At 61.4% G+C, this 42,789-nt stretch carries 33 protein-coding genes; 15 read left to right on the top strand and 18 right to left on the bottom strand.

Annotated elements, in window-relative coordinates; all coding sequences use genetic code 11:
- Window positions 1-31 precede the first annotated feature (31 nt).
- Genes pabB through rloA form a run of 4 tightly spaced genes read right to left on the bottom strand, consistent with a single transcriptional unit; the run spans window position 32 to window position 4,435 of the window.
- Complete coding sequence (gene pabB / locus HX875_RS19525) at window positions 32-1,372, bottom strand: aminodeoxychorismate synthase component I (RefSeq protein WP_177044774.1); 1,341 nt, start codon at window positions 1,370-1,372, stop codon at window positions 32-34.
- A gap of 5 nt (window positions 1,373-1,377) precedes the next feature.
- A complete protein-coding gene (locus HX875_RS19520) occupies window positions 1,378-2,364 on the bottom strand; it encodes an alpha-L-glutamate ligase-like protein (RefSeq protein ID WP_177044772.1) in 987 nt (328 codons plus the stop codon).
- Window positions 2,364-3,896, bottom strand: a complete 1,533-nt coding sequence (gene rloB / locus HX875_RS19515) for an osmotic stress tolerance membrane protein RloB (RefSeq protein ID WP_003214971.1) — start codon at window positions 3,894-3,896, stop codon at window positions 2,364-2,366. Before rloB ends, HX875_RS19520 begins: the two co-directional genes overlap by 1 nt.
- Before the next feature lie 5 nt (window positions 3,897-3,901).
- Window positions 3,902-4,435, bottom strand: coding sequence for a retropepsin-like aspartic peptidase RloA (gene rloA / locus HX875_RS19510; protein ID WP_177044770.1), 534 nt, complete (start codon window positions 4,433-4,435; stop codon window positions 3,902-3,904).
- A gap of 251 nt (window positions 4,436-4,686) precedes the next feature.
- Between rloA and HX875_RS19505 the strand changes: the two genes are divergently transcribed.
- The 6 genes from HX875_RS19505 to prpD all read left to right on the top strand — a co-directional run bounded on the left by HX875_RS19505 (window position 4,687) and on the right by prpD (window position 13,181).
- Complete coding sequence (locus HX875_RS19505) at window positions 4,687-5,400, top strand: GntR family transcriptional regulator (protein ID WP_008432676.1); 714 nt, start codon at window positions 4,687-4,689, stop codon at window positions 5,398-5,400.
- Window positions 5,397-6,290 carry a methylisocitrate lyase gene (gene prpB / locus HX875_RS19500; RefSeq protein WP_177044768.1) on the top strand — a complete coding sequence of 298 codons (894 nt, stop codon included), beginning with the start codon at window positions 5,397-5,399 and terminating at the stop codon, window positions 6,288-6,290. The genes HX875_RS19505 and prpB overlap by 4 nt, the downstream gene beginning before the upstream one ends.
- A gap of 155 nt (window positions 6,291-6,445) precedes the next feature.
- Window positions 6,446-7,573 carry a bifunctional 2-methylcitrate synthase/citrate synthase gene (prpC, locus tag HX875_RS19495; protein WP_010176436.1) on the top strand — a complete coding sequence of 376 codons (1,128 nt, stop codon included), beginning with the start codon at window positions 6,446-6,448 and terminating at the stop codon, window positions 7,571-7,573.
- A 205-nt stretch (window positions 7,574-7,778) separates the two neighbouring features.
- Window positions 7,779-10,373, top strand: coding sequence for a Fe/S-dependent 2-methylisocitrate dehydratase AcnD (gene acnD / locus HX875_RS19490; protein WP_177044766.1), 2,595 nt, complete (start codon window positions 7,779-7,781; stop codon window positions 10,371-10,373).
- 42 nt (window positions 10,374-10,415) lie between these two features.
- A complete protein-coding gene (prpF, locus tag HX875_RS19485) occupies window positions 10,416-11,606 on the top strand; it encodes a 2-methylaconitate cis-trans isomerase PrpF (RefSeq protein WP_177044764.1) in 1,191 nt (396 codons plus the stop codon).
- Window positions 11,607-11,696: 90 nt separating this feature from the next.
- The gene (prpD, locus tag HX875_RS19480; RefSeq protein WP_177044762.1) at window positions 11,697-13,181 is read left to right on the top strand and encodes a 2-methylcitrate dehydratase; all 1,485 of its coding nucleotides are present in this window, start codon (window positions 11,697-11,699) and stop codon (window positions 13,179-13,181) included.
- Between the two features lie 166 nt (window positions 13,182-13,347).
- Here the strand turns inward: prpD and HX875_RS19475 are convergent, their stop codons facing one another.
- The 7 genes from HX875_RS19475 to HX875_RS19445 form a co-directional block, all read right to left on the bottom strand.
- Window positions 13,348-14,670, bottom strand: coding sequence for an ABC transporter ATP-binding protein (locus tag HX875_RS19475; protein ID WP_177044760.1), 1,323 nt, complete (start codon window positions 14,668-14,670; stop codon window positions 13,348-13,350).
- A 14-nt stretch (window positions 14,671-14,684) separates the two neighbouring features.
- A complete protein-coding gene (locus tag HX875_RS19470; protein WP_177044759.1) occupies window positions 14,685-16,430 on the bottom strand; it encodes an ABC transporter permease in 1,746 nt (581 codons plus the stop codon).
- A 225-nt stretch (window positions 16,431-16,655) separates the two neighbouring features.
- Complete coding sequence (locus tag HX875_RS19465) at window positions 16,656-17,384, bottom strand: alanyl-tRNA editing protein (RefSeq protein WP_177044757.1); 729 nt, start codon at window positions 17,382-17,384, stop codon at window positions 16,656-16,658.
- Between the two features lie 2 nt (window positions 17,385-17,386).
- On the bottom strand, window positions 17,387-18,379 hold the full coding sequence (locus tag HX875_RS19460) for a serine O-acetyltransferase (protein WP_177044755.1): 993 nt from the start codon (window positions 18,377-18,379) through the stop codon (window positions 17,387-17,389).
- Window positions 18,380-18,401: 22 nt separating this feature from the next.
- A complete protein-coding gene (locus HX875_RS19455) occupies window positions 18,402-19,316 on the bottom strand; it encodes a PLP-dependent cysteine synthase family protein (protein ID WP_177045152.1) in 915 nt (304 codons plus the stop codon).
- A gap of 24 nt (window positions 19,317-19,340) precedes the next feature.
- Window positions 19,341-21,200 (bottom strand): molybdopterin-synthase adenylyltransferase MoeB, encoded by a 1,860-nt coding sequence (moeB, locus tag HX875_RS19450; RefSeq protein WP_177044753.1) that lies wholly within the window; start codon window positions 21,198-21,200, stop codon window positions 19,341-19,343.
- A 1-nt stretch (window position 21,201) separates the two neighbouring features.
- Window positions 21,202-22,095 (bottom strand): DMT family transporter, encoded by an 894-nt coding sequence (locus HX875_RS19445; RefSeq protein ID WP_177045149.1) that lies wholly within the window; start codon window positions 22,093-22,095, stop codon window positions 21,202-21,204.
- A gap of 150 nt (window positions 22,096-22,245) precedes the next feature.
- Between HX875_RS19445 and HX875_RS19440 the strand changes: the two genes are divergently transcribed.
- Window positions 22,246-23,670, top strand: coding sequence for an aminotransferase-like domain-containing protein (locus tag HX875_RS19440; RefSeq protein ID WP_177044751.1), 1,425 nt, complete (start codon window positions 22,246-22,248; stop codon window positions 23,668-23,670).
- 111 nt (window positions 23,671-23,781) lie between these two features.
- On the opposite strand, the gene ppsR is transcribed toward HX875_RS19440, so the two are convergent.
- Window positions 23,782-24,600, bottom strand: a complete 819-nt coding sequence (gene ppsR / locus HX875_RS19435) for a posphoenolpyruvate synthetase regulatory kinase/phosphorylase PpsR (RefSeq protein WP_010176424.1) — start codon at window positions 24,598-24,600, stop codon at window positions 23,782-23,784.
- A 178-nt stretch (window positions 24,601-24,778) separates the two neighbouring features.
- Between ppsR and ppsA the strand changes: the two genes are divergently transcribed.
- From ppsA to HX875_RS19395, 8 genes are all read left to right on the top strand, one after another.
- Complete coding sequence (gene ppsA / locus HX875_RS19430) at window positions 24,779-27,154, top strand: phosphoenolpyruvate synthase (protein WP_177044743.1); 2,376 nt, start codon at window positions 24,779-24,781, stop codon at window positions 27,152-27,154.
- A gap of 107 nt (window positions 27,155-27,261) precedes the next feature.
- The gene (locus HX875_RS19425; protein WP_177044741.1) at window positions 27,262-28,251 is read left to right on the top strand and encodes an alpha/beta fold hydrolase; all 990 of its coding nucleotides are present in this window, start codon (window positions 27,262-27,264) and stop codon (window positions 28,249-28,251) included.
- A gap of 222 nt (window positions 28,252-28,473) precedes the next feature.
- On the top strand, window positions 28,474-28,965 hold the full coding sequence (gene rraA / locus HX875_RS19420; RefSeq protein WP_003215007.1) for a ribonuclease E activity regulator RraA: 492 nt from the start codon (window positions 28,474-28,476) through the stop codon (window positions 28,963-28,965).
- 25 nt (window positions 28,966-28,990) lie between these two features.
- Window positions 28,991-29,986 carry a zinc transporter ZntB gene (locus HX875_RS19415; protein ID WP_177044739.1) on the top strand — a complete coding sequence of 332 codons (996 nt, stop codon included), beginning with the start codon at window positions 28,991-28,993 and terminating at the stop codon, window positions 29,984-29,986.
- 85 nt (window positions 29,987-30,071) lie between these two features.
- Window positions 30,072-30,317: a hypothetical protein gene (locus HX875_RS19410; protein ID WP_003215011.1), complete on the top strand. Its 246-nt coding sequence runs from the start codon at window positions 30,072-30,074 to the stop codon at window positions 30,315-30,317.
- Between the two features lie 2 nt (window positions 30,318-30,319).
- Window positions 30,320-31,144, top strand: a complete 825-nt coding sequence (locus tag HX875_RS19405; RefSeq protein WP_008432650.1) for a mechanosensitive ion channel family protein — start codon at window positions 30,320-30,322, stop codon at window positions 31,142-31,144.
- 87 nt (window positions 31,145-31,231) lie between these two features.
- Window positions 31,232-31,822, top strand: a complete 591-nt coding sequence (sigX, locus tag HX875_RS19400) for an RNA polymerase sigma factor SigX (RefSeq protein WP_003215014.1) — start codon at window positions 31,232-31,234, stop codon at window positions 31,820-31,822.
- A 107-nt stretch (window positions 31,823-31,929) separates the two neighbouring features.
- Entirely contained in the window at window positions 31,930-32,913 is a 984-nt protein-coding gene (locus HX875_RS19395; protein WP_177044737.1) for an OmpA family protein, read from the top strand.
- A 60-nt stretch (window positions 32,914-32,973) separates the two neighbouring features.
- Here the strand turns inward: HX875_RS19395 and cobA are convergent, their stop codons facing one another.
- The 6 genes from cobA to HX875_RS19365 form a co-directional block, all read right to left on the bottom strand.
- The gene (cobA, locus tag HX875_RS19390; RefSeq protein ID WP_177044734.1) at window positions 32,974-33,717 is read right to left on the bottom strand and encodes a uroporphyrinogen-III C-methyltransferase; all 744 of its coding nucleotides are present in this window, start codon (window positions 33,715-33,717) and stop codon (window positions 32,974-32,976) included.
- A 9-nt stretch (window positions 33,718-33,726) separates the two neighbouring features.
- On the bottom strand, window positions 33,727-36,435 hold the full coding sequence (locus HX875_RS19385; RefSeq protein WP_177044732.1) for a nitrate reductase: 2,709 nt from the start codon (window positions 36,433-36,435) through the stop codon (window positions 33,727-33,729).
- Window positions 36,435-36,752, bottom strand: a complete 318-nt coding sequence (gene nirD / locus HX875_RS19380; RefSeq protein WP_088424575.1) for a nitrite reductase small subunit NirD — start codon at window positions 36,750-36,752, stop codon at window positions 36,435-36,437. Before nirD ends, HX875_RS19385 begins: the two co-directional genes overlap by 1 nt.
- Window positions 36,749-39,202 (bottom strand): nitrite reductase large subunit NirB, encoded by a 2,454-nt coding sequence (gene nirB / locus HX875_RS19375; RefSeq protein ID WP_177044731.1) that lies wholly within the window; start codon window positions 39,200-39,202, stop codon window positions 36,749-36,751. Before nirB ends, nirD begins: the two co-directional genes overlap by 4 nt.
- A gap of 232 nt (window positions 39,203-39,434) precedes the next feature.
- On the bottom strand, window positions 39,435-41,105 hold the full coding sequence (locus tag HX875_RS19370; protein ID WP_177045147.1) for a bifunctional protein-serine/threonine kinase/phosphatase: 1,671 nt from the start codon (window positions 41,103-41,105) through the stop codon (window positions 39,435-39,437).
- Window positions 41,105-42,316 (bottom strand): nitrate/nitrite transporter, encoded by a 1,212-nt coding sequence (locus HX875_RS19365; protein ID WP_010176415.1) that lies wholly within the window; start codon window positions 42,314-42,316, stop codon window positions 41,105-41,107. The genes HX875_RS19370 and HX875_RS19365 overlap by 1 nt, the downstream gene beginning before the upstream one ends.
- Window positions 42,317-42,789 lie beyond the last annotated feature (473 nt).

The raw sequence follows: 42,789 nt of genomic DNA, 5'->3' as shown, positions 1-42,789 counted from the left end.
TGGCTTGCCTGCGATGGGGCCTGCCCAGTCGCTACAAGCCTTCCAGCGTTTCCAGCAACACCCGCACCTTGGTCATCGACTCCTGATACTCCGCTTGCCACTCCGAGTCCGCGACGATCCCGCCGCCGCCCCAGCAGCACACCTGCCCATCCTTGACCAGCAAGCTGCGAATCGCGATGGAGCTGTCCATCTCGCCGCGCACGTCCAGGTACAGCAGTGACCCGCAGTACAACCCACGCCGCGTCGGCTCCAGCTCGTCGATGATCTGCATTGCACGGATCTTCGGAGCGCCGGTGATGGAGCCGCCGGGGAAGCTGCCGGCAATCAGGTCCAGGGCGTCTTTATCGTCGGCCAGTTCGCCGGTCACGCTACTGACCAGGTGATGCACATTCGGATAGCTTTCCAGGCTGAACAACTCCGGTACTTTCACCGAGCCGGTACGGCAGGTGCGGCCCAGGTCGTTGCGCAGCAGGTCGACGATCATCAGGTTCTCGGCACGATCCTTGGGGCTGGCCAGCAGTTCGGCGGCGTTGGCGGCGTCTTCCGCAGGCGTCGCCCCCCGTGGCCGGGTGCCCTTGATCGGGCGGGTTTCCACCTGGCGCTGGCTGATTTTGACGAAGCGCTCCGGCGACAAACTCAGCACTGCGCCATCGTCCGGCAGGCTCTGGAACCCGGAAAACGGAGTAGGGCAGGCTTCGCGCAGGGCGCAGTAGGCCACCCACGGGTCGCCGCTGCACGGGGCGCGGAAGCGTTGGGCAAAGTTGACCTGGTAGCAGTCGCCGGCCTGGATGTAGTCCTGGATGCGGGCGAGGGCTTGCTGGTAGGTTTGGGCGGTCACGTCCGGGGCCATGGGGCCTTGCAGCTTGAACGTTGCCTGTGGGCTGATGGCGGGCTGGCTGAACAGGTTGATCAAGCGTTGCCGCTCGTTTTCCGCCAGTTTGGGGTGGAACACCAGTTGGCTGGTCTGCGCCTGGTGATCGCTGATCAAGGCCCAGGCGTACAGGCCAAAGCGCGCATCCGGCAGGTGCAGGTCGTCCACGGCCAGGTGTGGCAGTTGCTCAAGATGACGACCGAAGTCATAGCTCAGGTAGCCAATGAGGCCGCCGGCAAACGGCAGTTCGTAGGGCGCGGGAATGTCGGCTTCACCCAGCAACGTCAGGTTTTCCCGCAAGCGTTGCAGGAAATCGCTGCCGCTTTCGTCGGGCAGCACCGCCAGGGTCGTTTCGGGCCAGGCGCTCAGCAGGTCATAACGGCCGCGCTCGGCCGCCGGTCGGCCACTGTCCAGCAGCACCGCGCCGGGCGCATGGCGGATCGCTGCAAAGTATTCGGCAGGGTTGGCCCGGTAGGGCAGCGGATGTACGGAGCAGGTCACTGGGTTTATCCCTCGACCGCCGGAATATGCCCAAACATCTCCTGCACGAACTTCACCCGTTCTTCGGGCGTTTCCGTCACGCCTGCGGCCTTCAGCGCTTCCAGTCGGGCTTCCACCGCATGGGTACGCAAGGTCAGGCCGCAGTCGTTGGCGATCTGGATATTCAGCCCCGGGCGAGCGTTCAGCTCGAGGATCAGCGGGCCTTTTTCCTGGTCCAGCACCATGTCCACGCCGATATAGCCCAGGCCACACAGTTCATAGCAACCGGCGGCGAGCTTCATGAAACCGTCCCAGTTGGGCAGTTGCACGCCGTCCACCGCGTTGGTGGTGTCGGGGTGTTTGGTGATGATGTTGTTCAGCCAGGTGCCCCGCAGGGTCAGGCCGGTAGCCAGGTCTACACCCACGCCAATCGCGCCCTGGTGCAGGTTGGCCTTGCCGCCGGACTGGCGGGTGGGCAGGCGCAGCATGGCCATCACCGGGTAGCCCATCAGCACAATGATGCGGATGTCCGGCACGCCTTCGTAGCTGATGCTCTTGAAGATCTGGTCGGGCACCACGCGGTATTCGATCAGCGCCCGGTCGCGGTGGCCGCCGAGGGAATACAGGCCGGTGAGGATGCTGGAAATCTGATGCTCGATCTCTTCGTGGCTGATGATCTTGCCGGAGACCGTGCGATAGCGCCCTTCAAACCGGTCGGCGATCACCAGGATGCCGTCACCGCCGGCGCCCTGGGCCGGCTTGATCACGAAGTCGCTGCGCCCGCCGATGATCTCGTCGAGCTTGTCGATTTCCTTCTCGGTGGAAATGACCCCGTACATCTCCGGCACGTGGATGCCGGCCGCCATGGCCCGTTCCTTGGTGATGATCTTGTCATCCACGATCGGGTACAGGCTGCGCTTGTTGTACTTGAGCACATAGTCGGCGTTACGCCGGTTGATGCCCATGATTCCCCGCGCTTCCAGGGCCTTCCAGGTCTTCCAGAAGCCGAACATTACGAGTCAGCCTTGAGGAACGCCTTGAAGCGCACCAGTTCGGTCAGGCGGTAGCCGCGATAACGACCCATGGCCAGCATGAAACCCACCAGGATCAGCAGGATCGCCGGGAAGGTGAACACGAAGTAGATCAGCTCCGGCACGCTCATGATGATGTGGGCCAGGGAGGCCGCGAACAGCGTGCCGATCGCGACTTTCATCGCGTGGCCGCCACCGCGCTCTTCCCAGGTGATCGACAGGCGTTCGATGGTCATGGTCAGGATTACCATCGGGAACAGTGCCACCGACAGCCCGCGTTCCAGGCCCAGCTTGTGGCTGAACAGGCTGATGGCCGCGATCAGCACCACCACGAAGGTCAGCACCACCGAGAGCCTCGGTAGCATCTGCAGCTTCAAGTGTTCCAGGTAAGACCGCAGCGACAGCCCCAGCGCCGTAATAATGGTGAACAGCACAATCCCGAAGCCCAACTGTGTCTCGCGGAACGCCAGGGCAATCAGCACCGGGGTAAACGTGCCGAGGGTCTGCAGGCCGATCAGGTTGCGCAGGATCAGGATCACCAGCACGCCAATCGGGATCATCACCATGATCATGAAGGTCTGCTGGGTTTGCAGCGGCAGGCCGTACAGCGAGTATTCGAGGAAGTTGGCGTCGGTGTTTTCGTCCGTCAGCTTGGCCAGGCGGATCGCGTTCATTTCACTGTTGTTGAGGCTGAAGGTCACCATGGCTTTCTTGCCACCGTCGACGGTGATCAGGTTTTCATCGCCGGTCCACCACAGCAGGCGGTCGGCCGGCAGGCCTTGTTCGCCGGTGTCTGGGTTGAAGTACAGCCAGTCATTGCCGTTGAAGCTGCGCAGCCAGAGTTCCGGGGTTTGCGGCTGGTCGGCCACCAGGCGGATGGTGTGGACCTTTTCCACCGGCACGTGGGCGATGGACAGCAGCAGCTCGACGATCTTGGCCTTGTGCGGCGTTGACGGGTCGCCCGCCAGCAGCAGCTTCACGTTGTCGTCGTTGAGGTTGTTGGTGCGCTTGATGGCTTCGCTGATAAAGGTCTCGACGTCGGCCGAGTGCTGGCGGATTGGTGCCAGCAGGGCTTCGGCGGCGATTTTTTCCGGGCCTTCGACGGCAATGCTGTCGCGGAAGGTGGGGCCCTTGACCTTGACCTTTTCACCGCTGTAGCGCTTGGTCAGCACCAGGCGGTAGTAGAGGGTCTGGTTGCCCTTGGCCCGGCGGGCCGACCAGGTGACCTTGCGGTTGCCATCGAGGCGGTTGACGCTCACGCCGTAGTTATTCGAGATAAAGCTTTCGTTCAGGCTGACGAAGTCGCGGCTTAACGGCGGCACGAACATCTGGATTTTCACCGGGTCCTTGGCGCTGGCGACGAACTCGACCTTGGCGTCGATGTTCCACAGGTCGTCGGTGGCGTCCTCGGTGACGGGAATGCCCAGCACGAAAATCTGGTAGGCGGTGACCGAAATGCCCAGGACCACCAACACGGCGATCAGGATTTTCAGGTGCAGATTAAGAGAGCGCATTCAAATTACTCAGCGGTATGAGCGTCGGTGGCGCAGGCAGGTTTGCCCGCCGCGTATTTAAGACTGGGGTCGACCAGCGCATCAAAGCGTTTCAGCGCTTCGGAGCCGATCAGCAGCGGGTATTGGAAAGCGCTGCGGTCAGTCAAGTTCACTTCGATGCTGCGTAAAGCGGTGCCCATGCAGATGTCCAGGGCAATCACTGGACGGGCGGTGTAGTTCTTGTCTTCATCGGGGTCGTAGTCGCCGGCGCGGCGCTTGATCTTGCTCACGCGGGCCAGGGGACGCTCGATGGGGTGGGAATGGGCGGTGTCGATGGCGAGATAAAAGCGTACCCAGGATTCGCCGTTGCGCTTGAAACGCTTGATGTCGCGGGCGCTCAGGGAGGCGGTCTTGGCACCGGTGTCGAGTTTGGCGGCCACTTCCAGGTCAATGCCGGCCAACTTGGCGTATTCATTGAGGCCATACACGGTCTTCTCGGCTGCAACGCCAAGGCCCGGTATGAACAGTAGAAGCAAAAAGGGGAAGGGCTTGAGTCTCATAAATCCTGACGCGGGACAGGCGACTGGCATCGCTGCGCAATCTCTGGTGCGCCTTTCATCCATGGATGGCAGGCAAAAGTGGCCGGCATTCTAACATGAAGGTTTTCTTGTGCCAGCGCTGGCAGCCGGCCATGCCCTGATAGAGTGCAAGGCAGGTTATTAGACGATTGTCGACAATGTGTATTTATTCTTTGACTATCCGGGGCTGATTGGCTAGTTTTTGCGGCATTGCTTTTAAAGGTGTCGACAATATGCTGGATCAACTGGAAACCCCAGTGATGGCCCAAGACGATTCCCAGACCATGTCCGAGAACGTCTTCCGGCGTATCCAGGCCGCCATCGTCAAGGGCGAGATCGCCCCGGGCAGCAAGATCTCCGAGCCGGAACTGGCGCGCACCTACGGCATCAGCCGTGGCCCGCTGCGCGAGGCGATCCACCGCCTGGAAGGCCAGCGCCTGCTGGTGCGCATCCCCCATGTAGGCGCAAGAGTGGTGTCCTTGAGCCATGAAGAGCTGATCGAGCTCTACGAAATCCGCGAATCCCTCGAAGGCATGGCCTGCCGCCTGGCGGCCGAGCGCATGACCGACGCCGAGATTGAAGAATTGCGCCAGGTGCTGCACACCCACGAGCGCGATGCAGCCTTCCAGGCCGGTGTCGGCTACTACCAGCAGGAAGGCGACTTCGATTTTCATTACCGGATAATTCAAGGCGCCGGTAACCGCACCCTGACCCAAATGCTGTGCGGCGAGCTGTATCAGTTGGTGCGCATGTACCGAATCCAGTTCTCCGCCACCCCCAATCGTCCACGCCAGGCCTTTGCCGAGCATCACCGCATTCTTGACGCGATTGCCGATCGCGACGGTGAACTGGCCGAGTTGTTGATGCGCCGGCATATCGGCGCTTCCAAACGCAACATTGCCCGTCACTTCCCGGACGGCGCTCCCCAATCACGAGGTGAGTCATGAGTTCCAATAACAACATCACTCCAGGCCAGCGTTTCCGTGACGCGGTTGCCAGCGAGCAGCCCTTGCAAGTGGTCGGCGCGATCAACGCCAACCACGCGCTGCTGGCCAAGCGTGCCGGGTTCAAGGCGATCTACCTGTCGGGTGGCGGGGTGGCTGCCGGCTCCCTCGGCGTGCCGGACCTCGGCATCACCGGCCTGGATGACGTGCTGACCGACGTGCGCCGCATCACCGACGTGTGCGACCTGCCGCTGCTGGTGGACGTGGACACCGGTTTCGGTTCCTCGGCGTTCAACGTGGCGCGCACCGTCAAGTCGATGATCAAGTTCGGCGCGGCGGCGATCCATATCGAAGACCAGGTGGGCGCCAAGCGTTGCGGCCATCGTCCGAATAAAGAGATCGTGTCCCAGCAGGAAATGGTCGACCGCATCAAGGCCGCCGTGGATGCGCGCACCGATGACAGCTTCGTGATCATGGCCCGTACCGATGCGCTCGCCGTCGAAGGCCTGGAATCCGCCCTGGAACGCGCCGCCGCCTGCATCGAGGCCGGTGCCGACATGGTGTTCCCGGAAGCCATCACGGAGCTTGAGATGTACAAGCTGTTCGCCTCCCGCGTGAAAGCGCCGATCCTGGCCAACATCACCGAGTTCGGTGCAACGCCGCTCTACACCGTCGATCAGTTGAAATCTGCGGATGTTTCCATTGTCCTGTACCCGCTCTCGGCTTTCCGCGCCATGAACAAGGCCGCCGAGAACGTCTACACCGCGATTCGTCGCGACGGCACCCAGCAGAACGTGATCGACACCATGCAAACCCGCATGGAGCTTTACGATCGCATCGACTATCACACCTTCGAGCAGAAGCTCGACGCGCTGTTCGCCGCCAAAAAATAAAGGCTGTTCGCTCACTGTAGGAGCCGGCTTGCCGGCGATGGCGCCTTCAAGGATTGCGCCGATGTCGAGGGACTCATCGCCGGCAAGCCGGCTCCTACAGTAGAGGGTGTGTTGTGAACACGCCTCCCTGAATAACTACAAGATTGGAGATAACCATGGCCGAAGCAAAAGTACTGAGTGGAGCTGGCCTGCGTGGCCAGGTTGCCGGGCAGACCGCACTGTCCACCGTGGGCCAGGCCGGTGCCGGCTTGACCTATCGTGGCTACGATGTGCGCGAACTCGCCGCCGACGCGCAGTTTGAAGAAGTCGCCTACCTGCTGCTGTACGGCGAACTGCCGACCCAGGCCGAACTGGCCGCCTACACCGCCAAGCTCGGCAAGCTGCGCGACCTGCCCCAGGCGCTGAAAGAAGTGCTGGAACGCATCCCCGCCGACGCCCACCCGATGGACGTGATGCGCACCGGTTGCTCGTTCCTGGGCAATATCGAGCCGGAGAAAGACTTCTCCGTGCAGCGCGACGTGACCGACCGCCTGCTGGCCGCGTTCCCGGCGATCATGTGCTACTGGTACCGCTTCAGCCACGACGGCCAGCGCATCAATTGCGTGACCGACGAGCCGAGCATCGGCGGCCACTTCCTGCACCTGCTGCACGACAAGAAGCCCAGCGACTTGCACGTCAAAGTGATGAACGTGTCGCTGATCCTCTACGCCGAGCACGAGTTCAACGCCTCGACCTTCACCGCCCGCGTGTGTGCGTCGACCCTGTCGGACCTGTATTCCTGCGTCACCGCCGCCATCGGCTCCCTGCGCGGCCCGCTGCACGGTGGCGCCAACGAAGCGGCGATGGAAATGATCGAGCGTTTCTCGTCCGCCCAGGAAGCGGTGGAAGGCACCCTCGGCATGCTGGCGCGCAAGGACAAGATCATGGGCTTCGGCCACGCGATCTATAAAGACAGCGACCCGCGTAATGAAGTGATCAAGGGCTGGTCGAAAAAACTTGCCGACGAAGTGGGCGACACGGTGTTGTTCCCAGTTTCCGAAGCCATCGACAAGACCATGTGGGAGCAGAAGAAACTGTTCCCCAACGCCGACTTCTACCATGCCTCGGCGTACCACTTCATGGGCATCCCGACCAAGCTGTTCACCCCGATTTTCGTCTGCTCACGCCTCACCGGCTGGGCGGCTCACGTGTTCGAACAGCGTGCCAACAACCGCATTATCCGTCCGAGCGCCGAGTACATCGGCGTTGAGCAGCGCAAGTTCGTGCCAATCGAACGTCGCTGAGTGGTGGGAATCTGAGGCGCCGGTTTTAAGGATCGGAACCGGTTCAATGTGGGAGCTGGCTTGCCTGCGATAGCATCACCTCGGTGTAACTGACACATCGAGGTGCCCGCATCGCGGGCAAGCCCGGCTCCCACAGGGACCGTGTTCATCCAGGCCCATGCCACAGGTTTTTGCTGTACACCTTACCGTGACCGAGTCCCAGCCTATGAACACTGAACACCGCAAACCGCTGCCCGGCAGCCGCCTCGATTTCTACGACGCCCGTGCGGCCGTCGACGCAATCACCCCCGGCGCCTACGCCACGCTGCCGTACACCTCCCGCGTACTCGCCGAGAACCTGGTGCGTCGCTGCGACCCGGCGACCCTCAACGCGTCCCTGAGCCAACTGATCGAGCGCAAGCGCGACCTCGATTTTCCGTGGTTCCCGGCCCGCGTTGTCTGCCACGACATCCTCGGCCAGACCGCCCTCGTGGACCTCGCCGGCCTGCGCGATGCCATCGCCCTGCAAGGCGGTGACCCGGCCCAGGTCAACCCGGTGGTGCCCACCCAACTGATCGTCGACCATTCCCTGGCCGTCGAAGCCGGTGGGTCTGACCCGCAGGCTTTCGAGAAAAACCGCGCCATCGAAGACCGCCGCAACGAAGACCGTTTCCACTTTATCGAGTGGACCAAAAAGGCCTTCAAGAACGTCGATGTGATCCCGCCGGGCAACGGCATCATGCACCAGATCAACCTGGAGAAAATGTCTCCGGTGATCCAGGTGCGTGACGGCGTGGCCTTCCCGGATACCTGCGTCGGCACCGACAGCCACACGCCGCACGTGGACGCATTGGGCGTGATCGCCATCGGCGTTGGCGGCCTCGAAGCGGAGAGCGTGATGCTTGGCCGCGCCTCGTGGATGCGCCTGCCGGAAAGCGTCGGCGTGGAACTGACGGGCAAGCTGCAACCGGGCATCACCGCCACCGACATGGTGCTGGCGCTGACCGAGTTCCTGCGCAAGCAAAAGGTCGTGGGCGCATGGCTGGAGTTCTTCGGTGAAGGCGCGTCCGCGCTGACCTTGGGCGACCGCGCCACCATCTCCAACATGGCCCCGGAATACGGTGCCACCGCGGCGATGTTCTACATCGATCAGCAGACCATCGCCTACCTGAAACTCACCGGCCGTGAAGACGAACAAGTCGCCCTGGTGGAGCAATACGCTCGCCACACCGGCCTGTGGGCAGACGACCTCAAGGGCGCGCAATACGAGCGTGGCCTGAGCTTCGATTTGTCCTCGGTGGTGCGCAACATGGCCGGCCCGAGCAACCCCCACGCCCGCGTCGCCACCAGCGACCTGGCAGCCAAGGGCATCTCTGGCCAGTGGGATGACGTGCCGGGGCAAATGCCCGACGGCGCGGTGATCATCGCTGCCATCACCAGTTGCACCAACACCAGCAACCCGCGCAACGTGATTGCCGCCGGCCTGCTGGCGCGCAACGCCAACAAGCTCGGGCTGGCCCGCAAGCCGTGGGTCAAGTCGTCCCTGGCGCCGGGTTCGAAAACCGTAGCGATGTACCTCGACGAAGCCGGGCTGACCACTGAGCTGGAGCAGTTGGGTTTCGGCGTGGTGGCGTTCGCCTGCACCACCTGCAACGGCATGTCTGGCGCGCTCGATCCGGTGATCCAGCAAGAGATCATCGACCGCGACCTGTACGCCACCGCCGTGCTCTCGGGCAACCGTAACTTCGACGGCCGCATCCACCCGTACGCCAAGCAAGCGTTCCTCGCTTCGCCGCCGCTGGTGGTGGCCTATGCGATTGCCGGCACCATCCGTTTCGACATCGAAAAAGACGTGCTGGGCCTGGACGCCGACGGCCAGGAAATCCGCCTGAAGGACATCTGGCCGAGCGACGAAGAAATCGATGCAGTGGTCAAGGCCTCGGTCAAGCCGGAGCAGTTCCGCCAGGTCTACATCCCGATGTTCGCGATCCACGAAGACACCGGCCCCAAAGTCACGCCGCTGTACGACTGGCGCCCGCAGAGCACCTACATCCGCCGCCCGCCGTATTGGGAAGGCGCCCTGGCCGGCGCACGTCCGCTCAAGGGCATGCGCCCGCTGGCGGTGCTGCCGGACAACATCACCACCGATCACCTGTCGCCGTCCAACGCGATCATGCTCGACAGCGCCGCCGGTGAATACCTGGCGAAAATGGGCCTGCCGGAAGTCGACTTCAACTCCTATGCGACTCACAGGGGCGACCATTTGACCGCGCAACGCGCCACCTTCGCCAACCCGAAACTGTTCAATGAAATGGTGGTTGAAGACGGCAAGGTCAAGCAGGGTTCCCTGGCGCGCCTGGAGCCGGAAGGCAAGGTCACGCGCATGTGGGAAGCCATCGAAACCTACATGGAACGCAAGCAGCCGCTGATCATCATCGCCGGTGCCGACTATGGCCAGGGTTCGTCCCGGGACTGGGCGGCCAAGGGCGTGCGCCTGGCGGGTGTGGAAGCGATTGCTGCCGAAGGCTTCGAGCGTATCCACCGCACCAACCTGGTGGGCATGGGCGTGTTGCCCCTGGAGTTCCTGCCGGGCACCGACCGCAAGACGTTGAAGATCGACGGCACCGAAACCTACGACGTGATCGGCGAGCGCACCCCGCGTGCGCAACTGACCTTGTTGATCAACCGCAGGAATGGCGAGCGTGTCGAGGTGCCGGTGACCTGCCGCCTGGACACGGCTGAAGAAGTGTCGATCTACGAGGCGGGCGGCGTGTTGCAACGCTTTGCCCAGGACTTCCTGGAATCGGCTGTTACTGCCTGACAACTGTGGCCGGGGTTCGCGCCCCGGCCCATGAGGACCACCATGGCACACGTACCGCAGATCAAGATTCCCGCCACCTACATGCGTGGCGGCACCAGTAAAGGCGTGTTTTTCAGCCTCAAGGATTTGCCCGAGTCGGCCCAGGTTCCCGGTGCCGCACGGGATGCCTTGTTGTTGCGGGTGATCGGCAGCCCCGACCCGTACGACAAGCAAATCGACGGCATGGGCGGCGCCACCTCCAGCACCAGCAAAACCGTGATCCTCGCCAAGAGCACCCGCGCCGATCACGACGTGGACTACCTGTTTGGCCAGGTATCCATCGACAAGCCGTTCGTGGACTGGAGCGGCAACTGCGGCAACCTGTCGGCGGCGGTGGGGTCGTTCGCCATCAGCGCCGGGCTGGTAGACGCGGCGCGGGTTCCGCAAAACGGCGTGGCCGTGGTGCGGGTCTGGCAGGCGAATATCGGCAAGACCATCATCGCCCACGTGCCGATCACCGACGGCGCGGTGCAGGAAACCGGCGACTTCGAACTGGACGGCGTGACCTTCCCGGCCGCCGAAGTGCAGTTGGAATTCATGGATCCGGCGGCGGAAGAAGAGGGCGGCGGTGGCTCGATGTTTCCTACCGGCAACCTGGTGGATGACCTGGAAGTGCCGGGTGTCGGCACGTTCAAGGCGACGCTGATCAATGCCGGGATTCCCACCATCTTCATCAATGCTGAAGACCTGGGTTACACCGGTACCGAGTTGCAGGGCGCGATCAATGGCGACCCAAAAGCCCTGGCGATGTTTGAAACCATCCGAGCCCATGGCGCACTGCGTATGGGCTTGATCAAACACCTGGACGAAGCGGCCCAGCGCCAGCACACGCCGAAGGTGGCGTTTGTGGCAAAGCCTGCGGATTACGTGGCGTCCAGCGGCAAGGCGATCAAGGCAGGCGATGTGGACCTGCTGGTGCGGGCGCTGTCGATGGGCAAGCTGCACCACGCGATGATGGGCACGGCGGCGGTGGCGATTGGCACGGCGGCGGCGATTTCCGGCACGCTGGTGAATTTGGCGGCGGGTGGCGTGGAGCGCAATGCAGTGCGCTTCGGACATCCGTCCGGCACGTTGCGCGTAGGCGCCGAGGCCAGCCAGGTCGACGGTGAATGGGTCGTGAAAAAAGCCATCATGAGCCGCAGTGCGCGAGTGTTGATGGAAGGTTTCGTGCGCGTGCCCGGCGACTCTTTCTAGCGATCACAGGCAGGCGCCAAGACCTGCCTTTTATAAAACTTCAACCCTGACCCTGAGGATGGAATAACCCCTAACTTTTGGAGTACTGCCATGAGCGCCAACGTCGACCAGAACAACCGCCCAGACTACGACCAGGTCCTGCAGGACATCGCCGACTATGTCCTGGACTTCAGGATCGAATCCCGCGACGCACTGGACACCGCCCGTAACTGCCTGATGGACACCCTCGGTTGCGGCCTGCTGGCCCTGCGTTTCCCGGAATGCACCAAGCACCTGGGGCCGATCGTCGAGGGCACGGTGGTGCCGTTCGGCGCACGGGTGCCGGGCACCTCGTTCCGCCTGGACCCGGTCAAGGCCGCGTGGGACATCGGCTGCATCGTGCGCTGGCTCGACTACAACGACACCTGGCTCGCCGCGGAATGGGGCCATCCCTCGGATAACCTCGGCGGCATCCTCGCAGTCGCCGACCATCTCTCGCAAAAGCGCGTGGCCAATGGCGATGCGCCGCTGACCGTGCGGGCGGTGCTGGACGCGATGATCATGGCTCACGAAATCCAGGGCGTGATTGCCCTGGAAAACTCCTTCAACCGCGTCGGCCTCGACCATGTGCTGCTGGTGAAAGTCGCCTCCACCGCCGTCACCGCCAAACTGATGGGCGCCAACCGTGAGCAACTGCTGTCGGCCCTGTCCCAGGCGTTTGTCGATGGCCAGGCGCTGCGTACTTATCGCCATGCGCCGAACGCCGGTTCGCGCAAGTCGTGGGCGGCGGGGGATGCGTCGAGTCGCGGAGTGCGCCTGGCCGATATCGCCATGCGTGGCGAGATGGGTATTCCCGGCGTGTTGAGCGCGCCGCAGTGGGGCTTTTATGACGTGCTGTTCAGCCACACCAACAAGGACCTGGCGCTCAAGCCTGAAGACAAGCGCGCCTTCAGCCTGTCCCAGCCCTACGGCACTTATGTGATGGAAAACGTGCTGTTCAAGATCAGTTTCCCGGCGGAGTTCCACGCGCAAACGGCTTGTGAGGCAGCAGTCACCCTGCACCCGCAGGTGAAGCACCGTCTGCATGAGATCGACAGGATTGTCATCACCACCCACGAGTCGGCAATCCGGATCATTTCCAAGGTCGGGCAGTTGGCCAATGCGGCGGACCGTGATCATTGCCTTCAGTACATGACGGCTGTGCCGCTGGCGTTTGGCAACCTGGTGGCCGAGCAATACGAAGATGAGTTCCATGCGGCCCATCCGATCATTGATGAGCTGCGGGAGAAGATGGTCATCGTCGAAGAGCCGCGCTACAGCCGCGAATACCTGGAGGCCGACAAACGCTCCATTGCCAACGCGGTGCAGGTGTTCTTCAAGGATGGTTCCAGCACCGAACAGGTGGCCGTGGAATACCCGATTGGCCACCGCCGCCGCCGGGTGGATGGCATTCCGTTGCTGGAGGACAAGTTCAAGGCCAACCTGGCGACCCGGTTTACCGCACAGCGCAGTGCCGAGATTTTTGCGCTGTGCAAGGATCAGGAAAAGCTTGAGGCCACCCCGGTAAACCGCTTTATTGAGCTGTTCGTGATCTGAAAAACACCACGGCACTCACTATGTAAACCCAATAAATGTGGGAGCTGGCTTGCCTGCGATGCAGGCACCTCGGTCTTCCAGATACACCGAGGTGATGCCATCGCAGGCAAGCCAGCTCCCACATTTGTTCTGTGTTGTTCAATGGAAAGTGGTCGGCATCATGTCGCTACATGCTGCCCTCGACGTCATCCAGGCTGAACGTCTCGGTATGGTCGTCATAGGAGAAAATCTCCGCATACCGCCCCCACGCCACCACGCTTTCCAGGGTTTTCTCCACAAACGCTTCGGTCAGCGAATCTTCCAGTTCCTGCTCGAAGCGCACCCGCGGCGCCCGATGGCCGCTGCGCTCCAGCAACACCTGGTGAATGCGTGCGGCCAACGGCACGTGGCGGATCAGATGTTCGGCGAACAGGGTTTTACGCTCTTGGGTGCCGTAGTCGGCGAACAGTTTGCCGGCGTCGGTGAGGGTGATGTCGGCGCCCTTGAGTTCGGCGAAGCCCAGATGCTCAAGCATCTCCGCTACCGGGAACAGATCATCGACTTCCAGCAAGCGCCGCTCGGCCACGGTCGGCAGGCCGGCGTGGCCGTTGTAGGGCTCGGCGGCCAGGGTTTCGATCAGGCCGGCCATCAGGTTGGTGGAGACTTCGGGCAGCAGGCTGCCCATTTTCAGCTCAGGCAGACCTCTGCTCGCGTCAGCGCTGCGGCGGTCGGTCATCAGGGCGTAGATGTCATCGACCATCTGCCTGAAGGTCGGGTCCAGGCGGTTGCGCGGGTGTGCAAACGGCACCTTGATCTCGGCCACCACCCGGCCAGGGTTGGACGACAGCACCAGGATGCGGTCGCACATCAGCACGGCTTCTTCGATGTTGTGGGTCACGATCAGGATCGATTTGATCGGCAGTTGCTTGCCGCTCCACAGGTCCAGCAGGTCGGTGCGCAGGGTTTCAGCGGTGAGCACGTCCAGCGCCGAGAAAGGCTCGTCCATCAGCAACAAGGTCGGGTTGACTACCAGACCGCGGGCAAAGCCCACACGCTGGCGCATGCCGCCGGACAGTTCCCGTGGGTAGGCGTTTTCAAAACCGTCCAGGCCGATCAGGTCGATGGCCGCCAGTGCGCGCCTGCGGGTTTCCTTGCGCTCGACCTGCAAGGCCTGCAGGCCGGCCTCGACGTTTTCCAGCACGGTCAGCCACGGGAACAGCGCAAAGGTCTGGAACACCATGGCCACGCCCTCGGCCGGGCCGGTCAGTGGCTTGCCGTTGTACAGGACCTCACCCGACGAGGGCTGGATCAGCCCTGCGATGATCCGCAGCAAGGTCGACTTGCCTGAGCCAGAGCGGCCGAGCATGCCGACAATCTCGCCTTCGTGCAGGCTCAAATCCACGCCGCTGAGGACTTGCAGCTCGTCTTTACCTTTGCCGAACACCCGGTTCACGTTTTTCAACGAATAGATTTCCGGGGTGTCGGCGGCATGCTCGGTATAGGTAGTCATCTCAGCGAATCCCATCAATTCAGACGAAGTTTGTTTTCAGCGATGGCGTACATCGGCCGCCAGACCGCGCGGTTGAACGCCACCACGAAGATCGACATCACCACCACGCCCAGGGCGATCTTCGGGAAGTCGCCGGCAGCGGTGGTCTGTGCGATGTAGGCGCCCAGCCCGTGGGCGACCACGTTGTCCTGGCCCCAGGACACGTACTCGGACACGATACTGGCGTTCCAGGCACCGCCCGAGGCGGTAATGGCACCGGTGACGTAGTACGGGAAAATCCCCGGCAGCATCACTTTGCGCCACCACAACCAGCCACGAATGCGGAAGTTGGCGGCGGCTTCCTTGAAGTCATTGGGAAACGCGCTGGCGCCGGCGATCACGTTGAACAGGATGTACCACTGGGTGCCCAACACAATCAGCGGGCTCAGCCAGATATCCGGGTTGAGGTTGTAGTGCAGGATCACGATGACGAACACCGGGAACAGCAGGTTCGCCGGGAACGCCGCGAGAAACTGCGCCAGTGGCTGGATTTTTTCCGCCAGGGCCGGGCGCAAGCCGATCATCACGCCTAGAGGTACCCAGATCAGCGAGGCGATCAGGATCAGGCCCGCCACCCGCAACAGGGTGATCAGGCCCATCAAAAATACATGGCCGACTTCGGCCAAGGTCACCTCGGTGCCGACGTACTGCACGATGTGATACAGCGCATAAGCGGCCAGCAATGCAATGAGTGTGCCCCACACCCAGTCGATCACTTTTGATGCTTGCGGGGTTTCTGCCGGCAACGCCTTGAGTGCACCGCCGGCCAGGCTGAAGCGTTTGTTGCCCAGGCGGCTGACGGTGCGGGTAACAGGCCGCAGGATGCGCTGGACGATGCGCGTGCGCTGGATCAGGTTCAACAGCCAGGATTGCGGCGCCGCGCCTTGGGAGGCGGTGGTTTCCATGCGGAACTTGTCGGCCCAGGCCACCAGCGGGCGGAACAGGAACTGGTCGTACATCAGGATGACCACAATCATCGCCAGGATCACGTATCCCACGGCGTGCAGGTCTTTCTGGGCAATCGCCAGGGCCAGGTACGAACCCACGCCCGGCAAGGTGATGGTCTTGTCGCCGACGGTAATGGCCTCGGAGGCGACCACGAAAAACCAGCCGCCGGACATGCTCATCATCATGTTCCACACCAGCCCCGGCATGGCGAAGGGCACATCGAGCTTCCAGAACCGCTGCCAGCCGGAAAGCCGCAGGTTGGTCGATACTTCCACCAGGTCATGGGGCAGCATGCGCAGCGACTGGTAGAAGCTGAACGTCATGTTCCAGGCCTGGCTGGTGAAAATCGCAAAGATGGCCGCCAGCTCCGCGCCGAGCACGCGCCCGGGGAACAGCAGCAGGAAGAACGTCACGGTAAACGAGATATAACCCAGCACCGGTACCGATTGCAGGATGTCGAGCACGGGCACCAGCAGCTTCTCGGCGCGCCGGCTTTTAGCGGCCAGGGTGCCGTACAACAGGGTGAACACCAGCGCTGCAACCATCGCCGCGAGCATGCGCATCGTGGTGCGCATCGCGTATTCCGGCAGGTTGGCCGGGTCCAGCGAGATGACTTCACTTTGCAAGGTAGCGATGGGCGCCCAGGTTTCCCGGGCAGTGATGGAGAAAAACAGTAAAAAGCCGATCACCAGGGGCAGGGCGACCAAGTCCCAGCGGTTGGGCAGCAAGCGCAACGTGGACGCAGGTATGTAGTGACGGAGCACTCTTTTCATAGGCAGTCATTCCTGCAGCGTTCAGGTTCAGGGCGTATTGGGAGTGAGCTTAGCTGCTGCACGAATGACCCACCGGGAAGGAAGGGCGCTGTTTTCGCGAGTCAGGGCAACGAGGCGTTGTTGGCGGGATTGTACGTTTCTGAATGTTACAAGCACATAAATTTGCTGTCAGTTTGCTGTACGAACTGCGGCTAGGTCGTTGGCGCCCCAGCCGCTGCCCGGCGGCTATTCAAACCGCAGGATCACCCGGCGGTTGTGTTTGCTTTTCTTCTCGATTTTTTCGCAGAACACCCGGCCGATTTCCTCGGTATTGGTCACATGGGTGCCGCCGCAAGGCTGGATGTCGATCCCGGTAATTTCGATCACCCGTACCGAACCCTGGATCACCGGCGGTGCCACCGCCTGGGTGCGGGTGATCTGCAGCAGGGTGGAATACTCCGAGGCGGGCATCGACAGGGTTTTCACCGCGTGTGCCTGTTCGATCAAGGCGTTGAGGTCGCGGGTGATGGTCTCTTTGTCGAGGGTCATTTCCGGCAGGTCGAAATCCAGCCGGCCCTTGTCGAAGCTGATGCTGCACCCGGTCACAGGGGCATCAATGATTGAGCACAGCAGGTGCAGGCAGGTGTGCATTTTCATGTGCTGGTAGCGGCGCTCCCAGTCCAGGCTTGCGTCCACCTGCATCCCGGCGGCCAGTTGTTCGGGGCAGTGTTCCACTTGATGCCAGATGATCGAGCGCAGCACCGGGTCGCGCACGGTGCCGGTGATGTCGACGCGGCTGCCGTCGGGCAGGATGAAGTGGCCGGTGTCGCCTGGTTGCCCGCCGCCGGTGGGATAGAACAGCGTGTGCTCCAGGGCGATCCCCTGTTCACTGACGGCAATCACCCGCGCACTGAAAGCGTTCTGGTAAGGCGCGCTGTCGAACAGCGCGAGGGTTTCCATGGTGTGCACGGACATGTTCAACCTCCGACGATCAGTGGGCTGGCTTGCAGCAGGCGACGAACCATCGCGCTTAAGCCAGGGGGAGAGAGCAGGGTGATTTCAAATTCGGGCCCGGTCACTTTCAGGTTCAGCGGCAGGCGCGGCGGGTAACTGTTGGTTTCTATGTGCCGCAGGCGGAACTGCAGGTGATGGCGTTCCTTGACCGTGGGTTCCAGCAGCAGGCCGGGCAGGGGATGGAAGTCGGCGTCCAGCACCGTCACCTTGTGGCTGGCGTTGACCTCGCCGACCACGTGCAGGCGTTCGTCGAGGGCGAACGCGCCGAGGTAGTTGCTGTGGTCCGACTCGTCGTTTTTCTGCAACTGGATCTGGTTGACCACCTTGACCTTGGTACCGGCCGGCACGTCCTGGGTGATCACGCAGGAAGGGCTGATGAACACGTTGTCGCCGATCAGCACATAGCCCAGCACCCGCGCGCCGGAACCGACTTCCACGTTGTTGCCCAGGCGTGGATGGCGCTTGCCGTCCGGGTTGTTGGCGATGCCCCGGGCGCCGAGGGTCACGCCGCAGAGGATGTAGCAGTCGTTGCCGATCTCGCAGGTTTCGCCGATGACCGTGCCGTAGCCGTGGTCCAGCACAAAGCGCCGGCCGATGCGGGCGGCGGGGTGAATTTCGGCGCCGGACAGAATCTTGCCCTGGTTGCTCAGCTTCAGGGCGATGGCACAAAACGCGCCGTCGCCCTTGTCCGGGAAATTCCATACCTGGTGCGCCAGCCGGTAGTACAGCACCGCCTTGAACGAGGCATAGGATTCCAGGATCAGCTCCCCGCGCCCACGGGAGGCCGGGTCGCGCCAGGCATAGGCGATCAGGTCTTCGGCCACCGCCTGGGCCGCTGTCTGGACCAGCGTGCCAAGGTGCTCCTCCAGTTGCTTCAACTGCGCGGGCGCCAGCGTGGTGATGAGGTGGGTGAGCAACTCATCGTGCAGTTGTTGCATGTCGATAAAGCCCCCCATGGAGGCACCCCCGCAATAGTTGTTATTCAAAACAGGGCAAGTAGCTGTCGGCACTGTCGTAGACCATGGTCAGCACGACGGTGTCGGTGCGCAGTTCCGGTGCCAGCTTGGCGATGGCCACCATGTTGGCGGCCGACGACAGCCCGAGGCTGATGGCGTCGGTGCGCATGATGCGTTTGATCATGTCGAGGCATTCCTGGCGCGATACCTTGAGCATCCCGTCAATGATCGCGACGTTGAGGATGCTCGGGATCAAGCCGATGGACAGGCCCTGGATATGGTGCGGCGCGTGGCGGTCGCTGAGCAGGTCGCATTCTTCCGGCTCCACGCCCATCACGCGGACCGCCGGCCAGGCGCTCTTGAGGGTTTCGCCGATGCCGGTGATGTGGCCGCCGGTGCCGATGCCGCTGACGAAGTAGTCCACACGCTTGTCGCCGAAGGCGCGGATGATTTCCCGGGCGGTGGTGTCGCGGTGGGTTTGCGGGTTGGCGCCGTTGCGCTGCTGGTTGAGCATCACGTAGCTGGGGTTTTCCAGCTGCAGCTCCATGCACTTTTCGCCGTGGGAATTGTTGCCCAGGCGGCTGTCCGACAGCACTACCCTGGCGCCGTACAGGCGCAGCAGTTTCTGCTTCTCGGGGCTGTAGTTGTCGGGAATCACCAGCACCACTTTGTAGCCCAGCACATTGCCGGCCATCACCAGGCCGATGCCGGTGTTGCCGCCGCTGGGCTCGATGATGGTCTGGCCTGAACCACGGATCAGAATGCCCCGGCGCTCGGCGTCGAGGATCATGCCCAGGGCGATGCGCGCCTTGTGGCTGCCGCCGGGATTGAGGGATTCCAGCTTGGCGTAGACCTCGATGCCGAGGTCTTCGGAAAACTGTTCCAGGCGCACGATGGGCGTTTGGCCAATGGCGTCGAGTATCGAGTTATGCAACATCAAGTAAGAACCCATGGCCGCTGATCAGTACAAAGGCATGTCGGGTTCGACGTCGCGAACCCAGTGTTTCATGCCACCTTGCAGTACTTTGGTGTTGGCGAAGCCGGCGGCCAGCAAGGTGCTGGCGGCTTGCTCCGCGCGGGTCCCGGCGTAGCAGATCAGGTAGTGGGTGTTGTCGCGGCTGAGGTTGGCGAGTTGCCCGTCGAGTTCGGCCAGGGGGATGTGCACCACCCCAGGCAACTTGCACACTTCCAGCTCGCTGGCATCGCGCACGTCCAGCAGCACGTCGGCCTTGCTGTGTTGTTCGAGCAGTTGCTTGAGTACCCGTGGCTTGATGTAGCGCTCTTCGGCGAGCGACGGCTGGCTTGGCATGGCATCGGCGCAGACGGCGGGTGCGATGGTTTGGCTGTGGCGCAGTTCCGAGCAGCAAGGGCAGTCGGCGCGGCGCTTGAAGCGGATCTCGCTGAATTTCATCGCCAGTGCATCAAAGCGCATCAGCCGGCCCGACAGCGGTTCGCCAATACCAATCAACAACTTGATGGCCTCGGTGGCCTGGATCATCCCGACCACGCCCGGCAATACGCCGATGACGCCACCGGCGCTGCAATTGGGCGCCAGTTCCGCCGGCGGGGCCTGGGGAAACAGGCAGCGGTAGCACGGCCCGCCTTTATAGTTGAGCACGCTGATCTGCCCGTCGAAGCGGTAGATGGCGCCGTACACCAACGGCTTGCCCAGTTGAACGCAGGCGTCGTTGACCAGGTAGCGGGTTTCGAAATTGTCGGTGCCGTCGATCACCAGGTCGTAGGCGCCCACCAGTTCCAGGGCGTTGTCGGTGTTGAAGGCGGTGTCGTAGATGTTGATCTGGATGTGGCTGTTCAGGTCCTGCAAGCGCTGCTTGGCGGACTCGACCTTGGGCAGGCCCAGGGTGCTGTTGCCGTGGACGACCTGGCGTTGCAGGTTGCTGCTTTCCACCACGTCGAAATCCACCAGCCCCAGGGTGCCGATGCCGGCCGCCGCCAGGTACAGGCTGATGGGCGAACCGAGGCCGCCGGTGCCGATGATCAGCACGCGGGCTTTCTTCAGGTTCAACTGGCCTTCGCGGCCGACGCCGGGCAGGGTGATGTGGCGCACGTAGCGCTGCACTTCCTCGTTGCTCAACTGGTCGACGTCCATGCCGCCGGAGGTGGCCAGCAGGACCTCGATTTTTGCCTTCTCAGGCAATGTGTCGTTGGCGTCGATCAGCTCTTCCTCGGCGGTAAACAGGAAGTGCTCCTTGAGCTGGTTGTTCTCGTAGAGCAAGTGCGCCCGCAATTGCGGGTGCTCGGTGCACAGGTTTTCAATGACTTCGCGCAATGTCGATCCGGCACCCTCGAGGGTCGATGCTGGCAGCTTGGCCACGCGGACCAGGATGTCGGGGAAAGAGACAGCGTTCATGCACAACTCCGTTTGCAGGTCGTTGAAGGGGTTTTGGGCGAAGCGCTTGCCATCCCAGGCAAACAGCTTGGAACCTTGGGTCTGGCCCTGGCGAACATCCACCACCAGGTAGCTCACGGGGTAGATCGGCTCGCCCATGAAGAGGGCCTTGTCCTGGTCTTCGTCGCTGAAATACGCGCCGACGTCAGGGTGGGAGTGGTAGATCACCACCACCGGGTTATCACTGCGAAACGCCTTGTTCATCATCAGCGTGTCGGCCACCGAAAAGGTGTAGCCGTTGGCAGCGCTGCGTGAATACATCTCGGGGTTCTTGCGGTGCAACTCGTTCTGGATATTGCTGCCCAGGTACACGCTGCCATCGGCGAAAACAAAGCCGCAGCATTCCTCGGGATAGCTGCGGTCGGCGTGGGCGTAAATCTGCTCCAGGGCGTTTGGGCTCAGGACCTTCATCTCAGTTTTTCTTCGCCAGGAGCTTTTCGATGGGCAGCTTGGTAATCGCAAAACCGGCCAGCAGGATCGCCGAATACATCATCAGGTCCTTGGAAATCTGCACGCCTTCGTACCAGCTGCCGATGATCACGGCGAACACCGGGAAGATGATGAACACGAACGACAAAATGATCGGGCTCAGGCGCTTGAGCAGCATGAAGTACACGATAAAACCACCTACCGAAGCCACCAGGCCGAGGTAGAACAGCGCACTCCAGGAGCGCAGGGTGATGTCTTCGAAGGTCGGGGTTTCAAACCACAGCCCGGCGACAAACAGCATCAGCCCGGCGATGCCGATGGGCAGGGTGTTGTAGGTGATCACGCTGATGGCGCTGCCTTGTTTCTTGGTAATCACGTAGCACAAGGCATGCATGATCGCGGCGGCCAGGATCGCCAGCACCCCGAAGAACTCGGCATGGTCCAGGTGCAGGCCCTGGCTCTTGATGATCATGTACAGGCTGCCGAAACCGATGGCGATACCGACCACCTGGGAAAAGTAGATGCGCTCGCGCAGGAACAACGCGGAGAAAATCAGGATAAACACCGGCATGCAGCTGAACAGCAGGGCGGTGAGGCCGGACGAGACATGCATCTCGCCGTAGTTGAGCAGGTAATACGGAACGCTGAAGTAGGACAGCGTCACGAACACGAAGAACCAGCGGCTCTCCCGGGGAAACAGGATCGGCTCGCGGCGCACCCAGGCAAAACACAGGAACAGCGGGAACGCGATCAGAAAGCGCAGCCCGGCGGAGGTCAGCGGCGGCACGCTTTCCACGGCGATCTTGATCCCAAGCCAGGTGGTGCCCCAGCTCAGGCACACAATCAGGAACATCACACTGGTAATCAGCCCAGCCAACCACTGCTTGTGAGTTTTTGTTTTTTCAGCGTTTTCGAGAACGGCGGACATTGGCATCGTGACATTGCTTCCATGAGACCGAATTGACCTCTATATTGAGTGCCTTGATTCGGTGATTGAACCCGTAAAAGCACACTATTAGGGCGAATGATGGCTGTCAAAACAAATATTGACATGGTGTCAATTATGCGAGAAGGACTCTCCAGCGGGCAGGGCGTGAAGTACAAACGCCTGTCCGATGTCATGGAGCGGGGCATTCTTGAAGGCTTGATTGAACCGGGAAGAAAACTGCCACCTCACCGGGTGCTTTCCGACAATCTGGGGGTAACCATTGGCACCATCAGCCGCGCCTACGGTGAGTTGGAGCGGCTGGGGTTGGTGGTGGCGCGCGTGGGTGACGGCACCTTCGTGCGCAAGCGTGGGATGGAGCGCCAGCGGGATGAAGGCTTTCGCAACTTCAGCGATGAGCCGCGGCAATACTTTGATATGAGCCGCAACATGCATATCCCGGGGCAGGAGACCACGTTCCTGGCCCAGAGCTTCCAGACCCTGGCCACCAACGCCAAGTTCTTGCAGGACATCAGTGCCTACACCCCGGACGCCGGGCTGCCGCGCTACCGTGCGGCGGGTGCACAGTGGCTGGTGCAGCGGGATTTCCACCCGATTCCCGAGCAGGTGATTTGCGTGAATGGCGGCCAGCACGGGCTGCTGTGCGCACTGATGGCGCTGCTGCGGGCCGGCGACACGGTGGTCACCGAACAACTGACTTATCCGGGGCTGATCACCGCCGCGCGGATGCTGGGAATCCGCCTCATCGGCCTGGAAATGGATGAAGAAGGCCTGCTCCCAGGGGCGCTGGATGAAGTCTGTCGCAATCACCGGGTGTCGGCGTTGTACTGCACGCCGACCATCCAGAATCCTACGACTGCGGTGCTGTCGGTCGCGCGTCGGGAGGCGTTGGTCAAGGTGTGCCGTGAGCACAATCTGCTGATTCTTGAGGACGAGGCCCACGGTGTGCTGGTGGAAGATCGTCCGCCGCCCCTGAGCTATTTCGCCCCGGAACGTACGATTCTGATCAGCAGCCTGAGCAAGGCGGTGTCGGCCGGGTTGCGCGTCGGGTACGTGCATGCGCCGCCGGCGCTGGTCAGCCGGATTTCCGCGGCCCTGCGCTCAACCTGCTGGATGGCCACCCCGGTGACCCTGGAACTGGCGACCCAATGGATCGAAAACGGCACGGCTGAGCACCTGTTGCACCAGCAGATCCAGGAGATCAGCCGGCGCAAGGCGTTGGTTGAAGGATTGCTGATCGGGCTGGAGTACCGCACCCACCTCAATAGCCCGCACTTCTGGATCGAAGTCCCGGAGCCTTGGCGCGCGTCGGAAATCGAGGCGGAGTTGAAGCAGAATAATTACCTGATTGCCACCGCCGAGGCGTTTGCGGTGGGGCAGACGGCGGTGCCGCAGTTTATCCGGGCGAGCATCTGCAATACGTCGGGGGATGATCAGTTGCTGCTGGACGGGTTTGATGCGCTGGCGACGGCGTTGGGGCAGGGTGGGGGGCGGTTTCACCTATAGGCAGGTTGACCGCGTTATCGTTCATCGCGGGCAAGCCCGGCTCCCACAGGGGAATGCATTCCAATGTGGGAGCTGGCTTGCCTGCGATAGCGCTGGTTCAGGCCATGAAGATTACTTGAACCGCCGCTCCACCCCTTTTTCCACCAGAATCTTCGCGGAAATCTCTTCCACCGAAAAATGCGTGGAATTGATGTGCGCAATATTCTCCCGGCGGAACAGATTTTCTACTTCCCGCACTTCAAATTCGCACTGCGCATAGCTGGAGTATCGGCTATTGGGCTTGCGTTCATTGCGAATCGCCGTCAGCCGGTCCGGGTCAATGGTCAGCCCGAACAGCTTGTGCTGGTGCGCGCGCAGGGCGGCAGGCAGCGTCAAGTGTTCCATGTCGTCTTCGGTCAGCGGGTAGTTGGCCGCGCGAATCCCGAATTGCATGGCCATATAGAGGCAGGTCGGCGTCTTGCCGCAGCGGGACACGCCCACCAGGATCAAATCGGCCTTGTCGTAATAGTGGGTGCGGGCGCCGTCGTCGTTGTCGAGGGCGAAGTTCACCGCCTCGATCCGCTCCATATAGTTGGAGTTGTGGCCAATGGAGTGAGATTTTCCGACGGAGTATGACGAATGTTCACTTAACTCTTGTTCCAGCGGCGCCAGGAAGGTAGAGAAGATGTCGATCATGAAACCATTGGAGGTCGCGAGGATCTCACGAATGTCCTGATTGACGATGGTGTCGAAAATGATCGGACGGAATCCGTCTTTTTCGGCCGCCAGATTGATTTGTTGTACCATGGCTCGCGCTTTATCCACGCTGTCTATATACGGTCGCGTGAATTTGCTGAAGGTAATGTTTTCGAACTGCGCCAACAGGCTTTGACCCAGGGTTTCGGCTGTGATGCCGGTGCCGTCGGAGATAAAGAAAGCAGATCGTTTCATTTGAGCCTTGGGCCTTAAGCTGATGACGAATCTTGGATATGATAGGCGCGATTTTGCCGTCCCGCAGTGGGCCGCATTCTCACTTATTTTCCAGGTCCAGGCCACAAACGCCGGTAACCGCTCCTACTGAGCCGCCGGCGTCCTGAGCTTTTCCAACACAGAAAGTGGAGAGATCACCTTGGTAGAGTACGTAGTTTCCCTCGATAAGCTCGGCGTCCATGATGTAGAGCACGTAGGGGGCAAGAACGCATCCCTGGGCGAGATGATCAGTAATCTTGCGGGCGCCGGTGTATCGGTGCCAGGTGGTTTTGCCACCACCGCCCAGGCTTACCGTGATTTCCTCGAGTTGAGCGGCCTCAACGATCAGATCCATGCCGCGCTCGATGCGCTGGACGTCGATGACGTCAACGCCCTGGCCAAGACCGGTGCCCAGATCCGTCAATGGATCATGGAAGCCGAGTTCCCCGAGAAGCTCAACGCCGAGATCCGCACCGCGTTTGCCACGCTGTCGGCCGGTAACCCTGACATGGCCGTCGCCGTGCGCTCCTCGGCCACCGCCGAAGACCTGCCGGACGCCTCCTTTGCCGGTCAGCAAGAAACCTTCCTGAACATCCGCGGCGTGGAAAACGTGATCCGCGCGGCCAAGGAAGTGTTTGCCTCGCTGTTCAACGACCGCGCCATTTCCTACCGTGTACACCAGGGTTTCGACCACAAGCTGGTGGCTCTGTCTGCCGGTGTGCAGCGCATGGTGCGTTCGGAAACCGGCACGGCCGGCGTGATGTTCACCCTGGACACCGAATCGGGCTTTCGCGACGTAGTCTTCATCACCGGCGCCTACGGCCTCGGCGAAACCGTCGTACAAGGCGCGGTGAACCCGGACGAATTCTACGTCCACAAACACACCCTTGAAGCCGGCCGTCCGGCCATCCTGCGCCGCAACCTGGGTAGCAAGGCGATCAAGATGATCTACGGCGACGAGGCCAAGGCCGGTCGCTCGGTAAAAACCGTTGATGTCGACAAGGCCGAACGCGCGCGTTTCTGCCTGACCGACGCCGAAGTCAGCGAGCTGGCCAAGCAGGCGATGATCATCGAGAAGCACTACAAGTGCCCGATGGACATCGAATGGGCCAAGGACGGTGACGACGGCAAGCTGTACATCGTTCAGGCCCGCCCTGAGACCGTGAAGAGCCGCACTTCGGCCAACGTCATGGAACGCTACCTGTTGAAAGAAACCGGCACCGTGCTGGTGGAAGGCCGTGCCATCGGCCAGCGCATCGGCGCCGGCAAGGTGCGGATCATCAAGGACGTGTCCGAGATGGACAAGGTCCAGCCAGGCGACGTGCTGGTCTCCGACATGACCGACCCGGACTGGGAACCGGTGATGAAACGCGCCAGCGCCATCGTCACCAACCGTGGCGGGCGTACCTGCCACGCGGCGATCATCGCCCGTGAACTGGGGATCCCGGCAGTTGTGGGTTGCGGCAACGCCACCCAACTGTTGAAAGACGGCCAGGGCGTGACCGTGTCCTGCGCCGAAGGCGACACCGGCTTCATCTTCGAAGGCGAGCTGGGCTTCGACATCAAGCAAAACTCCATCGACGCGATGCCGGACCTGCCGTTCAAGATCATGATGAACGTCGGCAACCCGGACCGCGCCTTCGACTTCGCGCAGTTGCCGAACGCCGGTGTGGGCCTGGCCCGCCTGGAGTTCATCATCAACCGCATGATCGGCGTGCACCCCAAGGCCCTGCTGAACTACGACGGCCTGCCGCCGGACATCAAGGAAAGCGTCGACAAGCGCATCGCCGGCTACAGCGACCCGGTGGGCTTCTACGTCGAGAAACTGGTGGAAGGCATCAGCACCCTGGCGGCGGCGTTCTACCCGAAAAAGGTCATCGTGCGCCTGTCGGACTTCAAGTCCAACGAATACGCCAACCTGATCGGCGGCAAGCTCTACGAGCCTGAAGAAGAAAACCCGATGCTGGGTTTCCGTGGTGCCTCGCGTTACATCAGCGAAGCCTTCCGCGATTGCTTCGAGCTGGAATGCCGTGCCCTCAAGCGCGTGCGCAACGAGATGGGCCTGACCAACGTCGAAATCATGGTGCCGTTCGTGCGCACCCTGGGCGAGGCGAGCCAGGTGGTGGACCTGCTGGCTGAAAACGGCCTGTCCCGTGGCGAGAACGGCCTGCGCGTCATCATGATGTGTGAGCTGCCGTCCAACGCCATCCTGGCCGAAGAGTTCCTGGAATTCTTCGACGGCTTCTCCATCGGCTCCAACGACCTGACCCAACTGACCCTGGGCCTGGACCGCGACTCGGGGATCATCGCCCACCTGTTCGACGAGCGTAACCCTGCGGTCAAGAAGCTGCTGGCCAACGCCATCCAGGCGTGCAACAAGGCCGGCAAGTACATCGGGATCTGCGGCCAAGGCCCTTCCGATCACCCGGACCTGGCCAAATGGCTGATGGAACAGGGCATCGAAAGCGTTTCGCTGAACCCCGATTCCGTACTGGAAACCTGGTTCTTCCTGGCTGAAGGCCAAGCCCAGGCGTAATACGTAACACCCCCAAGTGCCGGTCAACCTTGCGGTTGGCCGGCATTTCTCATTCTGTACAGGGCGGAACTCCATCCGGACGCCGCCCTTTTTTGTGCAAGAGCATTATGCAAAGCAGCAGCAACCTGTTTCCCGTCGCCTTGATCAGCGCTGAGCGTCGTGGCGACCTGAGTGAAGATGTGTATCGCCTCAAGCCCGCCAACAGCCCTGACGGCACCGTCGAGCTGGCCGTGACCCGCCTGGGCCTGGCTGATGTCCCGGAAAACCGGGGCGTGCCGGTGGTTTTGGTGCATGGCAGTTTCTCCAACCGACGCTTCTGGTATTCGCCCAAGGGCATCGGCCTGGGCGCTTACCTGGCCCGCGAGGGGTTCGACGTGTGGATCCCGGAAATGCGCGGCCACGGGCTGTCCCGACGTAACCACGACTACGCCAAAAACCGCGTTGCCGACTATGCTCGCTACGACTTGCCGGCCATTGCCGCCTTTGTGCGTGAGCAAAGTGGGCAGATCCCTCACTGGCTCGGACATTCCCTGGGTGGCACGACCCTGGCCGCGGCCCTGGGCGGGCAGCACCTTGGCGCGCCGGCGGTAGCCTCGGTGGCGCTGTTTGGCTGCCAGGTCAGTCGCACCCATTGGCCGTTGAAACTACCGCCAGTGGAATGGACCGGTCGCCTGCTCCTGAAGCGCTTTGGCCAATTGTCTGGCTCGCGATTGAAACGCGGCCCGGAGGACGAGCCGGCAGGCGTGCTGATTGAAGCGATGCGCTGGAATGGCCTGTTCGGCCGCTTTGGCGAGGGCAAGCAGGATTGGTGGAAGGGCCTGGCGGAGGTCGACGTTCCGCTGCTGGCGGTGAGCGCTGCCGGCGATCACCAGGACCCGGACTGGGCCTGTCGCAAGCTCTTCGAGCAAGTCGGCTCCGAGCATCGCCAGTACTTGTGCCTGGGGCGCCAGCAAGGGTTCAGCGGGGATTTCGGGCATGTCGAGATGCTCGTCAGCAAGGCCGCTCAGGCAGAAGTGTGGCCGTTGGTGAAGCGTTGGTTGAAAGATCCGCTCACACCTTTGGCGGGCGCGCAGACGCAGGAACTGGCACAGGTTTGAGCGGGAGGCTCTATCAGGGGCGTTTCGCTTGCTTCTCGTAGCGGCTAAGATATGACGCATCGGATGGTTCTGGTCATATTCAGTCGCGTAGTGGGTCTTGCGTCGCTGTCCTATGGGCCCGACTATTCGGCCCGGATTAAAGAACCTTCATGGCAAAGCGTTTCCAGATGTAAGTAAACAGTGGGATGTTTGACACCTTCTTTCACCTACAGGAGTTTCTCGATGAACCATTACCTTACCCCCGACCTGTGTGACGCCTACCCGGAGCTGGTGCAGGTGGTTGAGCCGATGTTCAGCAATTTCGGCGGCCGAGACTCCTTTGGTGGCGAGATCGTCACCATCAAGTGCTTTGAAGACAATTCCCTGGTCAAGGAACAAGCCGAACTCAATGGCGCCGGCAAGGTGCTGGTGGTCGACGGTGGTGGTTCCCTGCGCCGCGCATTGCTGGGCGACATGATTGCCGAGAAAGCCGCGAAAAACGGCTGGGAAGGGCTGGTGATCTACGGCTGCATCCGCGATGTCGACGTGATTGCCCAGACCGATTTGGGTGTACAGGCCCTGGCCAGCCACCCGATGAAGACTGACAAACGCGGCATTGGCGATTTGAACGTGGCGGTGACCTTCGCTGGCGTGACCTTCCGCCCGGGTGAGTACGTGTACGCCGACAATAACGGTGTGATCGTCTCTCCCAGCCCGCTGAAAATGCCTGAATAAACAGCAGTAGCCGACAGGGGTGAGGATGTTCGAGGAAGAAAACGCGCAGTGGGGGCTGGTGCATGCCCTGGTGCTGGACGGTAAAGGTGGCGCGCGTTCGATTGCCCGGACAGAGCTTGATGAGCTGCAACTGCAGCCTCAGGAAAGCCTTTGGCTGCATTGGGACCGTAGCCATCCCCAGACCCAGACCTGGTTGCGCAAATCCAGCGGCTTGAGCGAGTTCGCGTGTGACCTGCTGCTGGAGGAAAACACCCGCCCACGCCTGTTGCCGTTGCCGGACGCCGAACTGCTGCTGTTTTTACGCGGGGTCAACCTGAACCCAGGCGCCGAACCGGAAGACATGGTCTCGGTGCGCATCTTTGCCTCGGCGGCACGGGTGATCTCCCTGCGCTTGCGCCCGTTACGCGCCACCGATGAGTTGCTGGTGCAGTTGGCGGATGGCAAGGGGCCCAAGACTGCCTCGGAACTGGTCCTTTATATGGCGCAGTACCTGACCAACAAGGTCCAGGATCTGGTCAGCGATCTGTCCGAAATCGTCGATATCGAAGAAGAAAAACTGGATGCCGACGAACGGTATACCCCGGAGCATGGCAGCGTTTTGCAGATCCGTCGGCGCGCCGCCGGGCTGAAACGTTTCCTGTCGCCACAACGGGATATTTTCGCGCAGTTGACCCGGATCAAGTTGCCCTGGTTCTGCGATGACGATGCTGACTACTGGAACGAATTGAACAACAGCCTGACCCGTTACCTGGAAGAGCTGGAATTGGCCCGGGAGCGCGTGGGGCTTGTGCTTGAGACCGAAGACCGGCGTTTGAGCCTGCGCATGAACCGCACCATGTACCGCTTCGGGATCATCACCGGGATCTTCCTGCCGATGAGTTTTCTGACCGGTTTGCTGGGGATCAACGTGGGGGGGATTCCGTTCTCTTCCAGCCCTTACGGGTTCCTGATTGCATGCCTGATGATGGTCTCGGTGGCGGTCGGGCAATGGTGGTTGTTTCGACGTTTACGCTGGGTCTGACCTGAATGTGACCTGAACGTGGAAAGAGGTCATGTGACCCGAAGAATTTTACCCTCGTCTTTTAAATCACTTGCGAGAGGTCTTTATGCACGATCCGTTCGAACAGTCTTTGCGTGACATGCTTAACGCTTCGCCGTCCAACCGGGACGACGATGCTTGCCTGGGTCGCGTTTTGAAAACCGCCAACCGCCAGGTCGGGGCGGGGGACCTGTTCGGCCTGCTCGGCCGCTGGTTGCCGGCATTGATGATGGCCCTGAACAACGGTTCGGCCCATGTTTCACCGGTTTCCCGTCGTAAACCTCTTGCTCGCACTGCTGATAAGGCTGAATGAATATGGAACTCGATCTCTGGACCCAGAGTCTGGTAACTGCAATGACTGCGCTGTGGACCAAGGTGGCGAATTTCATTCCCAACCTGTTTGGTGCCCTGGTGGTGGTACTGCTGGGTTTTGTCGTGGCCAAGCTGCTCGACACCCTGCTTTCCAAATTGCTGGCTAAGCTGGGTCTTGATCGACTGATGGGCGGTACCGGCCTGACCAAGATTCTGGGGCGTGCCGGGCTGCAGGTGCCGATCTCGACATTGATCGGCAAGATCGTTTATTGGTTTGTTTTGCTGATTTTTCTGGTTTCTGCGGCTGAATCCCTTGGACTTGAGCGAGTTTCAGCTACGCTCGACATGCTGGCGCTGTATTTGCCGAAGGTATTCGGTGGCGCGCTGGTGTTGCTGGTAGGGGTTTTGCTGGCGCAATTGGCCAATGGCCTGGTGCGCGGAGCGGCCGAAGGTGTGGGTTTGGATTACGCCAGTGGCTTGGGGCGAATCGCTCAAGGCCTGGTGATTATCATCAGTATTTCGGTCGCGATCAGCCAGTTGGAGGTCAAGACTGACCTGCTGAACCATGTGATTGTGATTGTTTTGATTACCGTTGGTCTGGCCGTTGCGCTGGCCATGGGTCTGGGAAGCCGGGAAATTGCCGGGCAGATTCTTGCGGGAATCTATGTGCGTGAGCTGTATCAGGTTGGGCAACAAGTGCGTGTGGGCGAGGTCGAAGGGCAGATCGAAGAGATCGGCACGGTCAAGACAACAGTGCTGACGGATGATGGCGAGCTGGTGTCGCTTTCGAATCGGATCCTGCTGGAACAGCATGTGACTAGCCGCTAACCCGGCAAACCCTGCTAATGTACGCCGCCGCAATCCTGGGTATCCAGGCTGAGGCGGACATTGACCTGACTGTCGGCACGACTTGTTTTGAATAAAGCCCAAACGCTGTCCACGCGCTATGACCCCCGTGAGCTCTCTGATGAGGAGTTGGTCGCGCGCTCGCACACGGAGCTGTTTCACGTAACACGCGCGTATGAAGAATTGATGCGCAGGTATCAACGCACTCTGTTCAACGTTTGTTCAAGGTATTTAGGGAACGATAGAGATGCGGATGATGTCTGTCAGGAAGTGATGCTCAAGGTGCTCTACGGCCTGAAGAACTTTGAGGGCAAATCGAAGTTCAAGACATGGCTCTATAGCATCACGTACAACGAGTGCATCACGCAGTATCGGAAGGAACGGCGAAAGCGTCGCTTGATGGATGCTTTGAGTCTGGACCCCCTTGAGGAAGCGTCTGAAGAGAAGGCGCCAACCCCGGAAGAGAAGGGCGGACTCGATCGCTGGCTGGTGCATGTGAATCCGATTGACCGGGAAATTCTGGTGCTACGATTTGTCGCAGAGCTGGAATTTCAGGAAATTGCTGACATCATGCATATGGGTTTGAGTGCTACAAAAATGCGTTACAAACGCGCTCTTGATAAATTACGTGAGAAATTTGCGGGCAGTACTGAAACTTAGTGCGTGGCAAATATCTCTTACGTGTAGGCAAGTTCTGTTAGACTTGTCGCCGAGTTGTCCCCCGGTATGTGGGACTGCTTTACAATCACCAGATGGGGATTTAACGGATGAAACTGAAAAACACCTTGGGCTTGGCCATTGGTACTCTTATTGCTGCTACTTCCTTCGGCGCTCTGGCACAAGGTCAAGGCGCAGTTGAAGGCCAGCTGTTCTACAAAAAGCAGTTCAACGATAGCGTCAAGCATATCGAAGACGGCTTCAATCCTGGCGCAAGCATCGGTTACTTCCTGACCGACGACGTGTCGCTCAACCTGAACTACGACACTACCAACCACACCCGTTCGAACGACGGTACCGGTAGCCAGAAGATCAAGGGTGATACCGGCAGCGTTACTGCTCAGTACCACTTCGGTCAAGCTGGTGTTGACTCCCTGCGTCCATACGTAGAGGGCGGTTTCGGCCACCAGAGCCGTACCAACGTAGAAGCTGATGGTCACAAAGGTCGCGATCAATCGACCCTGGCTATCGCTGGCGCTGGTGTGAAGTACTACTTCACCGACAACCTGTTCGCACGTGCTGGTGTTGAAGCTGACTACGCACTGGACAACGGCAAGTGGGATTACTCCGCACTGGTTGGTCTGGGCGTAAACTTCGGCGGCAACGCTGGTAAAACTGCTCCAGCTCCTACCCCAGCACCAGCTCCAGAGCCAGTTCCAGAGCCAGAAGCTCCGGTTGCTCAGGTTGTTCGTGTTGAGCTGGACGTGAAGTTCGACTTCGACAAGTCGGTTGTTAAGCCTAACAGCTACGGCGACGTGAAAAACCTCGCTGACTTCATGAAACAGTACCCACAAACCACCACCGTTGTTGAAGGTCACACTGACTCCGTCGGTCCTGACGCTTACAACCAGAAGCTGTCCCAGCGTCGTGCTGACGCTGTTAAGCAAGTCCTGGTCAAAGACGGTATTGCTCCTAACCGCGTAAGCTCGGTTGGTTATGGCAAATCCCGCCCAGTTGCTGACAACGCAACTGAAGCTGGCCGTGCTATCAACCGTCGCGTAGAAGCCTCGGTAGAAGCACAAGCAGCTCAGTAATTACTGAGTTGTAGAAAAAAGCCCGGCTTAGGCCGGGCTTTTTTTCGCCTGTCATTTGTCTCAGGCGCTAACGCTGGCCAAGGCTTCAACCGCTTGCGTCGCCTGGATAACCTGGCCAATCACCAGAATCGCCGGGCTCTTCAGGGCGAAGTCCTGGGCGTCCTCCTGCATGCGGGAAAGGCTGCTGCGACACTCGCGTTGCTGTGGCAACGAGGCGTTTTCAATCATCGCCACCGGCATGTCATCGCTCATGCCACCTTCCAGCAGCTGCTGCCGAATCTCCCCCAGCTTCGCCACTCCCATATAGATCACCAACGTCGTGCCGCCCTCGGCCAGTGCCCGCCAATTGAGACTGCTGTCGTCCTGGGTGTGGGCCGTAACCAACGTGACGCCACGGCTGACACCGCGCAAGGTGAGCGGAATATCACAGTTCGTTGCCCCGGCCAGCCCCGCCGTAATGCCATTGACCAACTCCACTTCCACCCCATGCTGCCTGAGCCAGGCCGCCTCTTCGCCGCCGCGACCAAAAATGCACGGATCGCCACCCTTGAGCCGCACCACGCATTTGCCTTGCCGGGCATAACGCAACATCAGGCGGTGGATAAAGGCCTGGGGCGTGGACCGACAGCCGCCGCGTTTACCCACGGTGATCAGCCGGGCAGCGGGGCAATGCTCCAGCAGCGCCGGGTTGACCAGATCATCGATCAGCACCACGTCGGCTTCCCGCAGGGCTCTCACTGCCTTGAGTGTCAGCAGCTCCGGATCACCGGGGCCTGCACCCACCAGCCAGACTTTTGCGCTCATATGCATCCCTCACACCGTGATCGCGATTGGCTGTGTGCCGCTCGCCAATAGTCGTTTGATTTCCGGTACACAGGAGCCGCATTGCGTGCCGCAACCCAGTTCCTGCTTCAGCCCATTCAGGTCCAGGCCCCGGGCAATGCCGGCGCACACCGCGCTTTCGCTGACGTTCTTGCAATTGCATAGCGTCTTGTTGCTGGTCGAACCGCCCCCCGGTGGCGCACTCAATGGCGCCAGCAGCCAGCGTCGTAACTGGTCATCGGTACGACCTTCCAGCCACAGGCTTTGCAACCAATGGCGAGCCAGGGTTTCGCCGGCCAGGCGGATCGCAGTGATGCGACCTTTTTCGATTTTTACTCGCTTGCCAATCGAGCGCCGCGGGTCGTCGTAGGCCATGACTGGGCCGTCATTGAGGCCCAGCAACTGGTCAATCTGCTTCAGAAGCTCAAGCGCCGGCGCCTCGTGATGAGCGGCGCGAATCAGCAGGGCGGGCCGCTCACGCCCGGTCAGGCTCAGGCTGACGTAGGCAAAACCCTCACACAGCGGTCTCAATGCTTCAAAGTGTTGCTGCACATCGCCTTCAATCAGCGCAAACAAATGCCAGGGCAGTTGCACCGCCTCCAGGCGCACGCCGCTGTGTTTGAGTTCCGGCTGTTTGGACAGCGGGTCGAACGCCGGTTGGGTGAGCGCGTTGACACCGCCTTTGAGAAACCGGTCGCCCCAGTGCATTGGCAGAAACGCCTGGCCGGGACGCACGCTGTCATCACTGCCGACGGCCACAATCACGCTGCCGCGCCGGCTTTTCAGGCTGACCAGGTCGCCTTCCTTCAAGCGATGTCGACGCAGCTCATCCGGGTGCAGGCTGAGCAACGCCTCGCTGACATGGCCGAACAACTGCGCTGCGGTGCCGGTGCGGCTCATGCCGTGCCATTGGTCCCGCAGGCGCCCGGTGATCAGGGTGAGCGGGAAACGCGCGTCACGCTGCTCCTTGGCGGCGCGATAAGGGTCGGCCACAAAGTGCGCGCGGCCCGTCTCGGTAGGAAAAATCCCATCTGTATACAAGCGTGTGGTGCCGCTCACCGCGCTGGTCGGGAACGGCCATTGTTGCGGGCCGATCCGGTCCAGCAGGGCGTGACTGATGCCCGACAGGTCGAGGTCGCGCCCGCGGGTCAGCAGTTTGTATTCATCAAAGATCTGCGCGGGTTGCTCAAAGGCAAAAAGCCCCGGTTTTCCGGGACAAAGACGCTGCTCCAGGCGCTGGGCAAAATCCACGGTGATTGCCCAGTCCGGCCGGGCTTCGCCAGGTGGGACGATGGCTTGGCGGACATGGGAAATGCGCCGTTCAGAGTTGGTAACTGTGCCTTCTTTCTCGCCCCAACTCGCCGCCGGCAACAACAGGTCGGCGAAACGCGCCGTCTCGGTTGTACGAAAAGCTTCCTGTAGCACCACGAACGGACATGCTTCCAAAGCCTGGCGCACGGTGTTCTGGTCGGGCAGGGATTGGGCGGGGTTGGTGCAGGCGATCCACAGGGCCTTGATCTTGCCGGCCTGGACCTGTTCAAACAGTTCGATAGCGGTCAGCCCGGTGTTGGCTGGTAGTTGTTCGACCCCCCAATACGCGGCTACCTCTGCCCGGTGTTCAGGGTTGGCCGCCTCGCGGTGCCCCGGCAGCAGATTCGACAAACTGCCGGTTTCCCGCCCACCCATGGCATTCGGCTGACCGGTCAGAGAGAACGGTCCGCAGCCGGTGCGGCCAATGGTGCCGGTGGCCAGGTGCAGGTTGATCAAGGCGCTGTTCTTCGCACTGCCCGCGGTGGATTGGTTAAGCCCCATGCACCACAGCGACAGAAAACTCGCCGAGGTGCCGACCCATTCCGCGCACAGGCGCAGTTGCTCGACACTGATCCCGCACAGTTGCGTAACCATTTGCGGCGTGTAGTCGTGAACCAGGCGTTTGAGTTCCACCAGGCCGTCGGTATGGGCCTGGATAAAGTCGCGGTCGATCCAGTCTTCCCACAGCAACAAGTGCAAGATCCCATGGAACAACGCGACATCCGTGCCCGGCAAAATCGCCAGATGCAGGTCTGCCAGGTCGCAGGTGTCGGTACGCCGGGGATCGATCACCACCACCTTCATCTGTGGCCGCCGGGCTTTGGCCTCCTCCAGGCGTCGGAACAAAACCGGATGCGCGTAGGCCATGTTGCTGCCGACGATCATCACGCAGTCGCTCGACTCCAGGTCCTCGTAGCTGCACGGCGGCGCATCGGCCCCCAGGCTGCGCTTGTAGCCGACCACTGCCGACGACATGCACAGCCGCGAGTTGCTATCGATGTTGTTGGTACCCACCAGCGCCCGCGCCAGTTTGTTGAAGCTGTAGTAGTCCTCGGTCAGCAACTGCCCGGAGATGTAGAACGCGACGCTGTCGGGCCCGTGTTCGGCGATGGTCTCGGCGAACACATTCGCCGCGTGTTCCAGGGCGGTGTCCCAATCGGTGCGGCTGCGGGCCAGGCCCTTGCCCAGCCGCAGTTCCGGATACAGCGCGCGGGCCGCCAGGTCGCCGGTCAGGTGCAGGCTCGAACCCTTGCTGCACAGCTTGCCGAAGTTGGCCGGGTGGCTTGGATCGCCGCTGACGCCGAGGATCTGCGAGCCATCATGCTCGATCAGCACGCCGCAACCGACCCCGCAGTAGCAGCAGGTGGACGCGGTGGTCTGGCGGTTCATCAACCGGCGTCCCGCAGTGCCAGCATCACTCGGCCGTTTTCCACACGGGCCGGGTGGTGATGGGCGCAGCCGATGTCCGGTGCCTGGGCCTCACCGGACTCCAGGTCGATCTGCCAGTTATGCAGCGGGCAGGCCACGCGTTTACCGTAGATCAGCCCTTGTGACAGTGGCCCGCCCTTGTGCGGACAGCGGTCGTCGAGGGCGAACACTTCGTCGTCACTGGTACGAAAAATCGCGATGTCGCCTTTTGGCCCGGTGATGATGCGCGAGCCCAGGGCGTTGATTTCTTCGAGGGCGCAGATATCCAGCCAGTTCATGCCGGCACCTCCAGCAGTTTGACGGGGATGGTGTCGAATTCCTTTTTCAGCAGCGGCTGTTCCAGGCGTTCTTTCCACGGGTCCTGTTCGAACGACAGGGAGAATTGCAGGCGTTCATTGAGCGCCTGGCGCCGTGCCGGGTCTTCCAGCACGGCCTTCTTGATGTGCTCCATACCCACCCGTTGCAGGTAGTGCACGGTACGCTCCAGGTAGAAGGCTTCTTCCCGGTAAAGCTGTAGGAAAGCGCCGTTGTATTCGCGCACTTCTTCGGCGGTTTTCAGCTTGACGAAGAACTCCGCGACCTCGGTCTTGATCCCGCCGTTACCGCCGATATACATCTCCCAACCGGAATCGACGCCGATAATTCCCACGTCCTTGATCCCCGCTTCCGAGCAGTTGCGCGGGCAACCGGACACCGCCAGCTTGACCTTGTGGGGCGACCACATGTTGAACAGGTCATGCTCCAACTCGATCCCCAGTTGCGTGGAGTTCTGCGTACCAAAGCGACAGAACTCACTGCCGACGCAGGTCTTCACGGTACGGATGGATTTGCCGTAGGCATGCCCGGACGGCATGTCGAGGTCTTTCCACACACCGGGCAAGTCCTGCTTCTTGATGCCCAGCAAGTCGATGCGCTGCCCGCCGGTGACCTTGACCATCGGCACGTTGTATTTGTCGGCCACATCGGCGATGCGCCGCAGCTCCGACGGATTGGTCACGCCGCCCCACATCCTTGGGACTACCGAGTAGGTGCCGTCTTTCTGAATGTTGGCGTGGGCCCGCTCGTTGATCAGGCGCGATTGCGGGTCGTCTTTCGCTTCGCCGGGCCAGGTGGAAATCAGGTAATAGTTGAGTGCCGGGCGGCAAGTGGCGCAGCCGTTCGGGGTGCGCCAGTTGAGGTAGCTCATGGTGCCGGCGATGGTCAGCAAATGCTGGTCGCGGATGGCCTGGCGGATCTGCCCGTGGTTGAGGTCGCTGCAGCCGCAGATGGCTTTTTCGCTTTTTGGTTTGACGTCCGCCGCGCCGCCTACGGTGTTGATCAGGATCTGTTCCACCAAGCCTGCGCAGGAGCCGCAGGAACTGGCGGCCTTGGTATGCTTTTTCACATCGTCGACGCTGAACAGCCCGTGTTCCTGAATTGCCTTGACGATGGTGCCCTTGCACACGCCGTTGCAGCCGCAGACTTCAGCGGTGTCGGCCATGCTCATGGCTTTGTCCTGGCCTTGATGGCCTACATCGCCGATGGCGTTTTCGCCGAACATCAGGTGATCGCGGATCTCGCCAATGGCGTGGTTCTCACGGATCTGCCGGAAATACCAACCGCCGTCAGCGGTGTCGCCGTACAGGCACGCGCCGACGAGGATGTCGTCCTTGATCACCAGCTTCTTGTAGACGCCGCCAATCGGGTCGGAAAGGGTGATGGTCTCGGTGCCTTCGCCGCCCATGAAGTCCCCGGCGGAGAACAGGTCGATGCCGGTGACTTTCAGTTTGGTCGAGGTCACCGAGCCCTGATAGCGTGCGAAACCCAGCTGGGCGAGGTGATTGGCGCAGACCTTGGCCTGCTCGAACAGCGGTGCCACCAGGCCGTAGGCGATCCCGCGGTGGCTGGCGCATTCGCCGATGGCATAGATGCGCGGGTCGTAGGTTTGCAGGGTGTCGTTGACCAGAATCCCGCGGTTGCACGGGATGCCGGATTTTTCCGCCAGTTCAGTGTTGGGGCGGATGCCGGCCGCCATCACCACCAGGTCCGCCGGGATCACGTCGCCATTCTTGAATTGCACCGAACCCACGCGACCGTTGCCGGCGTCATGCAGGGCCTGGGTTTGCTCTTGCAAGCGAAAAACCAGGCCGCGGCTTTCCAGTTCGGTTTGCAGCAGCTGGCCGCTGGTCTTGTCCAGTTGCCGCTCCAGCAGCCACTCGCCGATATGCACCACGGTCACGTGCATGCCACGCAGCATCAGGCCGTTGGCGGCCTCCAGGCCCAGCAGGCCGCCGCCGATGACCACGGCGTGCTTGTGGGTCTTGGCGGTGTCGATCATGGCCTGGGTGTCGGCGATGTCGCGGTAGCCGATCACACCTTGCAACGTATTGCCGGGGATCGGCAGGATAAACGGCGTGGAGCCGGTGGCGATCAGCAGGCGATCGTATTCGGCCTCGCTGCCGTCTTCGGCGATGACTTTGCGTTTGACCCGGTCGATCTGCACCACTTTGCGGTTGAGCAACAGCTTGATGTTGTTGTCGAGGTACCAGCTCAGGTCATTGAGCACGATCTCTTCGAAGGTCTGCTCACCGGCCAGTACCGGCGACAGCAGGATGCGGTTGTAGTTGGTGTGGGGCTCGGCGCCGAAGACGGTGATGTCGTACAGGTCGCTGCTCAGTTTGAGCAATTCTTCAAGGGTGCGAACCCCGGCCATGCCGTTGCCGATCATCACCAGTTTGAGTTTCTTCATGTCGTTCTCCGCAGTGGCTCGACAAATCGTGCGCAACAAAAAAAGGCGTCCCCGCTACGCAAGTAGCGAGGACGCCTTTGTCCTGGTCCCGTTCTCTCGGGAAGCTCGACCTTCGACGTTGAAGGTGCGGCTATATGTGTGTTGATGGGAAAGCTAATGCAGTGGTTGTGCCAAGTAGCGGTTTGGCCGAATTTGTTCAGCCTGGCGCCCAGGTATCGAGAAATTTCGCCTCTTAGTGGTGCAACAGCCAGTACAACAGCACCAGATTGATCAGCAACGACAGCGCGGCCAACGTTTGCCAGACCTTCAGCGGTTCGCGCTCCAGCAGCGGTTTTGGCCGCATGCTCAACTCCCGGCGGTCTGCCTGTTCCAGCACCAGCAACCATTCTTCGGCGGTTTCATACCGTTGCTCCGGTTGCGCGGCGACTGCGCGTTCCAGGCTTTGTTGCAGCCAGTCGGGCAGGTCGGGGCGGTAACGGCTGGCGCTGACCGGCGTGGTGAACCTGGGGCGTTGGAAAGCTTCGATTTCGCCGTAGGGATAATGCCCTGTCAGCAGGTAATACAAGGTCACGCCGACGCTATACAGATCCTGTTGCGGGGTAGGGCGTTCGCCATTGAAGGCTTCCGGGGCGATAAAGCTCGGCGTGCCTGGCAGCAGGTGCGCGCGGTCCTCCGAGAGCCCTGGGCAGTAGGCCAGGCCGAAGTCCAGCACGCGCAATTCACCATCTTCGCCCAGCAGCAGGTTTTCCGGCTTGATGTCGCGGTGCAGGATCTGCCGGCGGTGCAGCAGCCCGACCGCACGCAACAGGCGCTCGGCCAGGGATTGCCATTGTGCCAGGGGGAGCGGGCCCTGGTGCTTGAACAGCTCGGCGAGGGTTTGCCCGGCGTATTCACGCATCACGTAGTACAAATGCTGACGGCCGCTGGCGGGATGGACTTCAGGAAACGCCCGGCCAGCGACCCGGCGCAGGAACCATTCCTCCGACAGCAGTGCCTGGGCGGCGAACACATCGTCGTCATGGCTGATCGGCAAGGTTTTCAGCAACCAGGCCTGTTGCTGGGCGTCGCGTACCCGATAGAGCAGGGACTGACGACTTTGCCCCAGCAGCGCTTCCACCTGCCAGCCTTCGAAGTGTTGCCCGATTTTGAGGGGCGGCGGCAGTGGCCATTGCTGCAACTGCACCAATGCATCCCCGAGGGTGGCGGCGCCGAGCTGGTCAACGCGCACCAGCAGGGCGCTGGCATTATCCTGGCTGCCCGCCAGGTGCGCGGCACTGACCAAGGTGTTCACGGCGAGGTCCAGGTTTGACTGTTCCCGCAGGATCGCGCCAATGGCGTGATCCCCCAGGGTTGCCCAAACGCCGTCGCTGAGCAGCAGGAAACATTCCCCCGCCCGCAACTCACCGTCGAGGAAATCCAGCACCAGGTGTTGGTCCAGGCCCATGGCGCGCTTGAGCACATGTTGCATGCCCGGTTGCACCCAGACGTGCTCTTCGCTGAGGCGTTGCAACTCGCCGTCGAGCCAGCGGTACACCCGACAATCACCCACATGGGCCAGGGTGAAGCGCCGCCCGCGAAACACCAGGGCACTGAGGGTGGTCAGTAGCGGCAGGCCGCCACCGTTGGCTTGCAGCCAGCGATTCTGTGCCACCAGCAAACGCTCCAGCGCCTGGGCCACGCCCCAGGTTTGCGGCGTGGCGTAGTAGTCCAGGGCCAGGGCCTGCAAGGTCGAGCGGGCGGCCAGTCCACCATCGGCGCACTGGCTGACGCCGTCGGCGATGGCGCACAGGTAGCCCTTGCTGGCGGCCAGCTCCGGGGCGGGTGTGACCAGGCGCAAGGCGTCCTGGTTTTCCTGCCGTGGGCCGGTGGCACTGGCTTGGGCGAAGCTCAGTTGCAGACCCATCAGACCCGTGCAGCCGTCACTGCCGCTGAGCCCCAAGTGGTTCTCCAGCGACGCTTGACGCCGTACAGGCCGAACCAGGCCAGCACGCCCAGGCTGGCGAACAACCACAACGCCAACTGATAACTGCCGGTGCTTTGCTTGATCGCGCCCATGCCCGCCGCGAGGGCGAAACCGCCGATGCCGCCAGCCATGCCGATCAGGCCGGTCATTACACCGATCTCCCGATGAAAGCGCTGGGGCACCAATTGGAAGACTGCACCGTTACCCGCACCCAAACCAAGCATGGTGCACACGAAAAGCGCCAGTGCTGCGTAGGAACTTGGCAGGTTGAACCCCACCGCCGCGATGCAGATTGCGGCCACGCCGTACATGCCGAGCAGGGTGCGGATCCCGCCAAAACGGTCGGCCAGGGCGCCACCCAACGGCCGCATCAGGCTGCCACCGAACACGCAGGCGGCGGTGTAGTAGCCGGCGGTGACCGGGCTCAGGCCGTACTGGTCGTTGAAATAGCCGGGCAGGGCGCTGGCCAGGCCGATAAAGCCGCCGAAGGTCACGCTGTAGAAGAACATGAACCACCAGCTGTCGCGGTCACCCAGGGCTTTGAAATAGTCGGCCATGGATTTGGCCTTGGGCCGTTGCGGGGCATTGCGGGCGAGCCAGGCGAAGACGATCAGGGTCAGCACCAGCGGGATCAGCGCAAAGCCGAACACATTGCTCCAGCCGAACGCGGCGGCGAGTACCGGTGCCAGCAGGGCTGCAAACACCGTCCCGGAGTTGCCGGCACCGGCGATGCCCATGGCCTTGCCCTGGTGTTCGGCGGGGTACCACTGGGATGCCAGGGGCAAGGCGACAGCGAACGAGGCGCCGGCCATGCCGAGGAACATGCCCAGCAGCAGGGCTTGTTCGTAGCTGTGGATTCCGAGTTTCCAGGCGCCGAAGAGGGCGCAGATGACAATCACCTGGCCAATCAGGCCGGCGGTCTTGGGGGAGAGTTTGTCGGCGAGCATGCCCATCAGGAAGCGCAGCACGGCGCCGGCCAGGATGGGCGTGGCTACCACCAGGCCGCGTTGTTGGGTGGTGAGGTGCAGGTCGGCGGCGATTTGCACGGCCAGGGGGCCCAGCAGGTACCAGACCATGAAACTCAGGTCGAAATACAGGAACGCGGCGAACAGGGTCGGGGTGTGACCGGATTTCCAGAAGCTTGATTTCATCACGCACCTCAGCGGTAAGGGGTCTTATGAGAAGGCCTGGTGATGGAGCGGCTGTTGCCGCCCCATCGGCCCCGGGCTATGGGGCCAAAACGAAAAAACGCCGCCACCGGGTTTGCCAGGGCAAACCGGATGTGCGACGTCTTTGTCGTGGATGGGGCAACCGCCGTTGGCTACCTGTGGGGATTCTTTAGCAAGAGGTGGGCCAACAGGGGTTGGGTTGTGTACATATCCGTTGCTGCGGTAACGGCCGCCTATGGTTCCGCTCTTACAGCGGGTCACTTTTGGCATACGCCCGGAATGCCGGCCCAGCCAAAAGTAACCAAAAGGTCTTTGCCCCACCACTCGGTGCCTCGCCTAGGCTCGGCATGCCGGAACGAAGGCCCGGTTCCGCGGGCCGCCGCGACGTGCCATCCATGGCCCGGCGCGGCTAAATCGGCATCCCTGCCGATTTACCCGCTCCACCGTGCCTGCTT

It is taken from the genome of Pseudomonas yamanorum, from assembly GCF_013386765.1.
Classification (GTDB): domain Bacteria; phylum Pseudomonadota; class Gammaproteobacteria; order Pseudomonadales; family Pseudomonadaceae; genus Aquipseudomonas; species Aquipseudomonas yamanorum_A.
The sequence above is the reverse complement of the archived record's forward strand: the minus strand, read 5'-3'. Positions and strand labels throughout refer to the sequence as shown.

Coding starts and splice junctions, on each gene's coding strand:
- HX875_RS19520 (WP_177044772.1), bottom strand. CDS start 2,364: ATGTTCGGCTTCTGGAAGACCTGGAAGGCCCTGGAAGCGCGGGGAATC.
- rloB (WP_003214971.1), bottom strand. CDS start 3,896: ATGCGCTCTCTTAATCTGCACCTGAAAATCCTGATCGCCGTGTTGGTG.
- rloA (WP_177044770.1), bottom strand. CDS start 4,435: ATGAGACTCAAGCCCTTCCCCTTTTTGCTTCTACTGTTCATACCGGGC.
- HX875_RS19505 (WP_008432676.1), top strand. CDS start 4,687: ATGCTGGATCAACTGGAAACCCCAGTGATGGCCCAAGACGATTCCCAG.
- prpB (WP_177044768.1), top strand. CDS start 5,397: ATGAGTTCCAATAACAACATCACTCCAGGCCAGCGTTTCCGTGACGCG.
- prpC (WP_010176436.1), top strand. CDS start 6,446: ATGGCCGAAGCAAAAGTACTGAGTGGAGCTGGCCTGCGTGGCCAGGTT.
- acnD (WP_177044766.1), top strand. CDS start 7,779: ATGAACACTGAACACCGCAAACCGCTGCCCGGCAGCCGCCTCGATTTC.
- prpF (WP_177044764.1), top strand. CDS start 10,416: ATGGCACACGTACCGCAGATCAAGATTCCCGCCACCTACATGCGTGGC.
- prpD (WP_177044762.1), top strand. CDS start 11,697: ATGAGCGCCAACGTCGACCAGAACAACCGCCCAGACTACGACCAGGTC.
- HX875_RS19475 (WP_177044760.1), bottom strand. CDS start 14,670: ATGACTACCTATACCGAGCATGCCGCCGACACCCCGGAAATCTATTCG.
- HX875_RS19470 (WP_177044759.1), bottom strand. CDS start 16,430: ATGAAAAGAGTGCTCCGTCACTACATACCTGCGTCCACGTTGCGCTTG.
- HX875_RS19465 (WP_177044757.1), bottom strand. CDS start 17,384: ATGTCCGTGCACACCATGGAAACCCTCGCGCTGTTCGACAGCGCGCCT.
- HX875_RS19460 (WP_177044755.1), bottom strand. CDS start 18,379: ATGGGGGGCTTTATCGACATGCAACAACTGCACGATGAGTTGCTCACC.
- HX875_RS19455 (WP_177045152.1), bottom strand. CDS start 19,316: ATGTTGCATAACTCGATACTCGACGCCATTGGCCAAACGCCCATCGTG.
- moeB (WP_177044753.1), bottom strand. CDS start 21,200: ATGAAGGTCCTGAGCCCAAACGCCCTGGAGCAGATTTACGCCCACGCC.
- HX875_RS19440 (WP_177044751.1), top strand. CDS start 22,246: ATGGCTGTCAAAACAAATATTGACATGGTGTCAATTATGCGAGAAGGA.
- ppsR (WP_010176424.1), bottom strand. CDS start 24,600: ATGAAACGATCTGCTTTCTTTATCTCCGACGGCACCGGCATCACAGCC.
- HX875_RS19425 (WP_177044741.1), top strand. CDS start 27,262: ATGCAAAGCAGCAGCAACCTGTTTCCCGTCGCCTTGATCAGCGCTGAG.
- rraA (WP_003215007.1), top strand. CDS start 28,474: ATGAACCATTACCTTACCCCCGACCTGTGTGACGCCTACCCGGAGCTG.
- HX875_RS19415 (WP_177044739.1), top strand. CDS start 28,991: ATGTTCGAGGAAGAAAACGCGCAGTGGGGGCTGGTGCATGCCCTGGTG.
- HX875_RS19410 (WP_003215011.1), top strand. CDS start 30,072: ATGCACGATCCGTTCGAACAGTCTTTGCGTGACATGCTTAACGCTTCG.
- HX875_RS19405 (WP_008432650.1), top strand. CDS start 30,320: ATGGAACTCGATCTCTGGACCCAGAGTCTGGTAACTGCAATGACTGCG.
- HX875_RS19395 (WP_177044737.1), top strand. CDS start 31,930: ATGAAACTGAAAAACACCTTGGGCTTGGCCATTGGTACTCTTATTGCT.
- cobA (WP_177044734.1), bottom strand. CDS start 33,717: ATGAGCGCAAAAGTCTGGCTGGTGGGTGCAGGCCCCGGTGATCCGGAG.
- HX875_RS19385 (WP_177044732.1), bottom strand. CDS start 36,435: ATGAACCGCCAGACCACCGCGTCCACCTGCTGCTACTGCGGGGTCGGT.
- nirD (WP_088424575.1), bottom strand. CDS start 36,752: ATGAACTGGCTGGATATCTGCGCCCTCGAAGAAATCAACGCCCTGGGC.
- nirB (WP_177044731.1), bottom strand. CDS start 39,202: ATGAAGAAACTCAAACTGGTGATGATCGGCAACGGCATGGCCGGGGTT.
- HX875_RS19370 (WP_177045147.1), bottom strand. CDS start 41,105: ATGGGTCTGCAACTGAGCTTCGCCCAAGCCAGTGCCACCGGCCCACGG.
- HX875_RS19365 (WP_010176415.1), bottom strand. CDS start 42,316: ATGAAATCAAGCTTCTGGAAATCCGGTCACACCCCGACCCTGTTCGCC.